Genomic DNA, 57,671 nt, shown 5'->3' with positions numbered 1-57,671 from the left:
GCGGCCGCCCTCAGCGGCGGCCCTTTCACACTCAGCTTCAGGAAAGCGGATTGACGACCATCTGCCCTGCCGTACCGCGATCGGCCAGTTCCAGCGTCTGGCTGTAGTAAACAAACGGGAAATGATCGCTGGCGCTTTGCGGAAAACTCACCAGCAGCTCAACACTGCCGTCGACCCAGACGGTATCTTTCCAGCCGCGATCTTCGCCCATTGACTGCGCGCCGTTGACGCTCTTGATGAGAAACATCACGCCCTGAATATGTAGCGACTGCGGGCGATCGGCGTGAATAATCCAGCGTTCAAACGTCCCCTGCTGCGCGGTGGTATCAATGCGGCTCATATCCCATAGCGCGCCATTGATGCCCGGTACGCTGTCGCCAATACGAAACTCGCGCGTCCGCACTGCAGCGCCATCCAGGATCTGATCGGCCAGCAGACGCATCGGCAGGTTATCCGTGACCAGCGGCAACAGCCCGGTCGGGCGCAGCGTCAGCACCAGCGTGTTGGTCAGAATGGATGAGGGTTCAAACAGGCCGCGCAGGCGATCCATAATGCCTGCCGCCGTGCCCGCTGTAATCGACACTTCATCACCCTGCGACATATCCACCAGCACCTCACGTCGCTCGCCAGGTGCCAGAGAGAGCGTCTGCACCGCGACCGGCGAAGGCAGAAAACCCTGATCGCTGGCAATAACGGTAAAAGGACGGTTGTCGGAGAAACGCAGGTCAAAGCGTCGGGCATTGGCGGCGTTCAGCAGGCGCAGGCGCACCCAGCCGCGGGAAACATCAACATAGGGATTCTGCACGCCGTTAACCAGCAGCGTATCCCCGAGAAATCCGCCTTCTGACGGCGGGTTATACACCGGCGTGGCAAAGTTATCGAGGCGCTTATCCTGAATCACCAGCGGAAAATCATCCACGCCATAGTGTTTAGGCAGCGGCAGAGATTTGCTCACCTCATCTTCAATCAGCCACATTCCTGCCAGACCATTGTAGACGTGCGGTGCCATATGATTCGGCGTGCTGGCGTGATACCACAGCGTCGCCGCTCCCTGCCGGATAGGCAGCACCGGCGACCAGTCAGCACCCGCTGACATCAGGCGGGGTGCCCCGCCCATCAGCGCGCCCGGCACCTGCAGACCGCTGACCGTCATCGCCACCGGCTCATTAAGCCGGTTGCTGTAGATAAGTTTGACATCATCACCGCTGTAAACCCGTACGGTCGGCCCCAGATAGAGGCCGTTAATGCCCCAGACCGGTACTTTGCTGCCGCTGCCCGTAAACGACCAGTGACTGCGCTGCAGCGTCAGAAACAGTGGCTGTCCGCGACGGGATTCAATCAGCGGCGGGACCGGCAGCGGGACATCGCCTGCCGGAGCAGCGGCGCGGGCTGAAAAAGGCAATGCCGATGAAGCCAGCGCAACGCCGGCAGAAAGCTGAATAAAGTGACGTCTGCTGCAAGACATAAAACTTCAGACCTTTTGAGCGTGGCGTAAAACGCCGTGTCCATGTTGTTGTTGTTAATTTTGCTGTGGTGCGCAGGGGCAGTATTCACCGCCCCCGGATAAGGCTCAGATTTTACCGTTTTTTTCGCGTTCAGCGACTTCTGCGTTTAACTCTTCCAGCTTAGCAGACATTATTTCACGGCAGTGGGTCGCCAGCTTACGCACAGAGGCGGTCTCAAACTGGGCGGTATCGACCGGTGGCAGCATCTCTACAATCACCAGGCCATTCTTCCAGCGATTCATATTAATTTTGCCGTGGGTATTAGAGACCACGATCGGGATAATCGGTACGCCGGCAGCAACAGCCGCGTGAAACGCGCCGGTCTTAAACGGCAGCAGTCCGCGACCACGGCTGCGCGTACCTTCCGGGAACATCCAGAACGAGATACGCTTCTTTTTAAACTGCCCGACAATCTCTCCAATCGTGCCGTGTGCTTTGGCACGGTTATCACGATCGATCAACAGGTTGCCTGTCAGCCAGTAGAGCTGCCCGAAAAACGGGATCCACAACAGGCTCTTTTTGCCTACGGTCACGGTGGTCGGCTGTACGATTTTCGCTGCCGTGATCATGTCATAGTTGTTCTGATGGTTTGCGATGTAGATAGCATTACCATAATTCGCTGCTTCTGCGGGCCTGCGCAGTTCAACTTTAACGCCCAGCACTCCGGAGAGCCGGCCAAAAAGATGGCCAAACGTCGCCACATGGCGCGGGTTGCGCGGTGAAAACAGGCACCAGATGCTGCCGAATACACAGACCAGTATGGAATAAATGATAATAATTATTGCGCGTAAAATTAGTAGCATAGCGTCCTCAAAAAAGTACTCCTTTGCAGATAACCCGATTACTCTGCAGCTGCGTCACGCTTGGGGCGTGCCGGCGCATTGACTTCAACGCTGTCAATACGCTGCAGGCCGCGTGATACGCTGCCACGACGGCCGCGATCGGCACGCACTTTTTGCAGATCTTCATCGCGCAGGATCAGCTTACGTTTACCCACATAGAGAGTAAGGGTGCTGCCCGGCGTCAGAATCAGTAGCCACTGCAGCCGGTCGGTGCCGGAGGCGGCGTCTGCGGCAGGAATAGAGATAATTTTATTGCCTTTGCCTTTTGACATTTGCGGCAGGTCAGCCACCGGGAACATCAGCATTCTGCCCGCCTGGGTAATGGCCAGCAGCATGTCATCACCGGAGTTGACCGCCAGCGGCGTCATGACGCGGGCATTTTCCGGCAGCGTCAGCAGCGCTTTACCGGCCCGGTTGCGCGATACCAGATCGGCAAAGGTGCAGATAAAGCCGTAGCCGGCATCCGAGGCCATCAGCAGCTTCTGATCGTCCGCTTCCATCAGCACCTGTTCCATAACCGCACCCGGCGGAAGCGTCAGCTTGCCGGTCAGCGGTTCGCCCTGCCCGCGCGCCGATGGCAGGGAGGTGGGATCGAGCGTATAGCTGCGTCCGGTGGAGTCAATAAACGCCACCGGCTGATTGCTCTTGCCGCGCGCGGCCGCGCGATAGCTGTCTCCCGCTTTGTAGCTCAGGCCGGTGGGGTCGATATCGTGCCCTTTGGCGCTACGCACCCAGCCCATCTGCGACAGCACGATGGTCACCGGCTCGGCGCTCACCAGCTCATTTTCGCTCAGCGCTTTGGCTTCTTCGCGCTCATGCAGCGGTGAGCGACGCTCATCACCGTACGCCTGACTGTCAGCCTGCAGCTCTTTCTTCAGCAGGCTGTTCATTTTGCGTTCAGACGCGAGCGTAGCCTGCAGCTGATCGCGCTCTTTCTCCAGTTCGGCCTGCTCGCCGCGGATTTTCATCTCTTCGAGTTTCGCAAGATGGCGCAGCTTCAGCTCCAGAATCGCTTCTGCCTGTGTTTCGCTGATTGCAAAGCGCGACATCAGGACCGCTTTGGGTTCATCTTCACTGCGGATGATGTGGATCACATCATCAATGTTCAGAAACGCAACCAGCAGCCCCTCAAGGATATGCAGGCGGCGCAGCACGCGCTCAAGCCGGTAATTCAGGCGGCGCGTGACCGTATCGCGCCGGTAAATCAGCCATTCAGAGAGGATTTCCAGCAGGTTTTTCACTGCCGGACGGTTATCCAGACCAATCATGTTCAGGTTAACGCGGTAGCTCTTTTCCAGATCGGTGGTGGCAAAGAGATGATGCATGACCTGATCGAGATCGACGCGGTTTGAGCGCGGTACAATCACCAGCCGCGTCGGGTTTTCGTGATCGGATTCGTCGCGCAGATCCTCAATCATCGGCAGTTTTTTGTTACGCATCTGGGCAGCAATCTGCTCCAGCACGCGCGCGCCGGAAACCTGATGCGGCAGCGCGGTGATCACTGCCTCACCCTCTTCTTTTTTCCAGACAGCACGCTGGCGGACCGATCCGCGCCCGCTCTGGTAGATCTTGCGGATCTCTTCACGCGGCGTAATGATCTCGGCTTCCGTCGGATAGTCGGGCCCCTGCACGATATCCAGCAGCTCATCCAGCGTGGTTTTGGGTTTGTCGATCAGCCGTACTGCAGCTTCTGCTACTTCACGCAGGTTGTGCGGCGGAATGTCGGTTGCCATGCCGACGGCGATACCGGTGGTGCCGTTAAGCAGAATGTTGGGCAGCCGCGCCGGCAGCATTTTGGGTTCCTGCAGCGTGCCGTCAAAATTCGGGATGTAATCAACCGTGCCCTGACCCAGCTCGCTGAGCAGCACTTCCGCATATTTAGAGAGGCGCGATTCGGTATAGCGCATCGCGGCAAAGGATTTGGGATCGTCCGGTGCGCCCCAGTTACCCTGACCATCAACCAGCGGATAACGATAGGAGAACGGCTGCGCCATCAATACCATCGCTTCATAACAGGCGCTATCGCCATGCGGATGATATTTACCCAGCACGTCACCAACGGTGCGCGCTGACTTCTTAAATTTGGCGCTGGCGCTCAGGCCCAGCTCTGACATGGCGTAGACGATACGGCGCTGCACCGGCTTCAGACCGTCACCGATATAGGGCAGCGCGCGATCCATAATCACATACATGGAGTAATCCAGGTACGCTTTTTCGGTAAACTTGTGCAGGGCAAGACGCTCTGCACCATCCTGCGTCATTTCGCTCATTACGTTTGCATCCTCACTTCGTGGCCCGCACCGGCGGGTCATTTGGCGAGGATAGTACCTTATTCACGCGAGTTAGTCACAGAGAAGCCGTGTCTCTGCGGCAGAAAGGTTTGCGTTAAAAAACAACAGTACAGTAAACGAATCTGGCTGTTTTAAACCGTTGAGAAAACGCGGGTTTCCCGCAGCAAAAATGCCGTTACTCTGTACCGTATCAGGGCGCTGTACCGAGCCATTCTTTCTGGATCGCCGCATATTCGCCCGTCGCCGTTGCCAGATGCAGCCACTGATCCACATAGAGTTTCCAGCTCATATCATCGCGCGGCAGCATGTAGGCTTTTTCGCCATACTGCATCGGCTTATCCGGATTAATGGCGCAAAGCGACGGATAGTGCTGCTGCTGAAACTGTGCTTCAGACGCGTCGGTGATCATCACATCCGCTTTTTTATCTGCCAGCTGCTGAAAGATGATCGTATTTTCTGCCAGCTGCAGCGTAGCCTGCGGCAAATGGCTGTGCACAAAGGCTTCGTTGGTGCCCCCGGCAGGCTCAATCACCCGCACCTCGCGCCGGTTGATCTGCTCAATGGTCTGATAGCGCGCTTTGTCCTCACAGCGCACCAGCGGAATTTTGCCATCTGTTCCCAGCGGTCGGGCAAACCAGGCGATTTTCTGGCGTTTCAGCGTGACCGATACGCCACCCAGCGCGATATCACACTGGCGGGCAACAAAATCGGCACTCAGCGTTTTCCAGGTCGTCGGCACCCAGGCTACTTTGGCCCCCAGGCTGGCGGCCAGCGACTGCGCCATGCTGATATCCAGCCCTTCGTAGTTACCGTCACTGCGCAGAAAGCTGTAGGGCTTATAGTCGCCGGTGGTACAGACGCGCAGCGTCTGCTGTTGCTGAATGAGATCGAGACGTGACTGTGCCTGAGCCGCGCCTGCTACCAGCAGCAGCGCGACAGTTACCTGTTTTTTCATGGTCTCTTCTTATTTTTAATGGTGGGTTGCGCACAGAGTGTTTCACAGGCCGGAGCATTATTGCTTTATAAGCAACAGTATTGTGACCCGTGGCACATTTTTCTGTGCGGCTTTCACGCGTAAAGTGGGCCGCATCAAACTAACATTCAGGTGCAAAACATTATGAGCAACATTCTGATCATTGACGGCGGCAAAACCTTTGCTCACTCAAAAGGCGAGCTCAATCATACGCTGACTGACGTTGCGGCCAGCCAGCTGCGCGATCTGGGTCATCAGGTCTCTGTCACGCTGGCTGACAGTAATTACGACGTCGCAGAGGAGATCCGGAAGTATCTGGACAGCGATGTGGTGATCTATCAGATGCCGGGCTGGTGGATGGGCGAGCCGTGGACGGTAAAAAAATATATTGATGAGGTCTTTACCGAAGGGCACGGTAAACTCTACGCCAGCGATGGCCGCTCACGCAGCGACGCCGGCAAAAAGTATGGGTCCGGCGGCCTGATTCAGGGTAAAAAATATATGCTGTCGCTGACGTGGAACGCGCCGCTGGAAGCCTTTACCGAAGCCGATCAGTTCTTTGAAGGCGTGGGCGTGGATGGCCTCTATCTGCACTTCCATAAGGCGAATCAGTTCCTCGGAATGGAGGCGCTGCCCACCTTTATCTGCAATGACGTTATCAAACAGCCCGATGTGCCGCGCGATATTGCACGTTATCGGACTCATCTCAGCGCAATCTTTGCTTAACTGTAAGCACAACGGGAAAAGAGGAAGCGCTATGTTAACGGTCGTCGCTGAAATTTGTGTTAAACCGGGTCGTCGTCAGGCGGTGCTGGATGCAATTAATGAGCTGATTCCGGCGGTACTGCAGGAAGAGGGTTGCCATCAGTATGATGCACTGCTCGACCATCAGGCACAGGTGCCGTGGAAGCAAAATTCACCCGACTCCATCTTTATGCTGGAGCAGTGGGCGTCGCTGCGGGCGCTGGAGCAGCATCAGCAGATGCCGCATATGGATGCACACCGCGCCCGAATCAAAGATGATGTAGTGGATGTGAAAATTCTGGTGCTGGAACCGGCCAGCTGACTTTTCCTGAGACAACGCTCTGGCTAAGCCGGAGCGTCTGTCACCCTGATGCCTAAATCAGCTGCTGACGCTGGATTTTCTCCTGCAGGAAATCAAGAAAGCAGGTGACGCGCGAGCTCAGCGTCTGATTGCGATAGTAGACGGCATGCACCGGCAGGCGTAACTCCCGGGTTTCGCTGGCCAGCACATCCATCAGCCGCCCCTGTTCACGATCTTCCCGGCTGACAAAATCAGAGAGTCTGACAATGCCCAGCCCCTGCAGGGCCAGCTGACGCAGCGTTTCGCCGCTGGAGGCAGTCAGAGTCGGCTTAATACGCAGGAATTCGCCCTCCTGCTGCCAGACGGGCCAGATATTATGGGTATCCAGCTGGCTAAAGCCAATCAGCTGATGCTGGCTCAGCGCGGCCACGCTGCCGGGTACGCCATGTTTTGCCAGATAGTCCGGGCTGGCGACCAGCCGTGTAGCGCTGCTGCCTAATACTCTGGCGCGCAGCGTCGAGTCACGCAGTTCGCCGATGCGAATCGCGATATCGGTTTGCTGCTCCAGCAGATCAATAACGATATCGTCTGTGTTCAGTTCAAGCTCAATTTGCGGATACTGTTGCCGGAACTCCGCCAGCAGCGGCACAATCACGTGCAGCATAAAGGGCGTATTGGCGTTAATGCGCAGTCGACCGGCGGGCGTCTCACGCCGGCGGGCAATCTGCTCTTCGGCCCGCTCAACGGATGTCAGGATCTGGCGGGCGTGCTCAAGAAAAATAACGCCTTCATCGGTCAGCGCCAGACGGCGCGTGGTGCGATGCATTAGCGTGGTCTGTAGCTTACTCTCCAGCCGGCTGAGCGCGCGGCTGATGCCGGAAGTGGTCTGCTCCAGCTGTTCTGCAGCGGCGGTAATTGAACCGCTGTCAACCACCGCCACCCATGCGCGCAGCTCTTCGAGCGTAATCTTCACCGTGTTATCCTCAGCGCGCGTCGCCACGATTAAACGTCGAGATCGGCGAGATCGCCTTTCTCCTGCAACCAGTTGCGGCGATCTTCAGACCGTTTCTTCGCCAGCAGCATATCCATTATGCGCAGAGTCTGTTCAATATCTTCATCTGCAATCGTCAGCTGTACCAGACGCCGGGTGTTCGGATCGAGTGTGGTTTCGCGCAGCTGGAGCGGGTTCATTTCACCCAGGCCTTTAAAACGCTGCACGTTAGGCTTGCCTTTTTTCCGCTTCAGCTGCTCCAGCACGCCCTCTTTTTCATCTTCATCCAGCGCATAGTAAACCTCTTTACCGAGATCGATACGGTAGAGCGGCGGCATCGCGACATAGACGTGCCCGTGCTGCACCAGTGAACGGAAGTGCTTCACAAACAGCGCGCACAGCAGCGTGGCGATATGCAGGCCATCGGAGTCCGCATCCGCCAGGATACAGATTTTGCCGTAGCGCAGCTGGCTCAGATCTTCGCTATCCGGATCGATGCCAATCGCCACGGAGATGTCATGCACCTCCTGCGACGCCAGCACTTCATCAGAAGAGACCTCCCAGGTATTCAGGATCTTACCTTTCAGCGGCATAATCGCCTGGTATTCGCGATCGCGCGCCTGTTTGGCCGATCCGCCCGCTGAGTCACCCTCAACCAGGAACAGCTCGGTTTTGTTCAGATCCTGGGCGGTGCAGTCTGCCAGTTTGCCCGGCAGCGCCGGTCCGCTGGTGAGCTTTTTACGCACCACTTTTTTCGCCGCGCGCATACGGCGCTGTGCGCTGGAAATCGCCAGCTCAGCCAGCATTTCTGCCGCCTGCACGTTCTGATTCAGCCACAGGCTGAACGCATCTTTCACCACCGCCGAAACAAAGGCCGCACACTGACGCGACGAGAGACGTTCTTTAGTCTGACCGGCAAACTGCGGATCCTGCATTTTTACCGATAACACATAGGCGCAGCGATCCCAGATATCTTCCGCTGACAGCTTAACGCCACGCGGTAAGATATTGCGGTATTCACAGAATTCGCGCATGGCATCCAGCAGCCCCTGACGCAGACCGTTCACGTGCGTGCCGCCCTGCATAGTCGGGATCAGGTTAACGTAGCTTTCCGTCAGCAGCTCGCCCCCTTCCGGTAACCACAGCAGTGCCCAGTCTACCGCCTCCACGTCGCCGGCAAAGCTGCCTGTAAACGGCGTTTCCGGCAGCGTGGGCAGCCCGTTGACCGCCTCACTCAGATAATCGGTCAGACCATCCTGATACAGCCAGGTCTGCTCGCTGTTATTCACCTTATCTTTAAAGACAATCTCAACGCCGGGACAGAGTACCGCTTTCGCTTTGAGCAGATGTTTCAGACGTGATACGGAAAAGCGCGGGCTGTCGAAGAAGCTGACATCAGGCCAGAAATGGACGCTGGTGCCCGTGTTACGTTTGGCGACCGTACCTATCACTTTGAGGTCTTCAACCTTTTCGCCATGCTCAAAAGCGATACGATAAACCTCGCCATTACGCCGAACGGTGACTTCAACCCGCGTGGATAGCGCGTTGACAACCGAGATGCCCACACCGTGCAGGCCGCCGGAAAACTGGTAGTTTTTGCCGGAGAATTTACCGCCTGCGTGCAGCCGGCACAGGATCAGTTCAACTGCCGGCACGCCCTCTTCCGGGTGAATGTCCACCGGCATACCGCGTCCGTCGTCGATCACTTCCAGCGACTGATCGGCGTGCAGGATCACCTCGACCCGGCTGGCATGACCCGCCAGCGCTTCATCCACGCTGTTATCGATGACTTCCTGGCCCAGATGGTTTGGCCGGGTGGTATCGGTATACATTCCCGGACGACGACGCACAGGCTCGAGGCCGGTTAAGACCTCAATCGCGTCAGCATTATAGTTTGATTGGCTCATTGTATTTGTCTGATGAACAAGAGGAAAAGGAGCCCATGACGCAGCTTAGGAGAGGGATAGCCCCAGAAAATCTACTATCTGCGTAAAATGGCGTTCAAATCCGATAAAGGCGTGATTGCCGCCCTCTTCAACCGTCTGCCGGCATGCGCTGTAGTAATTCAGCGCCTGGCGATAGTCGAGGATCTCATCGCCGGTCTGCTGCAATAACCAGAGCAGATCGGGCGCGTCAAGCGGGTCAATCTGCATCACTTTCAGATCGTAAATATGGCGTGACTCTAACACATATTGCTGGCCGGTGTAGGGATTACGGTTCTCGCCCAGATAATCCGTCAGCAGCTCAAACGGGCGAACGGCCGGATTCACCACCACCGCCGGCAGCATGAAACATTGCGACAGCCAGGTCGCAAAATAGCCGCCCAGCGACGAGCCAACCAGCCCCAGCGGCTCCCCGGTATGCTGCATCACGAGCTCTTCCAGCAGGCTGGCGGCCTCTTCCGGAAAAGCGGGCAGCTGAGGCACCAGAACATTAATGTGCGGCTGTTCTTCGGCACACCACGCCTGCAGCTGCGTCGCTTTGGCTGATTGCGGCGAACTGTTAAATCCGTGCAGGTAAAGAAGCGTTGCCATCAATCAATACCCATCCGAGTCGAGGTCAGGCCGGAACATATCGCTTTGCAGACGATTCACTTCTGTATGCAGTGAGCCATCCGCCTCTAACGTCAGCCAGCGCCAGCCTGGGGCCAGCGTGTCAATGGTAAAACTGGTGCAGTGGGGTTTGAACTGAACGCAGGTAGAAGGCGAGGCCAGCACCCGACGCCCCTGCCAGCGAAGATCGAGCTCCTGATGAATATGGCCACACACCAGATGTTGCGCCTGCGGGAAAGCCTGTAATACCGCTTCCAGCTGATGCGGATTGCGCAGGCTATGCTGGTCGAGCCAGGTACAGCCGGAGGGCACCGGATGATGGTGCAGCAGTATCAGCGAGTGCCGCTCAGGAAACCGCGCGAGGGACTCTGCCAGCCACTCCAGCTGATAGTCGCTCAGCATGCCGTGCGGCACGCCAGATACCTGGCTATCCAGCAGCAGCAGCTGCCACTGCTCGCCCAGCAAAACATGTTTATCTGCCGCAATCCCTGCTTCCGCAAGGGTGTTCACCATGGCTGGCTGGAAGTCATGATTGCCAGGCAGCCAGACGCAGAGCTTTTGCAGGCGGGAAATGCCGGTAATAAAATGCTGGTACGCTTCCACGGTATGATCCTGCGCCAGATCGCCGGTCGCGATAATCAGATCGTATTCGTGCTGCTGTGACGCGATAGCATCAAGCACTGCATCGAAGCTTGCCCAGGTATTCACCCCCAGCAAAGATTGGTGCTTCCCTGCGAAGAGATGGGTATCAGTGATCTGCAGGATCCGGATGGCGGATCCTGGTGCCGCAGGAAGAGTGAGCAGGCTATCCAAAGCGTTTCCTTAATCTCCACGCCATCAATGCGTCAGACGCGTTTAGCAAACAGGCACGGCCAGTGCGCCGTGCGCCAGGCAGTAGCGCAGCCAGTCAGCCAGAAACTGGTTAATCTGATGTTTTTCATCACGCTGATGCAATTTTTTATTAGGATAATCATAACGTGCTTTAAAGCGATAGATCTGCTGTGTGGAACACACTTCGGCGACCATCGCATCGTGATAGAGCCGTACTGACATTGCGGGCAGGCTCCAGTAGCTTACCGCAGGCGCAATCTGACGGATTTCAACCAGCGTAGTGTAACGCGTTGATTCCTCTATCGTCAGCTGATAACGGGCGCCGTTGACCTGATAGATCACCGAGGCGCCTGCTTCATCACTGCGCGGCAGCAGGCGACGCAGCTGCGCGAAGTTCGTTTCGCACAGGCGCATCATTTCGGGAAAATCAGGGGTATAGCGCTGTTTCATTTTACCGTCCACTCACGTCGTAGTCTTTCATGGTGCAACGCCAGCCATTGCAGCGCAATGACAGAAGCTGCGTTATCAATAATCCCCTCTTCCACCCAGCGGTAAGCCTGTTCGCGGCTGACCACATGCACGAGAATATCCTCATTCTCTTCCTCCAGCCCATGGTTCCCTTCTGCCAGGCTGGCATCCACTTCACCCACCAGCACTGATAACCGCTCAGAGGTGCCGCCAGGGCTGGCTAAATAACTGATAACGGGTTTAACGCGCCCGACGTTCAGGCCCGCTTCTTCCTGTGCTTCGCGTCGCACCACGGCTTCCGGCGTTTCTCCGGGCTCAATGATACCTGCCACCATCTCCAGCAGCCAGGGTGTGGCGCTGGAATCAAGAGCCGGAATGCGGATCTGTTCGATTAAGACGACTTCGTCACGCAGGGGATCATAGGGTAGCAGCACGGCAGCGTGTCCGCGCTCGAAAACTTCACGCACCACTTCACCACTCATTCCGCCATTAAAAAGACGGTGGCGAAAGCGATAGCTGACGATGGAAAAAAAACCGTCATAACGGGTATCGCGTGCAATAATTTCTACATCGTTTTTTGTGAAAGTCACAGGGGATTTTTTTTCGCCCGCCATCGTCTGGTTCCTTATGCAGATTGGGATAGAACATCGAAAAGCCAACCCTGGTGCTCTGTCCGAGTGGTTCTTTCTGAATTATTTACGTAAATTAGGGAAAGAAGGCACGTTCAGCCAACCTATCTCTGACAGCGCCTCTGTAAAATCGGCGATTATTTTTTTGGCTTAGCAGCAGCACTTTTCGCGTCACAGGCTGCAACAAAAGGAATGCAAATGAAAAAACTGCTCCCATTTTTTATTGGACTGAGCCTGGGCGGATTCAGCCTTGCCAGCCAGGCAGAAAACCTGCTGCAGGTTTATCAGCAGGCGCGCCTGAGCAATCCCGATCTGCGCGCCTCTGCCGCCGATCGCGACGCCGCGTTTGAAAAGATCAACGAAGCGCGCAGCCCGTTGCTGCCGCAGCTGGGTCTGGGTGCAGATTACACCTACAATAATGGCTATCGCGATAGCAGCGGTCTGAACACCACCACTAAAAGTGCCTCGCTGCAATTAACGCAGACGATTTTTGATATGTCAAAGTGGCGTAGCCTGACGCTGCAGGAAAAAACCGCTGGCATCCAGGATGTCACCTACCAGGTTGCGCAGCAGGATCTCATCCTTAATACCGCGACCGCCTATTTCAACGTGCTGAATGCGATTGATACGCTCTCTTATACCGAAGCGCAGAAACAGTCTATCTATCGCGAGCTGGACCAAACCACGCAGCGCTTTAATGTCGGCCTGGTGGCGATTACTGATGTGCAGAACGCCCGTGCACAGTATGACAGCGTGCTGGCAAATGAAGTGACGGCCCGAAACACGCTGGATAATGCGGTTGAATCACTGCGCCAGATCACCGGGATGGATTACCTCTCCCTGGCATCGCTGAGCATTGACCGTTTTAAAACTGCACGCCCTGATGCGGTCGCCAGCCTGCTGAAACAGGCTGAGAGTCGTAACCTCAACCTGCTCTCTGCGCGTCTGAGCCAGGATCTGGCGCGTGAACAGATCCGCTATGCTGAATCGGGCCATATGCCTACGCTGGATCTGACCGCATCCACCGGTCTGTCTAACAATAAATATAGCGGCAGCCGGGCGAATCAGAGCATCACCAACAACGACTCCATATCGGGTTCAAATCAGGTTGGCCTGAGTTTCTCCTTACCGCTCTACAGCGGCGGTTCAGTGACCTCGCAGGTGAAACAGGCGCAGTACAATTTTGTTGCCGCCAGCGAACAGCTGGAAGGTGCGCATCGCAGCGCGGTGCAGACCGTACGCTCCTCGTTTAACAACGTGAATGCGTCAATCAGCAGCATTGACGCGTACAAACAGGCGGTGATCTCTGCGCAAAGCTCACTGGACGCCTCTGAAGCAGGCTATCAGGTGGGTACCCGTACGATTGTTGATGTCCTGGACGCGACCACCACGCTGTTTAATGCTAAACAGCAGCTCTCTAACGCGCGTTACAGCTATCTGATTAACCAGCTGAATATCAAATATGCGCTGGGTACCCTCAATGAACAGGACCTGCAGCAGCTGAACAGCGCGCTGGGTAAAGAGGTAACGACCTCACCTGAAGTGGTCGCGCCGGAAAACAGCCAGCAGACCGCACAGGCCGACAGTGCACCGCAGGCGGCAGCCTCCGCACCGGCGGCACCTGCTCAGCCGGCAGCACGCAACAGTGGCAATCCATTCAGCCGCTGATACGCCAAGGGGCCCCTGCGGCCCCTTTCGCATTTGAACGTATAGGTACGTAAAGATCCGCAGCCTGTCAGGCTTCTCGCTTTAAATCCCCCCTTGCATCACCTATCCTGACGTCAACTCTGGGTACAGGATAATCACTATGAAACGGACCAAAAATATCCGTCATGCCGCTTTTCGTAAAGGCTGGCAGGCACGTCATCTTACGCCCGTCGCGCTGGCAGTAACCGCCGTATTTATGCTGGCAGGCTGCGAACAGAGCGATGAAACGGTTTCGCTCTATCAGAACGCTGACGACTGTGCGAAAGCCAATCCGGATCAGAGCAGTCAGTGTAAAGCTGCTTATAACAATGCGCTGAAAGAGGCGGAACGTACCGCGCCTAAATATGCCTCACGCGAAGATTGCGTGGCGGAATTTGGCGAAAACCAGTGTCAGCAGGCACCGGCTCAGGCGGGCGCGGGCACCACCGCAAATAATGCCGAAGCCCAGCACAGCGGCGGCTTCTGGATGCCGCTGATGGCTGGCTACATGATGGGACGCATGATGGGTGGCGGTGCCGGTTTTGCGCAACAGCCGCTGTTCTCCCCGAAAACGCCAGCCAGTCCGGCTAACGGACAGTTTGTGGACGCCACCGGTAAAAACTATGGCTCAGCCACCTCTGGCCGCACCATGAACGTGCCTAAAACCGCTATGGCACCTAAACCGGCCACCACCTCCACCATTACCCGCGGTGGCTTTGGTGAGACGGTCGCGAAGCAAAACAGTATGCAGCGCAGCAGCGCCAGCGGCACCAGCAGTCGCTCGCTGGGGGGCTAAGCGCCGTATGCAACGTATTGCTATCAGCGAGCGCCCGGACTGGCGCGCAAAAGCCACTGAATATGGCTTTCAGTTTCACACCATGTATGGCGAGCCCTACTGGTGTGAAGAGGCCTATTATCAGTTTACGCTGGCGCAGGTGGAGACGCTGGAAACCGTTACGGCAGAGCTGCATCAGATGTGCCTGCAGGCGGTGGAAAAGGTGGTTAACAGCGATGCGCTGCTGACCCGCTTCTGCATTCCGAAACACACCTGGGATTTTGTCCGCGAATCCTGGGCGCAGCGTCAGCCCTCGCTCTACTCCCGCCTTGATTTAGTGTGGGATGGCAGCGGCGACATCAAGCTGCTGGAAAATAACGCCGACACGCCGACGTCACTCTATGAAGCCGCGTTTTTTCAGTGGATCTGGCTCGAAGATCAGCTTAAAGCGGGCAACCTGCCGGCGGGCAGCGATCAGTTCAACAGCCTGCAGGAGAAGCTGATTGAGCGGTTTGCGGTTCTGCAGCAGCAGCACGGCTTTAACTTGCTGCACTTTGCCTGCTGCCGTGATACGGAAGAGGATCGCGCGACGGTACAGTATCTGCAGGATTGCGCCACAGAAGCGGGGCTTCCCGGCGAGTTTCTCTATATCGATGAGATTGGACTGGGCGAAAAAGGCCAGTTTACCGACCAGCACGATCGCGTCATCAGCAACCTGTTCAAGCTTTACCCCTGGGAGTTCATGCTGCGGGAGGTGTTTTCGACCAAGCTGGCCGATGCCGGCGTACGCTGGCTGGAACCCGCATGGAAAAGCATCCTCTCCAATAAAGCGCTGCTGCCGCTGCTGTGGGAGATGTTTCCGGATCATCCCAATCTGCTGCCCGCCTGGTTTGCGGATGACAGTCAGGCGCCGCAGATGGATAAATATGTGGTGAAGCCGCTGTTCTCCCGTGAGGGTGCGAACATTCGCATTATCGAAAACGGCAATGAAATCGCGCGTGCTGACGGTCCCTATGGCGAAGAGGGCATGATTATTCAGCAGTTCTGCGCGCTGCCCAAATTCGGTGACAGCTATACGCTGATTGGCAGCTGGCTGATAGACGATCAGCCGGCGGGTATCGGCTTACGTGAAGATCGGGCGCTGATCACCCAGGATCTGTCTCGCTTCTATCCCCATACCTTTATCGGTTAGTCCGGTGGCGCATTCCGGTGCGCCATATTTATGCCTGCGGCTGACGCAGGCCGCTACCCCACCTGCGCTGACAGCATACTGATCGCGCCCATCTCCATGCCTTCAACCGGCACGCTGACCGCCTCACCCGCTGCGCGTGCGCCCAGAATATAGAGCAGCGGCAGATAGTGTTCAGCCGTCGGATGCGAAAGCGCCGCGCCCGGATGCTGCTGATAGTTAACCAGCGGATGATCGCCCGCCGCAGCGTCGCTGCGCAGATTATCACGCACATACTGGTTAAACCCGTCGGCCCATGGATACACCGGCGCAGCCCCCTGCCACTGCAGCTTGCGCAGGTTATGCACCACGTTGCCGCTCGCCACCAGCAGGATCCCTTCATCGCGCAGCGCAGCCAGTTTACGTCCTGCCTCAAAATGCCACTCAGCAGAACGGGTACTGTCCACGCTGAGCTGCACCAGCGGAATATCCGCCTCAGGATACATTCTGGCCAGCAGGCCCCACGAGCCGTGATCGAACCCCCAGCTCTCATCTTTTTCTGTCAGCGGCAGCAGCTCTGTCACACGCTGCGCCAGCGCAGGCGATCCGGGCGCCGGGTAGCGCACGTCAAACAGCGCCTGCGGAAATCCGCCAAAATCGTGAATGGTGCGCGGCTGTTCCATGGCCGTTACCCGCGTCCCGCGCGTGTACCAGTGCGCCGAGATAGCAAGGATAGCGCGCGGCCGCGGCAGATCTCTGCCCAGCTGCTGCCATACCCGGGTATAGCGATTTTCTTCCAGCACATTCATCGGGCTGCCATGACCCAGAAACAGAGCAGGCATACGACCGTCACGCATTTTCATACCTCATCGCTGTTGCTTTCATGCGCAATACGATACGCGCTTACATGAGCCTGTGAACGCGGAGATACGTGAGCATGTCTGTCAGCAAATTTGAACAAGCGCAAACGACATAACTTTACGCTTAATAACTCGATATTTTATAAGGTTAATTATAATGTAACTGGTAATCATTATCATCGTGGAGCGTGCTATGTCGGTGCCTTTACTGCTCACTGTTCTGGCCGGTGGTGCTACCTTTATTGGCGCCCTGTTCGGCATCCTCGGTCAAAAGCCTTCAAACCGCCTGCTTGCTTTTGCGCTTGGCTTCGCAGCCGGCATTATGTTGCTGATCTCGCTAATGGAGATGCTGCCCGCGGCGCTGCATACCGCAGGCATGTCGCCGATGCTGGGGTACGGTATGTTTATGCTTGGTCTGATCGGGTATTTCGCCATGGATCGCCTGCTGCCGCATCAGCATCCGCAGGATCTGATGGCCACTCACGGGCGTCCGGTTAACCTGAAGCGAACCGCCGTGCTGCTGACGCTGGGTATCAGCCTGCACAATTTTCCTGAGGGGGTGGCCACCTTTGTTACCGCCAGCAGCGATATGGAGCTGGGGCTGGGCATCGCTTTAGCCGTGGCCATCCACAATATTCCTGAAGGACTGGCGGTTGCCGGGCCGATGTATGCGGCGACCGGCTCCAAAGCCAAAGCGCTGTTCTGGGCCTGTATTTCCGGTATGGCAGAGATTCTGGGCGGCGTCATCGCCTTTCTGCTGCTGGGGCCGGCGCTGTCACCGGTCGTGATTGCCGCCATTATGGCCGCCGTTGCAGGAATTATGGTTGCGCTCTCGGTGGATGAACTGATGCCGCTGGCGCGCGAGATCGATCCGCACAATAACCCGAGCTATGGCGTACTGTGTGGAATGACGGTGATGGGGCTGAGTCTGACACTGCTGCAGACCGCCGGCGCTGGCTGATTTTCCGGGCTCCGGCTGGTCTGCTTTTCTCTACCGGCGTTAGCTGGCCTGGCGGGTCTCGCGCTGGCGGCGATAAGCCACCAGATCTTCGATGGTCACTACCGGCATATCATGCTGCTGCGCAAAGGCGATCGCTTCAGGCGCGCGCGCCATGCTGCCATCGTCATTGGTCAGTTCGCACAGCACGCCTGCCGGTTTAAAGCCCGCAAGCGTAACCAGATCGAGCGTGGCTTCGGTATGACCGCCGCGCGTCAGTACACCACCTTCGCGCGCGCGCAGCGGAAAAACGTGTCCCGGACGGTGCAGGTCAGCCGGTTTAGCGTTATCGGCAATTGCGGCGCGGATAGTGGTGATGCGGTCAGCCGCAGAGACGCCGGTGGTCACACCCGCAGCGGCTTCAATCGTTACGGTAAACCCGGTGCCGTAAGAGCTGGTGTTGTTCTCGACCATCATCGGCAGATCGAGCTGCTGACGGCGGGCCTCATTAATGCAGAGGCAGACAATCCCGCTGCCGTGGCGAATAGTCAGCGCCATCTGCTCTGTGGTCATGGTTTCGGCGGCAAAAATCATATCGCCTTCGTTCTCGCGATCTTCATCGTCAAGAACCATCACACCGCGACCGTTACGCAGTGCGTCAAGTGCACGTTCTACACGCTGTTCCGGCGTGCCAAATTCAGAAAGAAGCGTCTGATTCATGGTAATTAACCTTAAAATATTATGAGTTACCAGAACCAGGGCGAGCTTAGGAGTGCGTGAAAAATACACATGGCAAAAACGTGACGCGGGCCTGAACCCGGCTGATGTCGTTACCCTCTCCCATCCGGACTTTAACCGTCGGCCCCGGAATCACACCGGATCTGCTGTCCTTTTACACGGAGGCAAAAGCGCTCGCGGGCTTTCAGCAGAAGCTGATTTACCGCCGGTGGGGAATTTCGCCCCGCCCTGAGAATAAGCAAAATCACTATAGCGTTATTCACCGGGACGGGCAATCGACAAAACGGCAATTGCTTTTGCACATCATGCGTTGCGGATTTCGGGTTTAACCTTTTTGGTTCTGGCATTACACTTACTTCTTGTACCGTCGGAAAACGTGCTGCTCACAGCCACCGCAATCAGGAAATAACCATGATCGACACAAAAAAAATTGAACAACTGGCGCGCCAGGTCCATGAAGCGATGCCGAAAGGTATCCGCGACTTTGGCGACGACGTGGAAAAGAAAATCCGGCAGGTTCTGCAGGCGCAGCTGACCCGTATGGATCTGGTTAATCGTGAAGAGTTTGATGTGCAGACTCAGGTCCTGCTGCGCACCCGCGAAAAGCTGGCAGCCCTGGAGCAGCGTCTGGCAAAACTGGAGAGTGAAAGCCCTGCGGCACCGGCGCCAGCCGTCGTAACGCCCGATCCGGCCGGTAAAATCGATACGCCACAGTAAATATTATCAGCCGGGTGGCTGCTGCCCCCCGGCTGTCTGCTCAGTGACTGCGGATTGTTTTAATAATATTGGTGGTGGAGATGCCATCTTCAAAGTTAAGCACGCGTACGTCACCGCCGTTCGCCCACACTTCTTTACTGCCTGCGATATCTTCCGGCTTGTAATCTCCGCCTTTCACCAGCAAATCCGGCAGCACATCGGCAATCAGACGCTGCGGCGTATCTTCTTCAAACAGAACGACCCAGTCTACTGCTTCCAGAGCGCTTAGCACGATCATCCGGTTTTCCTGTGGATTAACCGGCCGGGTTTCGCCTTTAAGGCGTCTGGTTGACGCATCGCTATTCACCGCAACAATCAACCGATCGCCCAGCTTGCGGGCATTGGCGAGATAAGAGACGTGCCCTGCGTGCAGAATGTCAAACACGCCGTTGGTCATTACCACTTTTTCGCCGCGCTGACGCGCCTGGGCAACAGCGGTTTTCAGCTCGCTCTCCGTCATCACGCCAAAGCCGCTTTCCGGCCGCGCATGGATAGCGTTTTCCAGTTCCACCGTACTGACGGTTGACGTCCCCAGCTTGCCCACCACAACGCCTGCCGCCGCATTAGCAAGGAAACAGGCGTTTTCCAGCGTATCACCCGCCGCAAGGACAGCAGCCAGCACACCAATGACCGTGTCGCCGGCACCGGTCACGTCATACACTTCCTGCGCCTGCGTCGGCATATGCAGAGGCGCTTTGCCCGGCTGCAGCAGCGTCATGCCATTTTCTGAACGGGTCACCAGCAGCGCTGAGAGCGCATAATCAGCGATCAGCTGCATACCCCGGCTGACAATATCCGCTTCGGTTTTACATTTGCCGGCTACGGCTTCAAATTCAGACAGGTTTGGCGTCAGCAGGGTCGCGCCACGATAGCGCTCAAAATCGGTGCCTTTCGGGTCGATCAGTACCGGTACGCCCGCTTCGCGGGCCAGCCCGATCATGGTCTGTACGCTGCTGAGCGCCCCTTTAGCGTAGTCTGACAGCACCAGTGCACCAGCCTGCGACAGCGACTGACGCATACGATCATGGATGGGCTGCGGATCGACCTGCTCAAAGCCCTCTTCAAAATCCAGCCGGATCAGCTGCTGATTGCGCGACAGCACGCGCAGCTTGGTGATGGTGGGATGCGTTTTCAGCGCGACAAAGTCACAGCTGACGTTAACCTGCTCCAGCGTGCGGCTCAGTACCTGCGCGGCATCATCCTCACCGGTCAGCCCAATCAGACGCGATGCGGCGCCCAGCGCGGCAATGTTCATTGCCACGTTGGCCGCGCCGCCCGGACGTTCTTCAATGGTATCGACTTTGACTACCGGCACCGGCGCCTCGGGTGAAATGCGGCTGGTCGGGCCATACCAGTAGCGGTCTAACATCACATCGCCAACAACCAGTACGGTGGCCTTGCCAAACGCGGGCAGTGTTACTTTCATTTCAGAGACTCCAGACTACGCTCAAAATATTGCGCGGATAATACCATATACCCGCAGCAGGGTAAGATGCTGCCGCACGCCTCAGCTGTCAGGCTCAATCGTGCCCAGCCAGCGCTGCCAGCTGACGTTGACTATCCCGCGCTCGCGGGCAAAACGCTCCGGTGCAACGTGACCCGGCAGCGTCTGCAAAGCCAGATGATGCAGCGCATCACGCAGTGTGACATACGCATCCGTCAGCGCCTGGGCCTCCTGCGCGGGCATGATATCGTGCTGCGCCATCAGAGCAAAAATGCGCACGTTATCTGACCAGCGCGTCAGGGCTGGCTGATGCGCAGCTGACGCTAAGACCAGATACTGGGCAATGAATTCAATGTCAGTGATACCCCCTGCATCTGTTTTTATCTCCCAGCGTCCTTTATGTTTGTTGCTCAGATGCGCCCGCATCTTTTCACGCATTTCGCGTACTTCAGCCCGCAGCGCTGCGGTTGTACGCGGCAGACTGAGGATAGCGTGACGGATCTGCGTAAAACGCGCCATCAGTGCCGGTTCACCAAAGACAATCCGCGCGCGCACCAGCGCCTGATGCTCCCAGGTCCAGGCATCATTGCGCTGATACGCTTCAAAAGCGTCAAAGGTGCTGACCAGCATCCCAGCGGAACCAGAAGGACGCAGGCGGGCATCCACCTCATACAAAATACCGGAAGCGGTACGGGTGCTGAAGAGATGCATGATGCGCTGCGCCAGGCGCAGATAAAACTGCCGTCCGTCGATAACGCGTTCACCGTCAGTCTCTGCGCTCTCCGGACAATCATGCAGAAATACCAGATCGAGATCGGAACTGTAACCCAGCTCCCAGCCTCCCAGCTTGCCATAGCCGATCACGGCAAAGCCGCGCTCGTCATCGTGCGTCAGATGCGAAGGCCGGCCATAGCGCTGTACCATCATCTGCCAGGCCTGCTGCACGACGGATTCAATGATCGCCTCTGCCAGCCAGGTTAAGTGATCGCTTACTTTCATTACCGGCAGCGTCCCGGCGATATCGGCTGCGGCAATACGCAATAGCTGTGCCTGCTTAAACTGGCGCACCGCCTCCAGCTGCTGCTCTTCATCCTCTGCCGGAATACGCAGCAGATATTGCCGCAGCTCGTCCCGGTAGGCGTCAGTAGCGGTGGGCTGATACAGCGTGGCGGGATCAAGCAGCTCATCCAGCAGCAGCGGATAGCGGGCCAGCTGGCTGGCCACCATCGGCGAGGCGGCACACAGGCGGATCAGATGGCGCAGTGCGCCATGATACTCGGTCAGCAGCTCCAGATAGGTGCTGCGCGTCAGCACCCCCAGCAGCAGCGGCGTCAGACGTTCCAGCACGCTGTCAGCATCCTCCCGCGGGGAGATTTCACCCAGCAGGCGCGGCATCAGCTGGTCGAGGGCCAGCCGCCCGCGCGGCCCGATGGTGCGCCGGCTGGCATCCTGCCGGAAGTCATTAAGGACGTAAAAAAAGCGCTGCCGCTGCGTGTCAGACAACTGTGGCACCACCGGCGCCAGCTCATGTTCCTCCAGCGTGTCCTGCCAGAGAGCAGCAAACTCCGCCAGCTCAGGCTGGTCGTCAACGTCCGGGGCATCGTCGCCAATCAGCTCATCAAACACCCTGCGTACATCGGCCATATGCGCCGTCAGCTGTGCCGTCAGCGCTTCCCAGTCGGCGCAGTTCATCGCCCATGCCAGACGCTGCCGGTTGAGCGCATCCTGCGGCAGCGTCTGCGTCTGCTCATCATTGATGCTCTGCAGCAGGTTCTCCAGCCGGCGTAAAAAAAGGTAGGCGTCATGCAGCTGACCGACCTGCTGCGGACGCAGCAGCTCCAGCTCACCAATGGCCTGCAGCACCGGCAGCAATGAGCGCCCCTGAAGTGAGCGCTCACGTCCGCCACGTATCAGCTGAAATACCTGCACAATAAATTCAGTTTCGCGGATGCCGCCTGCGCCCAGCTTAATGTTATCTTTCAGGCCACGGCGGCGCACTTCACGCGCGATCATCCCTTTCATATTGCGCAGCGACTGAATCACGCTGAAGTCGATATAGCGGCGATAGACAAACGGCCGCAGCATCTGCTGCAGCGCCTGGCTCCATTCGCCGCGATCGTCGCCCATCAGACGCGCTTTAACCATGGCGTAGCGCTCCCAGTCACGCCCCTGCTCCTGGTAATAGTCTTCCAGTGCCGCAAAGCTCATCACCAGCGGACCGCTGTCGCCGAACGGGCGCAGCCGCATATCCACGCGGTAAACAAAACCATCAACGCCAGGCTGATCCAGTACTTTTATCAGGCGCTGCCCCATGCGGGTAAAAAACTGTGCGTTGTCCAGCTCGCGTCGCCCGCCACGCGTGACGCCATTCTCCGGCCAGGCAAAAATCAGATCGATATCAGAGGAAAAATTGAGTTCTCCGCCACCCAGCTTGCCCATGCCGAGGATCAGCAGCGGCTGCGGCTCACCCGCCTCGTTGCAGGGCGTGCCAAAATCGCGACAGCAATCCTGCCACACCCGATCGCGGGCGGCCGCAATCAGGCTTTCTGCCAGAACGCTGAGTTGCGTCAGGCTCTGTTCGGTTGTGGCGTGCTGCAGCGCCTGCATCCAGGCGATACGTACCAGCATATGCCGGCGAAACAGGCGCAGCTCACGCATCAGCGCGGCCTCGCTATCCGCCTGCTGCAGCGCCTGCTGCAGCCACAGACCATAGTGCTGCCATTCATCAGGCTGAGGAGGCTGCTCCTGCAGTTGCAGCCACCATGCTGGCTGCTGCTGCAGGTTATCCACGATAAAGTCACTGAAGGCCAGCGCGCCAGCCTGCTCAGACGTCAGCGCCGACAGCGGCAGCTGCAGGCGTTCTGCGATGCCGGCCAGCTGCGCCTGCATCAGCGAAGGTAACGGTAACTGCATCCTCTCTCCCTGAATTTTACATGAGGTTGTTAACGCCTGACGCCGCTGCTCAGCCAGAATGGCGGCTGGCGTATGGCCATCGTAGCGAGCTGGATCAGGCCGTGCTGCTGTTTTTCCCGGATGGCGAGCTGCAGTTCCTGCCAGCCAGCCATCCACTGGCATACCTCTTCAGCGGGATAGGCCGCCGCCAGCAGGCAAACAGCCAGCAGCTGTCGCTGCAGGCGCGTGGTCTTATCCTGAAACTCGCCGATCAGTTTTACATCCGTAAAGGTTTCCCGCAGATCCGCTGCCACGCGGCTCAGCATGATGTCGCAAAAGCGTTTATAAGAGCCCTGCAGCTTGATCTGATTTTTGCTGTCGATCCACGGCTGCCACTGTGCTTCTGCCAGCCAGCACGTCAGCGCCATCTGCGCTTCTACGGAGGTGGCAGAGAAACAGAGGGTTTCCGCGCTGATAGCTTCATCCTGCAGCAGTTCCTCCAGCCGGGTCAGTTTCTGGCGCAGATCGCTGTTAGCCTTACGCGGCACCAGCGCACCAAACAGCGAAAATGCCTGTCGCAGCGTTTCCAGCGCCTCCAGCACAGCCTGCCGCGCTGCCGGGTTACCGCGCAGCCAGACCTCTTCATGATACTGCCAGTGATCCAGCGCGGCGCTGAGCGCAGCGACCATCCCCTGCTCTACTGTTGCTTTTGGTGTCACTTTCAGCAACGGCAGTGCCCGAACCGGACGCAGTGCGTCGCCCTGCGCCAGCTGATAGCCGCGCGCAGCTTTGCTCAGGCTGCCGGGACGCAGTCCGCCGCCCGCTGCCAGTGTCTGCGCAAGTCTGAGCAGATCGGCCGGTGTACCCTGTTTAAGCTCCAGCTCAACTTCCCGCAGCGGTTCGCTAAGCTCGCCGGCCGCCACGCTGCCCTGATCGAAGGCAATTTCAATAATGCTGTCACCTGCCTGTACCGTCCAGGTTTCGCGCCGGAAATGGGTGCTGAATAGCGGCTGCAGTCGCTGCTGCAGGCGGGCAATGTCGGTACCCTGCGGCCAGATTTCTGCGGGCAGGCGGGCGATATCAAGCTGTGGTGCCGTCATCTCCACGTTGTACTCCGGGCGCTGGTGCAGACCGCCCAGCGTCTGACCCGCGGTCTTAAGCGTCATCTCATAACGCTTGTCTACCCCCCGGATGCGCAGCCCCATATCCCAGCGGCGCAGCTGGTTGTCGTCTGTTTCATAGTAGATATTCGTCAGCTCGCGAGCGGCTTCATGCTGATGTGGCCAGGCGGCCAGCGTCTCTGCCAGAGTAGCGGCAGCCTGCGGGGTGGCAATGAACTTTAATTCGATTTCAGTGGTCATAATTTTTTATTTACTACGCTGCTGGCACTTATACGGTTAATCTGGCGAGAGTAATGCACCACAAGCACGCTGTCTCGGCTTTCTTGTGCTTTTACGCCCCTTTTCCCGCCGGATTGAGACCAGGATAGTTCTCATTCAGATTTATGCGAGGCAACTCCAGACTGTGCCGGTAAATTTACGCCCATCAAGAAAACACGACATCGAATGAAAAAAATTACACTTGCCGCCCTTTCTTTGCTGGCTTTCAGCGCCATCACCCCCGCTCACGCTGCCGATGAAAAGCGTTATATCTCCGATGAATTATCGACCTGGGTACGCAGCGGTCCGGGCGATCAGTATCGCCTGGTCGGTAAGCTGAACGCCGGGGAAGAAGTTACCGTGGTGCAGACCAACAGCGATGCGCAATACGCGCAAATTCGCGATGCAGAAGGCAAAACCAACTGGATCCCGCTGTCGCAGCTAAGCGCCACCCCGAGCCTGCGTACCCGCGTGCCGCAGCTGGAGCAGCAGGTTAAAGATCTGACCGACAAGCTGGCTAACATTGATAACAGCTGGAATCAGCGCACGTCAGAAATGCAGAACAAAGTCGCTAACAGCGACGGCACAATCGATGGTCTGAAACAGGAAAACCAGAAGCTTAAAAATGAGCTGATTGTGGCGCAGAAAAAAGTGAGCGCAGCCAACGTACAGCTGGATGACAAGCAGCGCACCATTATTATGCAGTGGTTTATGTACGGCGGCGGCGTGCTGGGCGTTGGCCTGCTGCTGGGTCTGCTGCTGCCGCATATGGTGCCGCGCCGTAAAAAGAAAGATCGCTGGATGAATTGATCCGCCGTACGCCAGCCGTTTTTTCAGGGGGGATCGCCAGATGCCCCCTTTCCCATGCCCGCTTTTCCGCCAAAGTATGCAACAATTATGAAACACGCGCCTGACGCGCAGTTATCTGAATACCTCTGGAGTTGTTGAGTGAAAACCTTTCTGGTCGGTGGTGCAGTGCGTGATGCTTTACTGCAGCTGCCGGTAAAAGATCGTGACTGGGTGGTGGTTGGCGCCACGCCTGATGAGATGCTGGCGCAAAATTATCAGCAGGTAGGCCGCGATTTTCCGGTCTTTTTACATCCGCACAGTCGGGAGGAGTATGCGCTGGCGCGCACCGAGCGCAAACAGGGCAGCGGCTACACCGGCTTTATCACGCATTTTGCGCCCGATGTCACGCTGGAGCAGGATCTGCAGCGGCGCGATCTGACCATCAACGCCATCGCGCAGGCGGAGGATGGCAGCCTGATCGATCCCTGCCACGGCCAGCGCGATCTTGCCAGCCGCACGCTGCGTCACGTTTCGGCAGCGTTTAGCGAAGATCCGCTGCGCGTGCTGCGCGTGGCACGGTTTGCCGCCCGCTATGCCCACCTCGGTTTTCGCATTGCCGCTGAAACGCAGACGCTGATGGCAGAGATGGCCGCCAGTGGCGAACTGGCGCACCTGACAGCAGAGCGCGTCTGGAAAGAGACGGAAAACGCGCTGCTCACGCGCAACCCGCAGGTCTATTTTCAGGTACTGCGCGACTGTGGCGCACTGCAGGTACTTTTCCCGGAGATTGACAATCTGTACGGCATTCCAGCCCCGCCGAAATGGCATCCTGAGATTGATACCGGTGTGCATACGCTGATGACGCTGACGCTGGCAGCCGCGCTCTCTGATGAGCTGGACGTGCGCTTCGCTACGCTGTTTCACGATGTCGGCAAGGCGCTGACCCCGCCGGAAAAGTGGCCGTCGCATCACGGTCATGGTCTGGCCGGTGTACCGCTTGTCGCCGCCCTGTGCCAGCGGCTGCGCGTCCCTAATTACGTGCGCGATCTGGCGCTGATCGTGACCGAGTTTCATGACATCGTACACACCATTGAGCGACAGTCAGCCGCGGCGCTGGTGGCGCTGTTTGATCGCATCGACGCCTGGCGTAAGCCGGAGCGGGTCGAAAAAATGGCGCTGACCAGTGAGGCAGACGCGCGCGGGCGTGCCACGCTGGAGAGTATGCCCTATCCGCAGGGTAACTATTTGCGTCAGGCGTTTGCGCTGGCACAGGCGGTACCGGTGCAGCAGGTGATCGCTGCGGGCTTTAAAGGGGCAGACGTGCGGGAAGAGCTGAGCAGGCGCCGGATTGCGGCTATTGAAGAAGGGCTGATCGGTGCGCGGCCGGCATAGCCCGCCGCGCGACCGCTATTACATAAACACGGCGTAGACCGCTGCTGCAACGATAAAGCGATAGATCGCGAACGACACAAACGAGATACGCTTGATCAGCTCAAGGAAGATCTTGATCGCCAGCAGCGCCACGATGAATGCGGTAATAAAGCCCACCGCGAACATCGGGAAATCCTGCATCGTCAGGAAGCCCATGCTTTTATAGAGATCCAGCACGGTCGCGCCCATCATCATCGGCACGGCAAGAATGAACGAGAACTCCGACGCTGCGTAGCGGCTGACGCCCATCAGCATACCGCCCGAAATCGTCGCACCCGAGCGGGAAAAGCCCGGCCACAGCGCCAGACACTGGAAGCAGCCAATCATAAACGCCTGACGATAGGTGATATCATCCACGCCCACCGCTTTTGGCTGTTTCGGCTTCAGGAATTCCGCGGCAAGCAGCAGCACGCCGCCCACGACCAGGGCATACATGACGTTAATCGGATTAAACAGCGTTTTGATCTGATCGTGCAGCAGTAAACCGATCGCCACCGCCGGGATCATCCCGAGCAGAATGTGGATCAGCGTCAGCTTACCGGTACCGGTACCTTCATGGCGCTCCTGACCAAAATGGATGCCAATCAGGCCAAACAGGCGTCGCCAGAACATCACGACCACTGCCAGAATTGACCCGAGCTGGATCACTACTTCAAACGTCTCTGCTTTATCACCCTCAAATCCCAGCAGGTGCCCGACAATAATCATATGGCCTGTGGATGAGACCGGCAGAAACTCGGTCAGCCCCTCGACAACCCCGAGGATCGCAGCGACCCACAGCTGATGCATATCTGCCATCAAAATTTTCCCCTATCCGTTTTAAACAGTAAAAAGGCGGTCGCAAACTGCTACCGCCTGAAATTATGCCGGCGTTGATCTGAAGAAAACCTTAGGGTTTTCTGCCACTTCGCTTCGCTTAACGCAACGGCCTCAGCTAAGACACACCATAATTTGATTTGGTTTCATTGTGATGGCAATCACAGGGGGTTTATTTAGGAATTGTCCCGCGCTCGATACGCACGCCAACGCTTGCCGCCTGAGCCACTGCACCCGGCTTACCGACCCGGATACGCACGCCGGGCGTTTTGAAACGCTTCATCAACAGATCGCAGATTTCTTCCGCGACGCGCTCGACCAGCGCAAACCGGTTTCCCTGCAGATGCGAAAGGATGGCATCGGTGACATCGGCATAGCTCAGACAGTCGCTGACATCGTCGCTGGCAGCGGCACGCCGGTTATCCCACGCCATTTCGACATCGAGCACCAGCTTCTGCTGCATACCCTGTTCCCAGTCGTATACGCCAATGGTGGTGAACACGGTGAGTTGTTCTATAAATACGATATCCATGATGTCACTCTCTGTTTTTGGCCAGGCCGGATACCACTTCCGGCGGATTATGCGTATTATCCACGCTTACCGGCAACAAAACGACCCAAAAGGAACGGTACGACGCTATGAGTGCTATCGCGCTTGGTATGATTATTTTCGCGTATCTTTGCGGCTCGATTTCCAGTGCGATACTGGTTTGTAAACTCGCAGGTTTGCCCGATCCGCGTACCTCAGGCTCCGGCAATCCCGGCGCCACGAATGTGCTGCGCATCGGTGGCAAAGCGTCGGCCGCGGCGGTACTGATATTTGATGTGGCTAAAGGGATGATTCCGGTCTGGATCGCCTGGATGTTGCACGTGACGCCCATGTACCTTGGCCTGACTGCAATAGCCGCCTGCCTCGGACATATCTATCCGGTGTTTTTCCGCTTTCGCGGGGGCAAAGGCGTGGCGACGGCATTGGGTGCGATTGCGCCGATTGGCTGGGATCTCACCGGCCTGATGACCGGCACCTGGCTGCTGACCGTGCTGCTGAGCGGCTACTCCTCGCTGGGCGCCATCGTCAGCGCGCTGATCGCACCGTTCTACGTCTGGTGGTTCAAACCGCAGTTTACGTTTCCGGTGTCGATGCTCTCCTGCCTGATCCTGCTGCGGCATCATGACAATATTCAGCGGCTGTGGCGCGGACAGGAAAATCGCGTCTGGAAACGGAAAAAAAAGAAAGCGTAAAAAAACCGGCTGCGCGCCGGTTTTTTGTTTTCAGATAGCGGGCAGTTCCGCCAGCGGCCAGCGCGGACGGACGCTGACGCCCAGCTCACCCCGCGTTCCGCCCTTCAGGCGTACCATGCCGGCATAGGCGATCATCGCGCCGTTATCGGTGCAGAATTCAGGCCGGGCATAAAATACCTCGCCGCCGCGCGCACTCATCATTTCTGCCATGCGCGTGCGCAGCGTGCGGTTGGCGCTGACGCCGCCGGCGATCACCAGCCGCGTAAAGCCGGTCTGCTCCAGCGCGCGTTTGCACTTGATCATCAGCGTATCCACAACCGCATCTTCAAATGCACGGGCAATGTCCGCACGCGCCTGCTCATCACCGTCATGCTCGCGAATGGTATTTGCCGCGAAGGTTTTCAGTCCGGAGAAGCTGAAGTCGAGGCCCGGGCGATCGGTCATCGGACGCGGGAAGCGGAAGCGGTTGGCTGTGCCCTGCTGTGCCATGCGTGACAGCATGGGGCCGCCCGGATAGTCGAGCCCCAGCAGCTTGGCTGTTTTATCAAATGCTTCACCCGCCGCATCGTCGATTGACTCACCCAGCAGCGTATACTCCCCGATACCGGTGACGCTGATAAGCTGGGTATGGCCGCCGGAGACCAGCAGCGCGACAAACGGAAACGCCGGCGGATGCTCTTCCAGCATCGGGGCCAGCAGATGGCCTTCCATATGATGCACCGGCACCGCCGGCACATTCCAGGCGAAAGCCAGCGCGCGGCCAATCGTGGCCCCGACCAGCAGCGCCCCCACCAGACCCGGACCGGCGGTATAGGCAACCGCATCGATATCACTGGCCTGCAGGTGCGCTTCTTTCAGCGCCGCCTGTATCAGCGGCACCGTTTTGCGCACGTGGTCGCGCGATGCCAGTTCCGGCACCACGCCGCCGTAGTCGGCATGCAGCTTCACCTGGCTATACAGCTGATTCGCCAGCAGACCGGACGCATCGTCATAAATCGCGATGCCGGTTTCATCGCAGGACGTTTCAATACCCAGAACTCGCATAGCTTTATTACCCTCTTCTTGCGGCGCGCAGTGTAGCACAGGCAAAACTGCCGCCGGACTACTTTGACGGGAAAAAGTGTTTTTCTGCCGCACAAAGAGTGCGCTATACTCCACGGCCTGAAAAAACCGGCAGCCGCACAGGCAAACGCTCCTGTTGGTTCTAAATTATCCATGGTGCTTTACAAGCCAGCCCCGGCTGGAGTAAAATGCTGCACCATTTTGAAATGTGCTGGCGCCGCAGTCAGCAGCAAAAACCGAATTTTATCGAGGTGAGAGTTACATGCCGGTAATTAAAGTACGTGAAAACGAGCCATTCGACGTAGCACTGCGTCGCTTCAAGCGTTCCTGCGAGAAAGCAGGCGTTCTGGCTGAAGTTCGTCGTCGTGAGTTTTATGAAAAACCAACGACCGAGCGTAAGCGCGCTAAAGCGTCAGCAGTTAAGCGTCACGCCAAGAAACTGGCTCGCGAAAACGCACGCCGCACTCGTCTGTACTAATTTCTTTCGGAAGTTCGCTTCCGCCGCGTGTTAAACGCAGACAGAGTCAAGTAAGAGGCCGTGCTTTCCGAAAGGAAGCGCGGCTTGTTGCCGTTTAAGAGCTGAAAAAAATCGGGGCTTATGGCTGGACGAATTCCACGCGTTTTTATCAATGATTTACTTGCCCGCACGGATATCGTGGATCTCATCGATGCCCGCGTTAAGCTGAAAAAGCAGGGTAAGAACTATCACGCGTGCTGTCCATTCCATAACGAAAAAACCCCCTCTTTTACCGTCAGCGGTGAAAAGCAGTTTTACTACTGCTTTGGCTGTGGTGCCAAAGGCAACGCTATCGACTTCCTGATGAATCACGATCGTCTGGAATTTGTAGAGAGCGTTGAAGAACTCGCCACCCAGCACGGCCTTGAAGTGCCGTACGAAACAGGCAGCGGCCCCAGCCCGATTGAGCGTCATCAGCGTCAGAGTCTTTACCAGCTGCTGGAGAAACTGGATGGTTTCTATCAGCAGAGCCTGCGCAGTCCGGAAGCGGAGAGTGCCCAGCGCTATTTAGGCTCACGCGGGCTCAGCCAGCAGGTGATCGATCACTTTGCGATTGGCTATGCGCCTGCGGGCTGGGATAACGTGCTGAAGCGTTTTGGACAGCAGCAGGAAGACCGCGAATCGCTGATGGAAGCGGGCATGCTGGTCACCAATGATAAAGGCCGCAGCTACGATCGCTTCCGCGATCGCGTGATGTTCCCGATCCGCGATAAGCGCGGACGCGTTATCGGCTTTGGCGGACGCGTGCTGGGTAATGATACGCCTAAGTATCTAAACTCGCCGGAAACACCGATTTTCCATAAAGGCCGCCAGCTCTATGGCCTTTACGAAGCACAGAAGAACCATCCTCAGCCGGCACGCCTGCTGGTGGTGGAGGGCTATATGGATGTGGTCGCCCTGGCACAGTTCGGCATCGATTATGCCGTGGCGTCGCTGGGAACCTCCACAACGGCTGAACATATTCAGCTGTTGTTCCGCTCGACTGACACGGTTATCTGCTGTTATGACGGTGACCGGGCCGGTCGCGAAGCCGCCTGGCGCGCGCTGGAAACCGCCCTGCCCTATATGAATGACGGGCGTCAGCTACGCTTTATGTTTCTGCCTGATGGCGAAGATCCCGATACGCTGGTGCGTAAAGAGGGGAAAGAAGCGTTTGAAGCACGCATGGAGCAGGCGATGCCGCTGTCGGTGTTTCTGTTTGACAGTTTGATGCCACAGGTGGATTTGAGCACCCGCGATGGCCGTACCAAGCTGGCGACGCTGGCTTTGCCTTTGATCAGCCAGATCCCGGGCGAAACGCTGCGGATCTATATGCGCCAGACGCTGGGTAATAAACTCGGCATTCTGGACGATAACCAGTTAGACCGGCTGATGCCAAAGGCGGCAGAAAACGGTACGCCGCCTGTTGCGCCACCGCTGAAGCGCACCACAATGCGCGTACTGATTGCGCTGCTGGTGCAGAATCCGCAGTTTGCGACGATTGTGCCCACGCTTGACGGGCTGGCGCAGTCAAAACTTGCCGGTCTGTCGCTGTTTGTCGATCTGGTCAGCCGCTGCACAGAGAATCCTGGCCTGACGACCGGACAGCTACTAGAGTTATATCGCGGGACAAATTTTAGCCAGCCCCTTGAAACACTGGCTACCTGGAACCACATGATAGTAGATGAGGAAGCCGAAGCGGTGTTTCAGGATTCACTGGCAAGCATTTATGACGCTGCGCTGGAGCAGCGCCTGGAAGCGCTGATTGCGCGTGAGCGCACCGAAGGGCTCAGTGCCGCTGAGCGGCGCGAATTCTGGGCATTAAGCCAGGCATTAGCGAAAAAATAAGATTCAGCCGGGTCGGAATGGTGGAGTATTTCCTGTTCCGGCCTGCCGCTTTCGGTTTACACGCACATTAAGCGTAACCGTAAAGCACAACGATTTCAGACCGAATATCAAGCGGCTTAAGTGCCGAACTAAAAGGGGCTGCAGCCCTGGCCGCGTTGAAGGCAGCGGCAATAACATAATGCCTTCACTGTTATAGTTGGCTCGCTGCCGACCGACACCAATCTAATTAACAGAAGTGTGGATACCGTCTTATGGAGCAAAACCCGCAGTCACAGCTTAAGCTGCTTGTCACCCGTGGTAAGGAGCAGGGCTATCTGACCTATGCTGAGGTCAATGACCATCTGCCGGAAGATATCGTCGACTCCGATCAGATCGAAGACATCATTCAGATGATCAACGATATGGGTATCCAGGTGGTGGAAGAAGCCCCTGATGCCGATGATCTGATGCTGAATGAGAACAGCACCGACACAGATGAAGATGCCGCAGAAGCTGCCGCGCAGGTCTTATCCAGCGTTGAATCTGAAATCGGACGCACAACCGATCCGGTGCGCATGTACATGCGTGAAATGGGTACCGTGGAGCTGCTGACACGTGAAGGCGAAATCGACATCGCCAAGCGTATCGAAGACGGTATCAACCAGGTGCAGTGCTCTGTTGCCGAATATCCGGAAGCTATCACCTACCTGCTCGATCAGTACGATCGTGTGGAAGCGGGCGAATCACGCCTGTCCGATCTCATCACCGGTTTTGTCGATCCTAACGCTGAAGAAGATCTCGCCCCTACCGCCACGCACGTTGGTTCTGAGCTGTCTGAAGAAGACCGCAATGACGACGAAGAGGAAGATGAAGAGAGCGACGACGACGACAGCAGCGACGACGACAACTCTATCGATCCGGAACTGGCGCGCGAGAAATTCCTCGAGCTGCGCACTCAGTACGAAGCAACCCGTACCGTTATTAAAGCGAAAGGCCGCAGCCACGCTGATGCCGTTGCCGAAATCAACAATCTTTCTGAAGTCTTCAAGCAGTTCCGCCTGGTGCCGAAGCAGTTCGACTACCTGGTAAACAACATGCGTGAAATGATGGAGCGCGTGCGTACGCAAGAGCGCCTGATCATGAAGCTGTGTGTTGAACTGTGCAAAATGCCGAAGAAGAACTTCATCACGCTGTTCACCGGTAACGAAACCAGTGAGAGCTGGTTCAAAGCAGCCCTGGCGATGAACAAGCCGTGGTCTGAAAAGCTGAAAGATGTTGAAGACGATGTGATGCGCTCGCTGCAGAAGCTGCTGCAGATCGAGGAAGAGACCGGCCTGACCATCGAACAGGTTAAAGACATTAACCGTCGTATGTCGATCGGCGAAGCGAAAGCGCGCCGCGCGAAGAAAGAGATGGTTGAAGCTAACCTGCGTCTGGTTATCTCTATCGCGAAAAAATATACCAACCGCGGCCTGCAGTTCCTCGATCTGATTCAGGAAGGCAACATCGGCCTGATGAAAGCGGTTGATAAGTTTGAATACCGCCGTGGCTATAAGTTCTCAACCTATGCCACCTGGTGGATCCGTCAGGCGATCACCCGCTCTATCGCCGATCAGGCGCGTACCATCCGTATTCCGGTGCATATGATTGAGACCATCAACAAGCTCAACCGTATTTCGCGCCAGATGCTGCAGGAGATGGGCCGCGAGCCGACCCCGGAAGAGCTGGCTGAACGTATGCTGATGCCGGAAGATAAGATCCGCAAGGTGCTGAAGATCGCCAAAGAGCCTATCTCCATGGAGACGCCGATTGGTGATGACGAAGATTCGCATCTGGGTGATTTCATCGAAGATACCACGCTGGAGCTGCCGCTGGACTCTGCTACCTCTGAGAGCCTGCGTTCTGCGACCCACGACGTGCTGGCGGGCCTGACCGCACGCGAGGCGAAAGTCCTGCGTATGCGTTTTGGTATCGATATGAACACCGACCACACGCTGGAAGAAGTGGGCAAACAATTTGACGTCACGCGTGAGCGTATCCGTCAGATTGAAGCCAAAGCGCTGCGTAAACTGCGCCACCCGAGCCGCTCGGAAGTGCTGCGCAGCTTCCTCGACGATTAATCGTCTGCAGGAAAACACAAACCCCGGCACGCCGGGGTTTTTTATTGCCCGCGCTCCGGCAGCCCCAGTGCATCCGCCAGCTGGCGATACGCTGCCACCATCTCCTCCAGCGAAGCGCGGTTGAGCCCGCTGGGGTTTGGCAGCACCCAGATGCGCGTCTCCATCAGCGGCTGCGGCTGCTCGCCCCACTCCACTTTACGCTGCCGGAACGCACGCTGATACGCATCCTTGCCCAGCACCGCCAGCGCCCGCGGCTGATAACGCAAAATTTTATCCTGCAGCCGCAGCCCGCCGTCGCGCAGCTCATCGCCGCTCAGCTCGCTCGCCTGCGTGGTGGGACGCTCAACCAGCGCGGTGATGCCGCAGCCGGTCTCCAGCAGCCGCTGCTCCTGCTCCGGCTTCAGCAGCTCGCGCGTAAACCCAGCCAGATAGATCACTTTCCAGAAGCGGTTGCCGGGATGCGCAAAATGATAGCCGGTATGCGCAGAAGATTTGCCGGGGTTAATGCCGCAGAACAGCACCTGCAGATCGTGTGCGATGATATCGCGAATGTCATGTTCGGGTTGCATACGCCTCTGAATGCCTGATAAACGAGCTTAAAGGGTAGAGTATTCAGCGGGATGGGGAAAGCGTGGTAATTATGATAAGTGAAAAGCCAGCGCCAGCAACCCGGCCAGTTAACGATTTCTTTTACTGCCTGGTCAGCAAAAAAACGCTCAAACTGTTGTGGCAATCACTCCTGTCACAGCAGCACACCGATTTTTTCATTAATATCAATCACTCACCATTGTGCTAATTTTCATCAACCGATCGGTGAACGCTGGATCGCCTCTGCCAGATACTTTATAATCCCCGCACTACTGGCCCCTTAGCTCAGTGGTTAGAGCAGGCGACTCATAATCGCTTGGTCGCTGGTTCAAACCCAGCAGGGGCCACCAAATAAAACAAGGAGTTAGATGAGAAATCGTCTGACTCCTTTTTCTTTGGGTGCGATTCAGGTGATGTAGTGGGTGACGTAAATAGTGTGGGCTGCGACACTGCCCCTGACAGATAGCCAATATTGGATGAGGCAGCCTTACTGCCAATGAAGGAGCTTATATGCGGATTTTTACGGTTTGAACGTCATCATAGCCCGACAGTATCTTTTTAACTTTCCCATTGGGCTTTTTGACCCAATGTTGACTAAACGCTGGATGTGATTTTGGGTAAGGAGCAGTATGAAAATCTGATCATAAAAACTGATCACTGAAATAGTGATCAAAACCGTCAAACGGTAAACAACGCAATGATCATGCATTCTTAAAAAATCAATAACCTTAATAAAAATCAGGTGCACATAAGTTACAAGAGGCCTCCTTGCCTCACTGTGAGGTTTTACTCTGCCCCTTCTCCGTCAATGATAGACAAAACTCTATCTAAATAAGTCTTGCCCATCTTGCTTTCGGTCGCTTCACGCAGATATTTAGGTATACGCTCTACAAACTCAGAGCGTGACAACGGCTGATGCTCAACCAAAGCTTCAATCATAGCAGGGCGTAGCAATTTACTTTCATCTGCAATATAGGGACACTCTATGTCTATCACCTCTCTGGCAAAACGTTCAAGCCGCAATCTAAGCGGCTCAGCACTATCGCTAAAAGCTGTTACATTCGCACTGGCTTCATGTTCTTCAACAACTAATTGTTCGATAGCCTGCTCTTCAGAATATTCATGTTCAGGACCTGTGGTTTTTAATTGATGTAATTCACGAATAATAGGTTCCAAAACCTCTTCAGGATTACTGAACCAATCTGTGGACCATATACGACGAATCCGCCATCCCAGTCCCTCTAACACATCCTGCCGTAAGCGATCCCTGTCACGAGCGGACTTAGCAGAATGGTAAGTCGCACCATCACACTCAATCCCCATCAAATAACGTCCCTGCTTGCCGGGATCACGAACCGCAATATCAATAAAGAATCCGGCTACCCCGACCTGAGGTTCACAACGGAAGCCAGCATTTTCCAGCGCTGTAATAACGGCCACTTCAAAATCACTATCCGGCGCTTTCCCGGTAATCTGAGAAAGTCCATCCATGTTGCCCTTTTCAGCAAAGTGCAAAAAGCCGCGTAAGGCCTGAACGCCACGCTTAGATGTTTCTGTCACCTGAACATCTTCCGCTCGCATTGAACTGAAAACATGCATTCTTTTTTTAGAACGAGTGAAAAGAACGTTCAAGCGACGCCAGCCGACATCTGAGTTGATAGGGCCAAAGCGTTGATATACTTTGCCATCAGCCTCACCCGGCCCATAAGTAAACGAAATAAAGATGACATCGCGCTCATCGCCCTGAACGTTTTCGAGGTTCTTAACAAAGAGTGCATCGCTTTTCGTTCTTAACCGATCAATAGCTGCATCAGCTTGAGAGTCTTCACGACACATTTCGTCAATGGCTCGTTCAATTTGTTCACGCTGCTTTGAGTTCATGGCTACGATCCCCAAAGACTCCTCAGGTGAATGAATTGCATGTAAAGCCACAGCCTTGGCAATAACCCGAGCTTCTTCAATATTATGCTGAGTAATAAAACGACCGTTTTTAACGAAGCTGAATTTAACGCCATATTCTGGAGCATGAGCGTTAGGTGAAGGGAAAACAACTAAATCGCTGTTATAAAAATGACGGTTAGAGTAGGCAATCAGGCTCTCGTGCTGAGAACGATAATGCCATCTTAAACGGCGCATTTTGAAAAGCGGCAAAGAGGCATCAAGAATACTGTCAGTCTGACTTACTGCAGAAGTGTCTTCATCATCATCATCAATGCCTGCACGATCAAAGAAGCTGGTTGGCGGAAGCTGTTTAGGGTCACCAACTACGACAATTTGCTTACCGCGCGCGATAACTCCCAACGCATCCTCAGGCTTAACCTGTGAAGCTTCATCCATCACAACAAGATCAAATTCAATGTCACCCGGTTGAAGGTAATTAGCCGCAGACATTGGCCCCATCATAAAACAGGGCTTCAACTGGAGCAGTGCGCGACCGGCTCGATTAATAAGTTGACGGATCGGAACGTGCCGCGTCTTCTTGCCGGTCTCGTTTCTGATAAGAGCCATTTCCGTGTAGTCTGCTTTTCTTCCCCCTGATGCGCCCTGGGGAACCGGATTGCTTGCAATGACGGCTGCTATACGTTCACGCTGTAATTTCTGAAGCGCCTTGTCATAGTCACGAAATGTTTTTTGCATGGCGCTCCGGCTATTACCCGACACCCGTAGAAGATGCGGACGTTCAGAAGCAACTTCGCGCGCCAGCTGATCGAAAATAGCCACCTGCAAGCCGGTATCGATTTGTTCAATTGCAAGTTTATGGCTCATGACCGCATCACGGATACGCTGTAGCCCGTTACTTTCAATAGCTTTAGATACGCGGGTAAAATTAAGCCAACCATTTAACCATCGAGGTTTAGATATTGCTTCTTTATTACGCTCTATTAATGCGGAGAGACGATCCCGGCATCGCTGTTGCCATTGCACAATATCAAGCTGAGTCTCCTGTGCAAAATTCATTTGCCGGTCTGTTTGAATTTCCCACTTGTGCCTAAGGGCGTAAAAATGCTGTTGCAGGCTTCGGTACTCATCGCCGCCGGATAAATTTTTGATAGCATCAGCCAAATCAGAGTTGTGTATTTTTTCACGCATTTTTTCTGTAAAAGTAATGGTTTCACTCATCACATTTAGAAGACGCGTATTATCTTTACTTGCTCCGAAAGCCATTTCATTAGCTATCGCAAAAATATCGCCGGGCAACATATCTTCACCTAAAATACGCTGTTTTCCTTGTATTTTATGCAAGATGACGATCTTTTCATTTACTGTCTCCAAAGTAAGTTGCTCAGCTGTAAACCATTGCTGTATTGGAAACAGTGCATCCTTAAGGTTGGCTATAAGTGGTGAAAAAATATTTTTGTTACCGGCCAGTGTTTGAACGTTTTCAGGGAACAAAACGTTTGATGAGATTGTTTCTTCAAACTCTTTCAGTTTGGTCAGATGCTGCGAGATTTGAGTATCCACACCTTGATGTTTTAACTGCTGGATACCTTTGAAAATCTGGCTATCCAAAGTGAGTAAAGCGCTGCCTATGGCAACGTTAGCGCCGAAGCCGATACCCCAGACACTACGCACTTTGCTATACCAGTCTCGAAGTTGTCGCAACTGGCTCGGCTCAGTTTCTAATCCTTGATAAAGCTCACCGAAAATTTGGCTAAAATTACGTGCCTCAAACTCAGTTAGTTCTTGAGCATACTGACGAAGCCTGGGCAGTTCATTATAAAGCGTTTTCCATTTAGTATTAGGTTCGCTGGATAAGCCGACTAGCGTATTTTTGGCTTGTCGCCATGAGCCGCTTAACCAGCTAAACAAGCCAGAGTCTTTCAAGCTGCTTTCAATAGTCTTCAGCTGTTCATCATCAGTTACTTTATTCAGTACAAAGCGTGACTTTAACTGGTCGCGCAGGGTATGTAACGATGCCAACCGCTGGCTTAATTCTTCGATCAGCGGCTCGATACCATCATCATCGAACCTTTCATGTCTGTATTTAACTAAATCGCCAGGTAGCTCAAATGCAACATAAATAAATGTCGCTATTTGACTAAAACCTTGCGGAGTAACAGGAAATCTTTCGGAAACAGAAGATGGTAAAGATTCAAGTAGTGCGGAAAGATGCTCACGATCTGATTCAAAAGAAACATACATTTGTTCTAAACTACGAATCAGACGCACGACATCAGCAAGCGTGGTCACGCTATCCAGACCAAATGTTTTAGCAATATTCGGGAAGTCAGGCGCAGAAGCCCCTTCCTCAAGGAGACGCAATTTTTCAGGCATCAGGTAGTCAGCCATATGACGATAATCAGCCTGAACGACATTGAAATCCACCAGCCAATTTTTTAAATGTTCAACCTTATTATCATCAAGTCTGGCGTAAGCCTGAAAATCAGCTTCAGCGGGCAGATCCGGAAGTCGACCGGACAACTCAACTAACTGAGTCTGCCAGCTCATTTCGTCATGATTGGCAGTAACAATCGAATACTGATTTAAAAAATCTGAGAGTGCCTGCTGCCACGAGATTAATGCTGCATTCCATTCATTCAGAATTGAAACGATTCTATCACTGTCGAAAAGCTGGATATCGACGTTATTGATGCCATACCAGGGATGCTCCCATAGTTCAGCATGCTCACCGACCTGTTGACGAAACTCCACAACGACATCTTTAAACTCTTTGATTTCGTCACGTAGTCTTAACTGCGCCACGCGATCTAATTTCTGCCCCGAAAGGTTTTCTATATGCAATTGAGTGGGATCAATACCCAGTTCGCGTCGATAGCGTGTCGCCCCGGTCAAAATCTGGTGAATAGTCAGCTCGGTTTGTTTCCAGATCTCATTAATTTCCTGAGCGTAGCTGTTTAACTGACTCTTCAAATCTTCATAGCGTGAAATCTCTGCGTCAATTTGCGCAGGCGTTTTTTGCAATGACGGGTTATGCAGCCTTTTCTGGATATCCTCTAAAACCTTACGCTTATGTGATTTATGACTGTGAAGTTCCAGACAAAAATCACCTAATCCCGCCTTATCGAGCCTGTGTTTTACTACTTCTAGCGCAGCGAGCTTTTCCGCAACAAAGAGAACCTTTTTACCGTTTAGCATCGCAGCGGCAATAAGGTTCGTTATTGTTTGTGATTTCCCCGTCCCTGGTGGTCCTTCGATTACCAAATTTTCGCCGTTTATAGCATCAATCAGAGCGCTATGCTGCGAACTATCAGCATCATAAATAAGCGGAAATTTTTCATGAATGTTATCGAGAGTATCGATCGAATATTCCCTGGACAAACTTCCTGTATTCGAATTGTTTTCTGCCTGAGATGTAAAAAGGCGTTTAATCACTTCATGATTCAGTAAGTTTTGACTGCCTTGAGGCCAACGCTCTGGATCAAGATCAAGATACATCAGCATCTTGCTGAAGTTTAATAAACTTAATGCTCCGTAGCGACGCACTTTCCAGCGCGGCTTATTCTTTTCGATAATTGCCTGTATTTGTTTAAAGTAAGTTTCAGGCAACATCTCGTCATCCAGGATGGGCAAGGCAATACCAAAATCGCCCTGTAATTTCTCATGCAGCGACAAATTAGGGATAATGTCTTCCCCGGTATAACGTAAGTGGTAACGATAGAGGCCGGCCTGTGGATCGAGCTTACCTTTCTCAAGCGTCACCGGAACAGTAAAGAGTGGAGCAAGTCGAGCCTTATCTGAATCTTCACTTTCATACCATTCCAGAAAGCCAAGGGACAAATAGAGAATACCGGCTCCCGTCTCTTCAATTGCGACCTGCGCCTTACCATGGATAGAACGCAACACGGCTTCCAGCTCGGCTGGATAGTAAAGTGTCTGTATTTGGTCATCGGTCAGGGATGTCTGAACTGATGGTTTACGCAACGGCTTGCCCGCTTTCGTATCACGCTCAAACTCACCAATATCTTTGTAGCCAAGCCGGGTAAGAAGAGAATCCAGATGTTCGCCTGGAAGACCGGAGTTAGCCTCAGTACTTCTGATGCCTGCTAAAGAGCCTCCGTTATCTTCCAGATGCTCAAGGATGACATCTCTTGCTTTGATTACCAGCTCATAATCTTCTGATGAAATATTGTTTTGAGCGCTGCTCAACAATTCATAGCTGGTATTAATACCCAGTTTGCCAGCCCAGGTTTTCGCATCGGGCAAGGATTTTGTTGCTTTCTCTTCTGCTGAAGAGGCATTTTTCTCCAGATAACCAAAATGCTGTAACTGTGTTTTGGTCGGATCCGGCACAGGAGCGAACTGCATGGCCTGTTCTGACATAAGCGTTTGAAATAGCTGATCTGGCAACTCATTGATGATACGTAAGGAAGAGTGCTTTTGATTAACCGGAAAATTTAATAGCCGGTTTCGTGAAGTCAAATCCAGCAATTTACGCCGCATATCCTCAAGTGATTTGAGGATATATCCTTGAGATTCGTCATCGATTGAAGAAGTGTGTTCCGCCATATCAAACCCTGTAGATCATTAGCAAAAGATTACAAAAATTCACCAGGTTACCTGTTTTCAATAATTGTCAGGAATAAAAATCGCTTCACTTAAAGTCATTCTTACTGCCATGACAAGTTCTGTTGTTATTGTTAACGCTGGTGAACTCAGAGACAAACTTACCGGAAAAGGTGGTTTTTTGACCTGAAACCTAGTTGGTAAGTATCAGGATAGCAAAATCATACCCTGAGCAGTGATGAACACAAGAGTATAATCAATAAGGAAGGTTTAACAAAAAGCACAAAACTGCAAATTTGACTTAGCATGATGAAAGATTTCACAGGGCTGATTTTGTTGCCTAAAGACATTAACGAAGCACTTTATTTATGCAAGAATTGGTCCATATTCCTTCACTTTAATCTGACCGGAAATGCTATGGCTGGCGTGAATAAAGCTCAACTGACTGAAACCGACATCGTAACTAAATTTATTCTGCCTGCGGTCAAGAAGGCCGGATGGGATGACATGACGCAGATTCGCCAGGAGGTGAAGCTACGTGATGGCAAGGTAGTTGTGCGGGGTAAGCTGGCATCCCGTCAGAAAGTCAAATCAGCAGATATAGTGCTCTACCATAAGCCAGGTTTACCGCTGGCAGTCATTGAAGCGAAAGCAAACAAGCATGAAATTGGAAAAGGAATGCAGCAGGGACTGGGTTATGCCGCCTTGTTAGAGGTTCCTTTCGTCTTTGCCTCCAATGGTGATGGCTTTGTATTTCATGACAAAACGAACCCCGATCAGCTGGAACGAGAGATTAAACTTGAAGAGTTCCCAACGCCTGCTGAGTTATGGGAAAAGTTCTGTCTCTGGAAAGGCTATACCGCCGTATGGCTTAACTCATCACGTTCTGCTGGCGCAGATGCCGCAGCATCACCTTTCCTTCCGGCATAAAGTCAGTGCCATAGCGCACCCTACCCACGACGTCCAGCCCGGCATTAATGGCATAACGCAGCTCACCGGACTGCGTCTGTTCCAGCATCACCACATCAACCTGTTTCAGCCGGGGCTCATACTTCAGTAATACGTCAGAAAGAATATGTACCAGCTGATGTGCAGTGCCGGGCAGCCCCTGCAGGATGAGTGTCATATCCGGCAGGCCATAATTGGGCAGATGAGCCTGGGCGCCAGCGCGGGTGTTAAGAATGCGCTGCAGGTTATCCAGCACCGACAAAATCACCTGTTCCCGTTCGCTCACCGCATCCAGATCCAGGCCGCCGCTGAAATTGCCGTAAAGCATGTCGTAAAGTGAAGGCTGCATCAGGGTCTTTCCCCCCTTTTCCGCTATCAGCGTCAGCGTGCCGTCACCCAGCTCAATCACCCTGGCTTTGTCCGGGTGGAGGTCTGCGCGGGTCAGAATCCTTCCCCGTGTTCCCCTGCGTTTCAGGCGACAGGAACAGTTTTTGTATGCAATTAACAGGCAGGTGAAGCCCGACGCTGTTAATCGCGCTCCATACCGCACACCTGCCAGCGCACCGCACTGACGCCCTTCTCCAGACTGATGCGGCTGACAAGATTTTCCAGTTGCTGGGTCAGATTGGGCTTCCCCAGCACTTCGGCGCTGACCATCATGCGCTGCGAGCTTTCGATATCTTCACTCTGCAGCGACTGCAGGCGCAGATCGCTGTTGCCTAAACTGTGCAGCATCAGGCTGCGCACCTGCACCTCATCCTGCGCCAGACAGGTGATCTGCACGGTATAGTGCTGCACCGCTTCGGCAGCAGGTACCAGCGTCTGACGGTTGATGCTCCGGGTGAGTTCGCGCAGCAGAATATTAGCGCACAGGATGATCAGGGTGCCGATAGCCGCCTCCAGCAGCAGGCCCATGCTGCACAGCACGCCTACTGCTGCCGTGCACCAGAGCGTGGCAGCAGTATTGAGCCCGCGCACGTTCAGGCCATCACGCATAATTACGCCGCCACCGAGAAAGCCGATGCCGGAGACCACGTAGGCGGCGATACGCGATGCGTCATGTGCAATGCCGGGCACGCTCTGCGTCATCAGTACGAACAGGCAGGCGCCGGTGCTGACGAGGGCGTTGGTACGCAGGCCGGTCAGGCGCTGCCGCAGCTGGCGTTCGCTGCCGATCAGCGCACCCAGAATCAGTGCTGCAGTCACCCGCAGCAGGAAAATTTTCCAGTCCATTTTATCCTCCGCATGTCAGCAGGTGCTGACAACAGCTCAGAATGAAAGAATGGATCGCAGCGGGCGACGTGCTGCATGTGAGGCAGCAGGTAAACAGAGGCAATTCATGAGGGAATAAGCCATCTCAACGCGCGGTCAAGACAGCGGGAACACTATCTTAGCGCAGGCGCCTTTTGCGATCGTTCGGGACAGTTGTCCAAAATAGTGCTCCTGTTAAGTAAACCGCCGCGATTTTAAGCACAGAGCATCGCGTAATCAAACTGATTTCCCGTCTGTTTAGGGAAGATTGACCGTTTTTTGCAACAGCAGGAGCACGGCACAATGCGCGCCGTTCTGATGCGATTTGCGCTCCCCTGACCCGGAATACGCGTGCTATCTTAGCTGCTCGCTTAACTGCAATCGGATAAGAAACAATGGCAAAACAGCGCGTGGGCATTGTCTTCGGCGGCAAATCTGCTGAGCATGAAGTCTCGTTACAATCAGCAAAAAATATTCTGGATGCGCTGGATGCGCAAAAATATGACGCGGTGCTGCTGGGCATTGATAAGCAGGGCCGCTGGCAGCGCTATGACGCCGATCGCTTTCTGCTGAACGCCACGGATCCGGCGCGCATTGCGCTGCACCCGCAGGGAGAAGCCGTGGCGCTGGTGCCCGGCAGCGAACGCGCGCAGTTTATCAGCTGTGAACAGGCAGAGCCGCTGCCCCGCCTTGATGTTATTTTTCCGATTGTACACGGTACGCAGGGGGAAGATGGCTCACTGCAGGGGCTGCTGCGCATGGCGGATGTCCCGTTTGTCGGCTCCGATGTTCTGGGATCCGCGGTGAGCATGGATAAAGATTTTACCAAACGCCTGCTGCGTGATGCCGGTCTTCGCGTTGCGCCGTGGATCAGCGTAACGCAGGCAGAGCGCGCTACGCTGGATGCTGCAGCCGTTATCACACAGCTGGGTCTGCCGCTGTTTATCAAACCGGCTAATCAGGGTTCGTCAGTAGGCGTCAGCAGAGTTACCGATGCCGCAAAGTTTAACGCTGCTGTTGATCTGGCGTTCCGTTTTGACCGCAAAATCCTGATTGAAACCGGGATTAAGGGGCGCGAGATTGAGTGTGCGGTGCTGGGTAATGACGCACCGGAAGCGAGCCCCTGCGGTGAAGTGGTGGTGCAGGATGCGTTCTACGCCTATGACACCAAATATATCAGCGCCAGCGGTGCGCAGGTGGTGGTGCCGGCAAACATCAGTCGGGAAAACAGCGAGGCTATCCAGGCTACTGCCCTTGCCGCCTTCAAAGCGCTTGAGTGCTTCGGCATGGCGCGTGTCGATGTGTTTCTGACGGATGGCAACGAGATCGTGGTTAACGAAGTGAATACCCTGCCCGGCTTTACCAATATCAGCATGTATCCCAAGCTGTGGCAGGCGGCGGATCTGAGCTATCGCGATCTGATCAGCCGCCTGATTGAGCTGGCGCAGGCGCGGCATCAGCAGCGTCAGCGCCTGGCCAGCACTATGTAAGCGCCAGCAACGTGGTTCAGGCCACGTTGCTGGCACTCAGCGCAGAGGCGGGTGCCACCTGGTTACGTCCATTGTGCTTGGCGCTATAGAGATGTTTATCTGCTGCGGAAATCAGCCGGTTAATCACCTCCGGCCACTCGCGCTCATGCCTGGCGCAATCCCACGCCAGGCCCATGCTGGCGGTCACCGTCACGCTGTTGCCTTTAATCCAGAACTTTTCGCGCGCCAGCGCCTGGCGCACGGACTCCGCCAGCCGGTAGAGCTGTTCCGGCACGGCATCAAACACCACAATCACAAACTCTTCGCCGCCAAAGCGGCAGATCATGCCCTGCTGCTGTGCAACCTGCTGAATGCGGCGTCCAATCTCTTCCAGCACGCTGTCACCGGCGTCATGTCCAAAATTGTCATTGATGGTTTTGAAGTAATCGACATCCAGCATAATTACGCCGGTATGGCGATGCAGAGAGAACGGCATCTGTTTCAGCTGTTCATACAGGCCAGAGCGCGAGAGCTGCTGCGTCAGTACATCCACATTTGCCCGCAGCGCCAGACGCTGATTAAGCTGCCGGATAGCGTCCATGCTGACCGCCACCAGCAGCGGACTCAGTGCAACGGTCGCCACGCCAAGGCGCGCTGACGTCAGATGGCCAATCGGCAACAGCGCATCGTTGCCCTGTATATTCATTACGCCGTGAGAAACCAGCACAATCTCTGTAATACCGGTCAGCAGGATCACCACGCTGGTAACCGGCATAGGCAGCACAATAGCGCACCAGATCAGCGCCGGTACCGGAAAGGTCAGACTGCCGGCGCCGCCAATCAGCGCGCCCGCTGTCAGCGACAGCACCACGGCGACCAGCGGCAGCAGCGTTGCCGGCGTCAGCAGCTGGCGAAGGGAAACGCTGCGCAGCGGACGTGCCAGCATGACAGGCAGCAGCATCAGCGAGGTCGAGATCTGTTCGCTGAACCAGTCAGCCCATGCGACCACAAAGCGCGCATTGAAATCGATGCCCTGCGCCCAGGCGCCCCAGGTCGCACAGGCGGCAGCACCGAGTAAACAGGCGGGAAAAATGCGCATCGCATTGACGACCTGGCTGCTGGCAGCCGGTGTCTGCAGCGGCCTGATCAGCATACAGACCGCCACAAGGGTAAACAGAATATTGGCAATATTGATCGTCACAGCGGCAAAGGCCCAGCCTGAAAACACCGTGTCGTTGAAAATCATCGCCGCCAGAGCAACAAGGTAGCTGGAAGGATTATGCAGAAAAGGCTGACGGACAATCAGCCCGGCGATAAGCGCGTTGACAGGCCAGAACAGTGAGAACTCTTCAGGGACCCGCAGGTGGCTGCCAAGAAAACAGAAAAAAAGCGTGATAAAGAACAGCGTGAGAGCATTTTTCTTAACGTTATGTTCATCAAACAGCGAAACGCGCATTCATCCGCATCCTGTAACCTGAAATCGTTGCCGCGTTGCAGTGGCACCCCTCTTATTGAACATCAGATCGTCCGGTGTCAATTCAGCGAACAGGCTTCGGTTTACTCTCCTGTTCGGCTGGCTAAGGCATCCGGTTCACGCAGATGTTGTGCGGCCAATTATGCCACGCACGAACAAAAATCGGCTATCCGTGATAGCCGATTTTTATCCGGTACAATCATTTACTTATTTAACGGCTACCGGCCACTGGCTCAGCCGTATGCCCCGCTCCGGCGCATTCTCACCAAAGTCGCGCAGAACCGCTTTCACATCCGGATCGAGATATTTAGCGTTACCCTGCTCAACAATGACCACGCTGTTTTCCGGGATTTCTGCCAGCACGCCCTGCAGCTTAGGGTTATGCATAAACGTCAGGTTCTGGTGAAAACGCAGGACATAGTGATCGTCATGGCGGGTGAGCTGTAGCGCATTGCGGTGACTCTGATAAATGCTGCAGAGGATCTGCACGGCAATCCCGAGGAAAATACCGGCCAGCATACCCAGCAGGATGATACCGCCAATGGTAGCCAGAAAAGGCACATATTGCGCCCACCCCATCCGGATCTGCTCAGCAAACAGGCGCGGGGTTGCCAGCTTATAGCCGGTGTAAAGCAGTACGGCGGCCAGGCTGGCCAGCGGAATTGCATTGAGCAGCGAACTGAACCACAGGCCGCAGACCAGCAGCAGCACGCCATGGATCAAAATAGAGAGTTTGCTCTGTGCACCGACGCTGACGTTAACCGAACTGCGAACAATAACGGCGGTAATCGGCATTGCGCCCAGTAACCCTGCCGTTAAGTTCCCTATCCCCTGCGCAAACATCTCTTTGTTGGGCGAAGGAGCCGGATGCTGCGGACGCAGTTTTTTCAGCGCTTCCTGGCTGAGCAGCGTCTCCAGGCTGGCGACCAGAGCCAGCGTGACCGCAACCACCCAGACAGCGGGATTTTGCCACGCCAGCCAGTCCGGCGTTTCCAGCTCAGCCACCAGCGCGGAAAAGCTGTCAAAGGCAGGGAGCGTGATACGCGGCAGCCCGTCAGCCAGCGCCGGAAAAAGCTTATCTCCGGCGAGGGTTGCCATACAGCCAATCAGCACCGCCACCAGCGGTCCGGGGATCCAGCTCAGCGCCTTTACTGACTTAATCAGCGGTGTGGTCCAGAGCCAGAGCGTCAGCAGGCCCGCGGCAGCTACCCCAATAGCACTGGCTGAAAACGCTATATTGCCTGACACCAGCGCCCCCAGCCCGCCCTCACCGGCTGCGCCCAGCGCTACCGGGATCTGCTGCATAATCAGCAAAATGCCGATTGCCGCCAGCATGCCTTTAATCACGCTGCCTGGCACCAGCGCGATAAACCGCCCTGCGCGCAGCAGCCCCAGCAGACACTGCAGTACTCCCGCCAGAATCAACGCGGTCAGAAAGGCAGAGAAACTGCCCAGCGTCTGAATGGAGGCCACAACAATTGTTACCAGTCCGGCGGCCGGACCACTGACCGCAAAACGCGACGGACTCAGCGCGGTCACCAGCAGCCCGCCGATCACACCGGTAAGCAGACCGGCAAAAGGCGGCAGTCCGCTGGCCTGAGCAATCCCCAGGCAGAGTGGCAGCGCAACCAGAAAGACGACCAGGCCGGCCGGAATATCCTGCCGCAGCGTTTTAACGTTCATGGCACATTGTCCTCAGCTGATTGCAGTACAGATGACGCGGGTAGTGTTCAGCACAGCCTGCGCTATATTTATGACGCGGCAAACCGGCTCCGCGATAATTCACTAATATTGGTTTTTGTATCATCACAATCATCTTCTCTTTATGCCTGCGTAACCGATCTGCGGGTAATACATTCCCTGAATAAAAGGCCATAAATAGCTGCAGTGGATACAAAGCAGCGTTGCCTCACAAAAATTGGTTATAGCTGCTTAAGATTTAAGTTGCACCTTAATTATTTAACCTCCCGGTATGACAGCCGCTCTGTAAAATAAAGGTCAGGAAAGGTAACTAATAAGTAAGTTTGAGCAAGCATATTTAAAAGAAAATAATTAGTTAAAGTTGTTTCATTTCAATATTTAAAAAATATAAAAATTTTTCGTACAGAATTGACTGACAAAAATTTACATATCATTCAGGTAGTGCGTGCACCGCCATGGTGAATTACTACGTTATAACCAGGATAGTTCTTAGTTATTAAAATTAATGATTAGCACGATAATTTGTAACCAGCCAGATGACTCAAAATAATTCACTGATGACCAACGGATAATCTGGTGATATATCGGGAGATTACGTCACAGCCTGACAGCTAACGCAAAATGTAAATATGCGTGGATCTGACGGTAAAATGCAATTCCCTGCGCAACCGGATGTTTTTTCAGTTGCCGAATTATTTGTCGTCCCATCCTTTTATGCAGTTTTCCGCTTTTGCACCATACCGCAGCCTGCACAATTGTGAGGCACGGACCGGTGATACGGGAGAGTGTATGACGTTATCCGGTATGTGAAAGATGTCTGCAGACGCGCTGCAAAAACGTACCTGTTAACGTAAGCTGTGCGCAGTCACCGGTTACGGTCAGGTCACAGGAGAGAAGTATGGAGAGTAAAGTCTGCGGTCCGCGTTCAGCACTGCTTGATAGCCTGACATGGCTGGAATATGCCTTTCAGCCTGCCGGTCTGCCTGCGCCTGAAGCTGCCGCTTACGGACATCAGCGCCACAGCGCCCGCGTGGTGTTGTCAGGACAGAACCGGCCGCCAAAAAGCTGTGAATCTGACGGTGTGATTGCTGAAGATAGCCATCCGGTAGCCGTTTACACTGCCGACTGCCTGCCGGTGCTGTTTGCCGATCCTGAGCAGCAGCAGGTGGCGGCGATCCATGCCGGGCTGAACGGCACTCTGAACGGTATTTTACAAAGTGCGCTTGATGCCCTGCTTGCACGCGGAGCAAGCCTTGATACGCTTTGCGTCGCCATCGGTCCGGCCATTGGTCCCTGCTGCTATGAGTTAGGCGACGATCGCATCCGGCAGATGCAGCAGCGCAGCGATCTCCCGCCGCTGCAGTGGACAGCGCAGCAACCCGTGAACCTGCAGGCGGTACGTCCGCAGGCGCAGGCGCAGCAGCAGGGGGTCTGGTTCAGTCTGCCCGGGCTGGCACGCAGCATTTTACTGCAGCATGGGCTTGGGGCAGCGCAGATTGATGTGGCAGAGGTATGCACCTACTGTATGGCCGAGGCGGGCTCCAGCTACCGGCGCAATACCCACTTCGATTGTGGATACCAGTCGCGCTTTTCGTGGATCCGCCGTCGTTAACCGCTTTACTGCCCGGGAAAACGGGCGGTTAGTGGATAAGGGCGTTAAGCGTCAGCACACCCGCCAGGCCAAGCAATGAGATCAGCGTTTCCATAACGGTCCAGGTTTTCAGCGTTTCTGTTACGCTGAGGTTGAAGTAGCCTTTAAACAGCCAGAAGCCCGGATCGTTGACGTGTGACGCGATCACGCTGCCCGATCCGACTGCCAGTACCATCAGCGCCGGATCGGTATGCGTTACGGCAATAATCGGCGTAACGATGCCGGCAGTGGTGATCGCGGCTACCGTTGCCGATCCCAGCGCTACCCGCAGCATGGCCGCGACGGTCCAGCACATCAGCAGCGGCGAGAGCGAAGAGCCTTTCATCATATCGGCAATATAGTTACCCACACCGCTGTCCACCAGCACCTGCTTGAAAGCGCCGCCGCCTGCGATAATAAAGATAATCATGGCGATAGCCGCAATCGAACTGCCGCACATATCCATGACCTCTTCCATGCGGCGGCCGTTACGTAATCCCAGCGTAAATACGGCAATCACGACAGCAATAAACAGCGCCACCGCCGGGTTACCAATAAATTCGAAAAACTGTCGCAGCGGATCGTCTTTAGGTGTGGTCAGTTCGAATATTGCCGCTATTGCCATCAGCACCACCGGGATCACCGCAGCAAAAATACTGATCCCAAAGCCTGGCATCTCCTCTTCTGAAAAAATGCGCGGATTGTAGAGTCCTTCAGGCGGTGATTTTTCAAACCGCTTTAAAAATTTAGAGAACACCGGGCCCGCAATAATCACCGTGGGGATCGTGATGATCATGCCATACAGCAGCGTGGTGCCAAGATTCGCACCGAAAATGGTGGCAATCGCCGTGGGCCCGGGATGCGGGGGCAGAAAACAGTGGGTGACTGAGAGTGCGGCCACCATCGGCACGCCGACATACAGCAGCGGCAGTCTGGCGGCGGCGACCACGGTAAACACCAGCGGCAACAGCAGCACAAATCCCACTTCATAAAACATTGCCAGGCCGACGATCAGCCCTGTCACTACCAGCGCCCACTGCAGCCGCTGTTTACCAAAGGCCGCAATCAGCGTAGTGGCGACCCGCTGTGCGGCACCGGTATCAGAGACCAGTCGTCCGAGCATGGCACCAAACCCCAGGATCATCGCCAGACTGCCCAGCGTTGATCCGATGCCTTTCTGTATCGACGCCATCACATTAAGCGGCGTCATACCTTCAGCAATACCGACCACCGCTGAGACGAACACCAGCGCGATAAACCCATTCACTTTGAAAACAATCATCAGTACCAGCAGCAGGATCACGCCCAGCACAATTATCGTAATTGGCATTTTTATTAGTCCGGTAAAGAGAGAAAAGTCAGCCGTATGCCGGCGCAGCCAGACAGACTATCCGGCTACGCACCACGCATTACACGGCTACGCGCATACCGCCATCAACAAATAGCAGATGGCCATTAACAAAATCTGAAGCAGAAGATGCCAGAAAAATGGCGGCACCAATCAGCTCTTCCGGCTTACCCCAGCGCGCAGCAGGCGTACGCTTAGTCAGCCAGCCGGTAAACGCGGGATCGTCAGCCAGCGGCTGCGTCATCTCGGTCACAAAGTAGCCTGGCGCAATCGCATTAACCTGAATATTGTAGCGTGCCAGTTCTACGCACATCCCCCGCGTCAGCATGGTGACCGCACCTTTGGAGGCTGCGTAAGGGGTGATCGTGTCGCGGCCCAGCTCACTCTGCATCGAGCCGATATTGATAATTTTGCCGCGCTGGCGCGTCACCATCTGCTGTGCCACTTTTTGCGAGACGAAAAACACCGCGGTCTGATTTACCGCAATCACGTCGTGCCAGTCCTGCTCCGGAAACTCCAGAAAAGGCCGCCGCCGCTGGATCCCGGCGTTGTTCACCAGGATATCGATGGCGCCCCACTGCGCTTCAATTTCATCGATCGCCTGATGCACCGCACCGGAATCTGTTACGTCAAACGCTTTGGCCCGGGCAGCGATCCCCTGCTCACGCAGCGCGCCGGCGGCGCGCTCTGCGCCTTCAGCTGTGGTCGCGTTGATAATCACTTCGGCCCCGGCTTCACCCAGGCCCTGCGCCAGCAGAAACCCGATACCGCGTGCTGAACCGGTCAGCAGTACGCGCTTGCCGGTCAGAGAAAAGAGTGCGCTCATGTTATCTCCCTAAAAAGTCAGCTGGACTTTTGCCGCGCGGGTTTTATCGCTGGCAAACTGCAGCGCCGCATCGATATCCTGAAGCGGGTACTCACCGCTATAGAGCGGCAGCGGATTGATAACGCCCTGCGCCAGCCACTCAACCGCCGTATTGAATTCATGTGTAAAACGGAACGAGCCTGTCAGGGTTATCTCTTTGGCAATCAGCATCATCAGAGGGAAATCAGGAAAAGCGCCTCCCATCCCTACCTGCACTACCGTGCCTTTGGCACACACGACCTCCAGGCAGCGCTGCAGTGACGCCGGATGACCGGACGCTTCAAACGCCACATCGAAGTAGCCCTTATCTGCCATCCAGGCAGTGAAATCGCCGCTTGCAGCGTTAACCACCTGCGTAGCACCCATTTGCTGCGCCATATCCAGCGAACGCTCACTGATATCACTGCAGATAATCTCTGCAGCACCACGCGCCTGTGCGGCGGCGGCAATCAGACAGCCAATCGGCCCGGTGCCGGAGATAAAGATACGTTTGCCGGCAAGATCGCCAGCCTGATGCGTGGCGTGAATGCAGACTGCCAGCGGCTCAGCAAACACCATTACCGTTTCATCGGCATCCGCTGGAAAAGGCACGCACTGGCTGCTCGCCACAACTTTGTGCCGGGTAAATCCGCCATCAACGTGCGGGACATACATTGCGCTGCCAAAAAAACGCATTGCGGTACACTGATTCTCCTGCTGCCGCTGACAATATTTGCATTCACCGCAGGGTTTCGCCGGATTGATAGCCACTTTTTGCTGTGGCTGCAGGCGAGGATCGTCGCTTTCTATGACATAACCAATTACTTCATGCCCGAGTATCATAGGCATTTGCAGCGCAAAGCTGCCGACCTTTCCTTCCTGATAGTAATGCAGATCGGAGCCACAGATTCCGCCGCGCGTAATGCGCACCAGCGTGCCGGAGCCATCCCACTGCACGTGCTGCTGCGCGACACTGACCTGCTGTTTGCCGCTGATGACGCAGGATTGCGTTTCGATGTTCATGTTTTTCCCGTGAGTCTGTTTATGTGATGACTATAAAAACGGGTTAAACGGTATAAAACTGTGATGAACATCACTCAGAACAATGTTACAGAAAAGATGTTACCGGGAACGTGAACTGGCTGTCAGGTTACTGCAACCGGGCCCGGTCGTTCTGCCTGATTACCGGGCTGACAGCAACTCCCGGCTATATTTAAATAATTCTGAATCAGAACGGACGCCAAGCTTTTTCAGCGCCGACTGCTTCTGCCCGCTCACCGTTTTCCGGCTCCGCCTGAACTTGGCCGCAATTTGTGAAACGCTCATACCATCAAGAAAGCAGCGAATTACCTCCGCTTCACGCGGGCTTAATAACCTTATTTTTTCGTGAAGCGCTGGTGTGCAGCCGATACAAAAATGCTCATCCGCTATTTTTTCGGAAATGGCATAAAGCGTCTGAATTTCTTCAGCAAGGTGTGCGGCTAAAAACAGGTTATTCTCAGCAACGACTCTGACCGCCGCCAGCACCTCTTCAAAGGGATGACTTTTTCCGATAAAACCGTTTACGCCGGCCCGGAGCGCCATCCTGGCAACTGCCGGGCTTTCTGCAGAGGTTAACACCAGCATTTTTTGCGTCGGATAGTGGTTACGTATTTGCTTTATTAACGTCAGGCCATCAACTTCACGTTCACCCAGCAGAAAATCCAGGATCAGAACATCGATCCTGTGCGTATTTAACGCACTGAAAAGCTCACTGCCGGACGACCAGGCGGCAACAAGCTGAATATCGGGATGGTTTTTCAGACACAACTCAAAAACCAGACGGATCATAGGGTGACCGTCGAGAACAGCAACACGGACTGGCTGAGTGTTTGAATCCAATCTGCCTCTCCTCTAAAAAGCACATTACAGGTAAAAGGTTATATCGTTTAACCTTTTCAGTTAACTCATTGGTAATAGCAGGAAAACCCTCTTCACAATGTGATTATTCAGGTAATTATATAAAGCTGGAAAATAAAAAATTATTAAAATATAAAATTATCCACTTCACAAATAAAAGAGAGAGTGAAATCACCTGGAAAATGACGCACTTCTGCTGATAACTGCCGCTATCTTCCCGGCACGGCATGCAATAAATATAACACTCACCAGATAACGCCATTCAGCTACACTTCGGGGTTAACAGGCATTATTAATAACATTAAAATAGCGATTAAAATGATAAATCCTCTTCCTGGCGCTATTTGAAGACTTATTTCCAGATTACTTTCCCACTATAATGTTTAAAAACCCGCCCGGTTGCGATAAACATTTCTTGCCGCTGTGTAGTTATTATCCGGGCTTTTCAGAAAAAGGAATCCATGCTGACCTTAAAAAAAGTGCTAAGTCATTAGCCCTGTACTCTGACCCGTTCAGGGCGTGCCGGTCCTTCCCGTGCGTAACGAAGGCAAGCTGAAACCTCGTGCGTAACCTGCCGCCCTGCTTTTTTTGACGTCACTCACACGCTGAGTGTTCCTCTCTTCCATCATGCGCGATTACCGTTAGAGTTGACTCATCCGACCACTTTTGAGCGCCTGATTATGATCGAGCACTATCCCTGCTTATTCACGCCTCTTGATCTGGGATTTACCCGGTTAAAAAATCGTTTTCTGATGGGCTCGATGCATACCGGGCTGGAGGAGCATCCCGACGGCGCTGCACGACTGGCTGCTTTCTATGCCGAGCGCGCACGCGAAGGGGTGGCGCTGATAGTGACCGGTGGCGTCGCGCCGAATGCGCAGGGTGTGGTGACACAGGGTGGCGCAATGCTGACCCGGGAAAACCAGTGCGACTGGCATCGTCAGATCACCACCGCGGTCCATGCGCAGGGCGGGAAAATTGCGCTGCAGATCCTGCATGCCGGACGCTATAGCTATCAGCGGTCGCTGGTAGGCCCTTCCGCACTCCAGGCACCCATAAATCCTTTTACTCCGCATGCGCTGAGCGAAGCAGAAATTAGACAGACTATTGCTGATTTTGCCCGCTGTGCGCGTCTGGCGCAGCAGGCAGGATATGATGGCGTAGAGATCATGGGCTCCGAAGGCTATCTGATTAATCAGTTTCTGACGGCGCAGACCAACCAGCGCACTGACGGCTGGGGAGGCGATGTGCTGCGGCGGCAGCGCTTCGCCCGTGAAGTGACGCAGGCGGTACGTCAGGCCACCGGCGAGCACTTTATTGTGATTTTCCGGCTGTCGCTGCTCGACCTGGTGCAGCACGGCAGCACGCTGGACGAAACGCTGATGCTGGCTGAGGCGCTTGAGGCGTGTGGCGTGACGCTGTTTAACAGCGGTATTGGCTGGCATGAAGCACGCATCCCGACGATAGCAACCTGTGTCCCGCGGGCTGGCTTTGCGTGGGTAACCCGCTACCTGCGCGAACGCGTCTCCGTACCGGTAATTGCCACTAACCGGATCAACCATCCTGATGTAGCTGAAGCCCTGCTGCGCGAAGGTACCGCCGATATGGTCTCAATGGCACGGCCATTTCTGGCAGATGCCGCGTTTGTCTCCAAAACGGCGCAGGGCCAGCCTGAAGCCATCAATACCTGTATTGCCTGTAATCAGGCGTGCCTCGATCAGATTTTTGCAGGCAACGTGACATCCTGCCTGGTCAATCCGCGCGCCTGTCATGAAACCCTGATGCCGGTTGTGCCCGTAACGCATCCAAAGCAGCTGGCTGTCATTGGTGCCGGTCCGGCAGGCATGGCTTTTGCCCTGCAGGCGGCTCAGCGCGGACATAAGGTGACGCTTTATGAAGCGGATGCGGAGATTGGCGGGCAGTTTGCCATCGCCCGGCAGATCCCGGGCAAAGAGGAGTTTCATGAAACCCTGCGCTACTTCCGCCATCAGCTGGCAGCAGCTAAGGTGACGCTGCGGCTTAACCACCGGGTCCGTGCCGGTGAGCTGATAGACGCGGATGAAATTGTCATTGCCACCGGCGTGACGCCGCGTCAGCTCTCCATTCCCGGCATCGATCATGCCAGCGTGGTCAGCTATCTGGACCTTCTGCACCACAAAAAACCGGTGGGACAGCGCATCGCCATTATTGGTGCAGGCGGCATCGGTTTTGATACAGCCGCCTATTTACTGCATTCCCCGGAAGATTTTTACCAGCGCTGGGGGATCGATCGCACGCTGCAGGCGCGCGGCGGCGTTGTTCCTGCCCGGCCGCCATTACCCGGCCGGCAAATCTGGCTGCTGCAGCGCAAAAGCGGAAAACCCGGAGCGGGGCTGGCGAAAACCACCGGCTGGATCCACCGCGCCAGTCTGCAGGCGCATGGCGTACAGATGTGGGGCGATGTGGAATATCTGCGCATTGACGATGCAGGGCTGCATCTGCGGCACCAGGGCAAACCGGTTACGCTGGCCGTGGACAACATTGTGGTTTGCGCCGGTCAGGAGCCGCTGCGCCTGCTGGCTGACGAGCTGGCCGCACGTGGCAAAACGGTGCGGGTAATCGGCGGCGCAGATGTGGCGCAGGAGCTGGACGCGCGGCGGGCTATTTCACAGGCTACCGCGCTCGCGCTGAGTCTGTGATCAGCGCAGTTTTACCGCGCGCAGCACTACAAACTTCGCGCTGGATGCTACCAGTTCGCAGTTGCCAAACAGTTTCTTCATCTTCTGGTGATAGCCGAGGTGCCGGTTGCCCACGATACGCAGCTCACCGCCATACTGCAGACAGCGTTTTGCGTCGCGCAGCATCTGCCATGCAAGGTGATCCGTAACCGCATGCTGCTGATGAAACGGCGGATTGCATAACACCGCATGCAGCCGGTCAGACGGAAAGCCGCTCAGCACATTGTTAACGCGGAACTGGCAGCGTGACAGATCCTGCGGGCGGTTAACCTTAACGTTCAGCTCACTGGAGGCCACTGCCATATAAGATTCATCATAAAACAGCACTTCAGCCTGCGGATTTTGCTCCAGTGCCATTAAGCCAATCACGCCGTTGCCGCAGCCAAGATCCATGATTTCGCCTTCAATATTGTGTGGCAAATGCTGCATAAACAGCCGCGCACCAATATCCAGCGAGGTGCGTGAAAAGACGTTGGCGTGGTTATGGATCTGGTAAGGCGTCTCATCCAGCGGCCAGACGGTAGTCGCTGATGCCTCAGCCAGTGCTGGCGCAGTGTAGCGGCTGTATATCAGGCGGGCTTTTTTCCAGGCCAGCGATGTTTTACTTTCGCCCAGAATGCGCTCAAACAGCTGCAGTGTGGAGTTATGAATATCTTTCGCTTTGGCTGCCGCCAGAATCAGCGTGTCCGGCGTGGCCACGCTGCGCAGTGCGCGCAGCTGATGCTCCAGCAGTGCCAGCGCTTTGGGAATTTTGATTAAAACAGCCGCGGGTGCTGCAGGCAGCGCGCTCAG

The 57,671-nt window shown here is 55.1% G+C and carries 45 protein-coding genes, 1 tRNA gene, 1 pseudogene and 1 riboswitch (1 of these 48 only partly in view); of the genes and pseudogenes, 18 read left to right on the top strand and 29 right to left on the bottom strand.

What is annotated here, in order from left to right:
* Window positions 1–37 precede the first annotated feature (37 nt).
* The 4 genes from ftsP to BBA90_RS04895 all read right to left on the bottom strand — a co-directional run bounded on the left by ftsP (window position 38) and on the right by BBA90_RS04895 (window position 5,593).
* Window positions 38–1,465, bottom strand: coding sequence for a cell division protein FtsP (gene ftsP, locus BBA90_RS04910; protein WP_065648179.1), 1,428 nt, complete (start codon window positions 1,463–1,465; stop codon window positions 38–40).
* A gap of 105 nt (window positions 1,466–1,570) precedes the next feature.
* The gene (locus BBA90_RS04905; protein ID WP_065648178.1) at window positions 1,571–2,308 is read right to left on the bottom strand and encodes a 1-acylglycerol-3-phosphate O-acyltransferase; all 738 of its coding nucleotides are present in this window, start codon (window positions 2,306–2,308) and stop codon (window positions 1,571–1,573) included.
* A gap of 38 nt (window positions 2,309–2,346) precedes the next feature.
* On the bottom strand, window positions 2,347–4,617 hold the full coding sequence (gene parC, locus BBA90_RS04900; RefSeq protein WP_065648177.1) for a DNA topoisomerase IV subunit A: 2,271 nt from the start codon (window positions 4,615–4,617) through the stop codon (window positions 2,347–2,349).
* Window positions 4,618–4,828: 211 nt separating this feature from the next.
* Window positions 4,829–5,593 carry a transporter substrate-binding domain-containing protein gene (locus BBA90_RS04895; RefSeq protein WP_065648176.1) on the bottom strand — a complete coding sequence of 255 codons (765 nt, stop codon included), beginning with the start codon at window positions 5,591–5,593 and terminating at the stop codon, window positions 4,829–4,831.
* Window positions 5,594–5,755: 162 nt separating this feature from the next.
* On the opposite strand from BBA90_RS04895, the gene BBA90_RS04890 reads away from it, so the two are divergent.
* Window positions 5,756–6,337 (top strand): NAD(P)H-dependent oxidoreductase, encoded by a 582-nt coding sequence (locus tag BBA90_RS04890; RefSeq protein WP_065648175.1) that lies wholly within the window; start codon window positions 5,756–5,758, stop codon window positions 6,335–6,337.
* Window positions 6,338–6,368: 31 nt separating this feature from the next.
* Complete coding sequence (locus BBA90_RS04885; RefSeq protein ID WP_039380197.1) at window positions 6,369–6,677, top strand: putative quinol monooxygenase; 309 nt, start codon at window positions 6,369–6,371, stop codon at window positions 6,675–6,677.
* A 52-nt stretch (window positions 6,678–6,729) separates the two neighbouring features.
* Here the strand turns inward: BBA90_RS04885 and BBA90_RS04880 are convergent, their stop codons facing one another.
* Genes BBA90_RS04880 through nudF form a run of 6 tightly spaced genes read right to left on the bottom strand, consistent with a single transcriptional unit; the run spans window position 6,730 to window position 12,112 of the window.
* Window positions 6,730–7,629 carry a LysR substrate-binding domain-containing protein gene (locus tag BBA90_RS04880; RefSeq protein ID WP_065648365.1) on the bottom strand — a complete coding sequence of 300 codons (900 nt, stop codon included), beginning with the start codon at window positions 7,627–7,629 and terminating at the stop codon, window positions 6,730–6,732.
* Window positions 7,630–7,658: 29 nt separating this feature from the next.
* On the bottom strand, window positions 7,659–9,554 hold the full coding sequence (gene parE, locus BBA90_RS04875) for a DNA topoisomerase IV subunit B (protein ID WP_065648174.1): 1,896 nt from the start codon (window positions 9,552–9,554) through the stop codon (window positions 7,659–7,661).
* Window positions 9,555–9,599: 45 nt separating this feature from the next.
* Complete coding sequence (gene yqiA / locus BBA90_RS04870) at window positions 9,600–10,181, bottom strand: esterase YqiA (protein WP_065648173.1); 582 nt, start codon at window positions 10,179–10,181, stop codon at window positions 9,600–9,602.
* 3 nt (window positions 10,182–10,184) lie between these two features.
* On the bottom strand, window positions 10,185–11,012 hold the full coding sequence (gene cpdA / locus BBA90_RS04865) for a 3',5'-cyclic-AMP phosphodiesterase (RefSeq protein WP_065648172.1): 828 nt from the start codon (window positions 11,010–11,012) through the stop codon (window positions 10,185–10,187).
* Window positions 11,013–11,054: 42 nt separating this feature from the next.
* Window positions 11,055–11,480 (bottom strand): DUF1249 family protein, encoded by a 426-nt coding sequence (locus BBA90_RS04860; protein ID WP_065648171.1) that lies wholly within the window; start codon window positions 11,478–11,480, stop codon window positions 11,055–11,057.
* On the bottom strand, window positions 11,477–12,112 hold the full coding sequence (gene nudF, locus BBA90_RS04855; protein ID WP_065648170.1) for an ADP-ribose diphosphatase: 636 nt from the start codon (window positions 12,110–12,112) through the stop codon (window positions 11,477–11,479). The genes BBA90_RS04860 and nudF overlap by 4 nt, the downstream gene beginning before the upstream one ends.
* Window positions 12,113–12,325: 213 nt before the next feature.
* Here nudF and tolC point away from each other — a divergent pair, with 213 nt between their 5' ends.
* The 3 genes from tolC to BBA90_RS04840 all read left to right on the top strand — a co-directional run bounded on the left by tolC (window position 12,326) and on the right by BBA90_RS04840 (window position 15,780).
* The gene (gene tolC / locus BBA90_RS04850; RefSeq protein ID WP_065648169.1) at window positions 12,326–13,795 is read left to right on the top strand and encodes an outer membrane channel protein TolC; all 1,470 of its coding nucleotides are present in this window, start codon (window positions 12,326–12,328) and stop codon (window positions 13,793–13,795) included.
* A 139-nt stretch (window positions 13,796–13,934) separates the two neighbouring features.
* The gene (locus tag BBA90_RS04845) at window positions 13,935–14,609 is read left to right on the top strand and encodes a DUF1190 family protein (RefSeq protein WP_065648168.1); all 675 of its coding nucleotides are present in this window, start codon (window positions 13,935–13,937) and stop codon (window positions 14,607–14,609) included.
* A 7-nt stretch (window positions 14,610–14,616) separates the two neighbouring features.
* Complete coding sequence (locus BBA90_RS04840; RefSeq protein WP_065648167.1) at window positions 14,617–15,780, top strand: glutathionylspermidine synthase family protein; 1,164 nt, start codon at window positions 14,617–14,619, stop codon at window positions 15,778–15,780.
* A gap of 53 nt (window positions 15,781–15,833) precedes the next feature.
* On the opposite strand, the gene ygiD is transcribed toward BBA90_RS04840, so the two are convergent.
* Window positions 15,834–16,613, bottom strand: a complete 780-nt coding sequence (gene ygiD / locus BBA90_RS04835; RefSeq protein ID WP_206099888.1) for a 4,5-DOPA dioxygenase extradiol — start codon at window positions 16,611–16,613, stop codon at window positions 15,834–15,836.
* 196 nt (window positions 16,614–16,809) lie between these two features.
* On the opposite strand from ygiD, the gene zupT reads away from it, so the two are divergent.
* Window positions 16,810–17,577 carry a zinc transporter ZupT gene (zupT, locus tag BBA90_RS04830; RefSeq protein ID WP_065648166.1) on the top strand — a complete coding sequence of 256 codons (768 nt, stop codon included), beginning with the start codon at window positions 16,810–16,812 and terminating at the stop codon, window positions 17,575–17,577.
* Window positions 17,578–17,616: 39 nt separating this feature from the next.
* Here the strand turns inward: zupT and ribB are convergent, their stop codons facing one another.
* The gene (gene ribB / locus BBA90_RS04825) at window positions 17,617–18,273 is read right to left on the bottom strand and encodes a 3,4-dihydroxy-2-butanone-4-phosphate synthase (protein WP_065648165.1); all 657 of its coding nucleotides are present in this window, start codon (window positions 18,271–18,273) and stop codon (window positions 17,617–17,619) included.
* A gap of 108 nt (window positions 18,274–18,381) precedes the next feature.
* Window positions 18,382–18,531, bottom strand: a riboswitch (FMN riboswitch).
* Window positions 18,532–18,702: 171 nt separating this feature from the next.
* Here ribB and ubiK point away from each other — a divergent pair.
* Entirely contained in the window at window positions 18,703–19,008 is a 306-nt protein-coding gene (gene ubiK, locus BBA90_RS04820; RefSeq protein WP_034828368.1) for a ubiquinone biosynthesis accessory factor UbiK, read from the top strand.
* 40 nt (window positions 19,009–19,048) lie between these two features.
* On the opposite strand, the gene hldE is transcribed toward ubiK, so the two are convergent.
* From hldE to BBA90_RS04805, 3 genes are all read right to left on the bottom strand, one after another.
* Window positions 19,049–20,473 (bottom strand): bifunctional D-glycero-beta-D-manno-heptose-7-phosphate kinase/D-glycero-beta-D-manno-heptose 1-phosphate adenylyltransferase HldE, encoded by a 1,425-nt coding sequence (gene hldE / locus BBA90_RS04815; RefSeq protein WP_065648164.1) that lies wholly within the window; start codon window positions 20,471–20,473, stop codon window positions 19,049–19,051.
* Between the two features lie 81 nt (window positions 20,474–20,554).
* A complete protein-coding gene (gene glnE, locus BBA90_RS04810) occupies window positions 20,555–23,404 on the bottom strand; it encodes a bifunctional [glutamate--ammonia ligase]-adenylyl-L-tyrosine phosphorylase/[glutamate--ammonia-ligase] adenylyltransferase (protein WP_065648163.1) in 2,850 nt (949 codons plus the stop codon).
* Between the two features lie 29 nt (window positions 23,405–23,433).
* The gene (locus tag BBA90_RS04805; protein WP_065648162.1) at window positions 23,434–24,744 is read right to left on the bottom strand and encodes an inorganic triphosphatase; all 1,311 of its coding nucleotides are present in this window, start codon (window positions 24,742–24,744) and stop codon (window positions 23,434–23,436) included.
* 204 nt (window positions 24,745–24,948) lie between these two features.
* Between BBA90_RS04805 and BBA90_RS04800 the strand changes: the two genes are divergently transcribed.
* Both BBA90_RS04800 and BBA90_RS04795 read left to right on the top strand, forming a co-directional pair.
* On the top strand, window positions 24,949–25,572 hold the full coding sequence (locus tag BBA90_RS04800; protein ID WP_065648161.1) for a TIGR04211 family SH3 domain-containing protein: 624 nt from the start codon (window positions 24,949–24,951) through the stop codon (window positions 25,570–25,572).
* 138 nt (window positions 25,573–25,710) lie between these two features.
* Entirely contained in the window at window positions 25,711–26,943 is a 1,233-nt protein-coding gene (locus BBA90_RS04795) for a multifunctional CCA addition/repair protein (RefSeq protein WP_065648160.1), read from the top strand.
* Window positions 26,944–26,961: 18 nt separating this feature from the next.
* Here BBA90_RS04795 and bacA read toward each other — a convergent pair whose 3' ends face one another.
* Both bacA and folB read right to left on the bottom strand, forming a co-directional pair.
* Window positions 26,962–27,780 carry an undecaprenyl-diphosphate phosphatase gene (gene bacA / locus BBA90_RS04790; protein ID WP_065648159.1) on the bottom strand — a complete coding sequence of 273 codons (819 nt, stop codon included), beginning with the start codon at window positions 27,778–27,780 and terminating at the stop codon, window positions 26,962–26,964.
* A gap of 190 nt (window positions 27,781–27,970) precedes the next feature.
* Window positions 27,971–28,330 carry a bifunctional dihydroneopterin aldolase/7,8-dihydroneopterin epimerase gene (gene folB, locus BBA90_RS04785; RefSeq protein ID WP_065648158.1) on the bottom strand — a complete coding sequence of 120 codons (360 nt, stop codon included), beginning with the start codon at window positions 28,328–28,330 and terminating at the stop codon, window positions 27,971–27,973.
* Between the two features lie 107 nt (window positions 28,331–28,437).
* Between folB and plsY the strand changes: the two genes are divergently transcribed.
* Window positions 28,438–29,040 carry a glycerol-3-phosphate 1-O-acyltransferase PlsY gene (plsY, locus tag BBA90_RS04780; protein WP_065648157.1) on the top strand — a complete coding sequence of 201 codons (603 nt, stop codon included), beginning with the start codon at window positions 28,438–28,440 and terminating at the stop codon, window positions 29,038–29,040.
* Window positions 29,041–29,070: 30 nt separating this feature from the next.
* Here plsY and tsaD read toward each other — a convergent pair whose 3' ends face one another.
* Window positions 29,071–30,084, bottom strand: coding sequence for a tRNA (adenosine(37)-N6)-threonylcarbamoyltransferase complex transferase subunit TsaD (tsaD, locus tag BBA90_RS04775; RefSeq protein ID WP_065648363.1), 1,014 nt, complete (start codon window positions 30,082–30,084; stop codon window positions 29,071–29,073).
* 280 nt (window positions 30,085–30,364) lie between these two features.
* Between tsaD and rpsU the strand changes: the two genes are divergently transcribed.
* The 3 genes from rpsU to rpoD all read left to right on the top strand — a co-directional run bounded on the left by rpsU (window position 30,365) and on the right by rpoD (window position 34,545).
* A complete protein-coding gene (rpsU, locus tag BBA90_RS04770) occupies window positions 30,365–30,580 on the top strand; it encodes a 30S ribosomal protein S21 (RefSeq protein ID WP_001144069.1) in 216 nt (71 codons plus the stop codon).
* 120 nt (window positions 30,581–30,700) lie between these two features.
* Window positions 30,701–32,446 (top strand): DNA primase, encoded by a 1,746-nt coding sequence (dnaG, locus tag BBA90_RS04765; RefSeq protein ID WP_065648156.1) that lies wholly within the window; start codon window positions 30,701–30,703, stop codon window positions 32,444–32,446.
* Window positions 32,447–32,697: 251 nt separating this feature from the next.
* Entirely contained in the window at window positions 32,698–34,545 is a 1,848-nt protein-coding gene (gene rpoD, locus BBA90_RS04760) for an RNA polymerase sigma factor RpoD (protein WP_065648155.1), read from the top strand.
* Between the two features lie 41 nt (window positions 34,546–34,586).
* Here the strand turns inward: rpoD and mug are convergent, their stop codons facing one another.
* A complete protein-coding gene (mug, locus tag BBA90_RS04755) occupies window positions 34,587–35,114 on the bottom strand; it encodes a G/U mismatch-specific DNA glycosylase (protein WP_065648154.1) in 528 nt (175 codons plus the stop codon).
* Window positions 35,115–35,407: 293 nt separating this feature from the next.
* On the opposite strand from mug, the gene BBA90_RS04750 reads away from it, so the two are divergent.
* Window positions 35,408–35,483 (top strand) — tRNA-Ile (locus tag BBA90_RS04750).
* Between the two features lie 436 nt (window positions 35,484–35,919).
* Here BBA90_RS04750 and hhe read toward each other — a convergent pair.
* Window positions 35,920–41,601 (bottom strand): DUF4011 domain-containing anti-phage protein Hhe, encoded by a 5,682-nt coding sequence (gene hhe / locus BBA90_RS04740; RefSeq protein WP_065648152.1) that lies wholly within the window; start codon window positions 41,599–41,601, stop codon window positions 35,920–35,922.
* A 414-nt stretch (window positions 41,602–42,015) separates the two neighbouring features.
* On the opposite strand from hhe, the pseudogene BBA90_RS04735 reads away from it, so the two are divergent.
* A pseudogene (locus tag BBA90_RS04735) lies at window positions 42,016–42,462 on the top strand (type I restriction endonuclease); the annotation flags it as partial.
* Window positions 42,463–42,469: 7 nt separating this feature from the next.
* Here BBA90_RS04735 and tssE read toward each other — a convergent pair.
* Both tssE and BBA90_RS04725 read right to left on the bottom strand, forming a co-directional pair.
* On the bottom strand, window positions 42,470–42,895 hold the full coding sequence (gene tssE / locus BBA90_RS04730; RefSeq protein WP_065648362.1) for a type VI secretion system baseplate subunit TssE: 426 nt from the start codon (window positions 42,893–42,895) through the stop codon (window positions 42,470–42,472).
* A gap of 179 nt (window positions 42,896–43,074) precedes the next feature.
* Window positions 43,075–43,779, bottom strand: a complete 705-nt coding sequence (locus BBA90_RS04725; RefSeq protein ID WP_065648150.1) for an MgtC/SapB family protein — start codon at window positions 43,777–43,779, stop codon at window positions 43,075–43,077.
* A 413-nt stretch (window positions 43,780–44,192) separates the two neighbouring features.
* On the opposite strand from BBA90_RS04725, the gene ddlA reads away from it, so the two are divergent.
* Window positions 44,193–45,287 carry a D-alanine--D-alanine ligase gene (ddlA, locus tag BBA90_RS04720; RefSeq protein ID WP_065648149.1) on the top strand — a complete coding sequence of 365 codons (1,095 nt, stop codon included), beginning with the start codon at window positions 44,193–44,195 and terminating at the stop codon, window positions 45,285–45,287.
* Window positions 45,288–45,303: 16 nt separating this feature from the next.
* Here ddlA and BBA90_RS04715 read toward each other — a convergent pair whose 3' ends face one another.
* Both BBA90_RS04715 and BBA90_RS04710 read right to left on the bottom strand, forming a co-directional pair.
* Window positions 45,304–46,722, bottom strand: coding sequence for a GGDEF domain-containing protein (locus BBA90_RS04715; protein ID WP_065648148.1), 1,419 nt, complete (start codon window positions 46,720–46,722; stop codon window positions 45,304–45,306).
* A 225-nt stretch (window positions 46,723–46,947) separates the two neighbouring features.
* The gene (locus BBA90_RS04710; RefSeq protein ID WP_065648147.1) at window positions 46,948–48,423 is read right to left on the bottom strand and encodes a SulP family inorganic anion transporter; all 1,476 of its coding nucleotides are present in this window, start codon (window positions 48,421–48,423) and stop codon (window positions 46,948–46,950) included.
* Window positions 48,424–49,339: 916 nt separating this feature from the next.
* Here BBA90_RS04710 and BBA90_RS04705 point away from each other — a divergent pair.
* Entirely contained in the window at window positions 49,340–50,053 is a 714-nt protein-coding gene (locus BBA90_RS04705) for a polyphenol oxidase family protein (RefSeq protein WP_065648146.1), read from the top strand.
* A 28-nt stretch (window positions 50,054–50,081) separates the two neighbouring features.
* Here the strand turns inward: BBA90_RS04705 and BBA90_RS04700 are convergent, their stop codons facing one another.
* The 4 genes from BBA90_RS04700 to BBA90_RS04685 form a co-directional block, all read right to left on the bottom strand.
* Window positions 50,082–51,401: a gluconate:H+ symporter gene (locus BBA90_RS04700; protein ID WP_065648145.1), complete on the bottom strand. Its 1,320-nt coding sequence runs from the start codon at window positions 51,399–51,401 to the stop codon at window positions 50,082–50,084.
* 79 nt (window positions 51,402–51,480) lie between these two features.
* Window positions 51,481–52,245 (bottom strand): gluconate 5-dehydrogenase, encoded by a 765-nt coding sequence (idnO, locus tag BBA90_RS04695; RefSeq protein WP_065648144.1) that lies wholly within the window; start codon window positions 52,243–52,245, stop codon window positions 51,481–51,483.
* Window positions 52,246–52,254: 9 nt separating this feature from the next.
* The gene (gene idnD / locus BBA90_RS04690; protein ID WP_065648143.1) at window positions 52,255–53,286 is read right to left on the bottom strand and encodes an L-idonate 5-dehydrogenase; all 1,032 of its coding nucleotides are present in this window, start codon (window positions 53,284–53,286) and stop codon (window positions 52,255–52,257) included.
* 159 nt (window positions 53,287–53,445) lie between these two features.
* Window positions 53,446–54,144, bottom strand: a complete 699-nt coding sequence (locus BBA90_RS04685) for a response regulator transcription factor (protein ID WP_240484883.1) — start codon at window positions 54,142–54,144, stop codon at window positions 53,446–53,448.
* A 698-nt stretch (window positions 54,145–54,842) separates the two neighbouring features.
* Here BBA90_RS04685 and BBA90_RS04680 point away from each other — a divergent pair.
* Entirely contained in the window at window positions 54,843–56,840 is a 1,998-nt protein-coding gene (locus BBA90_RS04680; RefSeq protein ID WP_065648361.1) for an NADPH-dependent 2,4-dienoyl-CoA reductase, read from the top strand.
* Here the strand turns inward: BBA90_RS04680 and rlmG are convergent, their stop codons facing one another.
* Window positions 56,841–57,671, bottom strand: the 3' portion of a protein-coding gene (gene rlmG / locus BBA90_RS04675; protein WP_065648141.1) for a 23S rRNA (guanine(1835)-N(2))-methyltransferase RlmG. The gene runs 288 nt beyond the window's last position; 831 of the gene's 1,119 nt are visible here — the last part of the coding sequence; its start codon lies off the right edge, out of view; its stop codon occupies window positions 56,841–56,843.

The organism is Pantoea eucrina (assembly GCF_001691555.1).
Lineage (GTDB): Bacteria > Pseudomonadota > Gammaproteobacteria > Enterobacterales > Enterobacteriaceae > Pantoea > Pantoea borealis.
The sequence above is the reverse complement of the archived record's forward strand: the minus strand, read 5'-3'. Positions and strand labels throughout refer to the sequence as shown.

Bases quoted from the DNA above. Each gene is read 5' to 3' on its own strand.
- rpoD (WP_065648155.1), top strand. From the start codon at position 32,698: ATGGAGCAAAACCCGCAGTCACAGCTTAAGCTGCTTGTCACCCGTGGT.
- ygiD (WP_206099888.1), bottom strand. From the start codon at position 16,613: ATGCGTGACGGTCGTATGCCTGCTCTGTTTCTGGGTCATGGCAGCCCG.
- tsaD (WP_065648363.1), bottom strand. From the start codon at position 30,084: ATGCGAGTTCTGGGTATTGAAACGTCCTGCGATGAAACCGGCATCGCG.
- BBA90_RS04905 (WP_065648178.1), bottom strand. From the start codon at position 2,308: ATGCTACTAATTTTACGCGCAATAATTATTATCATTTATTCCATACTG.
- glnE (WP_065648163.1), bottom strand. From the start codon at position 23,404: ATGCAGTTACCGTTACCTTCGCTGATGCAGGCGCAGCTGGCCGGCATC.
- ftsP (WP_065648179.1), bottom strand. From the start codon at position 1,465: ATGTCTTGCAGCAGACGTCACTTTATTCAGCTTTCTGCCGGCGTTGCG.
- BBA90_RS04860 (WP_065648171.1), bottom strand. From the start codon at position 11,480: ATGAAACAGCGCTATACCCCTGATTTTCCCGAAATGATGCGCCTGTGC.
- ubiK (WP_034828368.1), top strand. From the start codon at position 18,703: ATGATCGACACAAAAAAAATTGAACAACTGGCGCGCCAGGTCCATGAA.
- ribB (WP_065648165.1), bottom strand. From the start codon at position 18,273: ATGAATCAGACGCTTCTTTCTGAATTTGGCACGCCGGAACAGCGTGTA.
- zupT (WP_065648166.1), top strand. From the start codon at position 16,810: ATGTCGGTGCCTTTACTGCTCACTGTTCTGGCCGGTGGTGCTACCTTT.
- BBA90_RS04840 (WP_065648167.1), top strand. From the start codon at position 14,617: ATGCAACGTATTGCTATCAGCGAGCGCCCGGACTGGCGCGCAAAAGCC.
- tssE (WP_065648362.1), bottom strand. From the start codon at position 42,895: ATGCAGCCTTCACTTTACGACATGCTTTACGGCAATTTCAGCGGCGGC.
- hhe (WP_065648152.1), bottom strand. From the start codon at position 41,601: ATGGCGGAACACACTTCTTCAATCGATGACGAATCTCAAGGATATATC.
- BBA90_RS04845 (WP_065648168.1), top strand. From the start codon at position 13,935: ATGAAACGGACCAAAAATATCCGTCATGCCGCTTTTCGTAAAGGCTGG.
- BBA90_RS04715 (WP_065648148.1), bottom strand. From the start codon at position 46,722: ATGCGCGTTTCGCTGTTTGATGAACATAACGTTAAGAAAAATGCTCTC.
- BBA90_RS04800 (WP_065648161.1), top strand. From the start codon at position 24,949: ATGAAAAAAATTACACTTGCCGCCCTTTCTTTGCTGGCTTTCAGCGCC.
- BBA90_RS04805 (WP_065648162.1), bottom strand. From the start codon at position 24,744: ATGACCACTGAAATCGAATTAAAGTTCATTGCCACCCCGCAGGCTGCC.
- yqiA (WP_065648173.1), bottom strand. From the start codon at position 10,181: ATGGCAACGCTTCTTTACCTGCACGGATTTAACAGTTCGCCGCAATCA.
- nudF (WP_065648170.1), bottom strand. From the start codon at position 12,112: ATGGCGGGCGAAAAAAAATCCCCTGTGACTTTCACAAAAAACGATGTA.
- BBA90_RS04895 (WP_065648176.1), bottom strand. From the start codon at position 5,593: ATGAAAAAACAGGTAACTGTCGCGCTGCTGCTGGTAGCAGGCGCGGCT.
- idnD (WP_065648143.1), bottom strand. From the start codon at position 53,286: ATGAACATCGAAACGCAATCCTGCGTCATCAGCGGCAAACAGCAGGTC.
- rpsU (WP_001144069.1), top strand. From the start codon at position 30,365: ATGCCGGTAATTAAAGTACGTGAAAACGAGCCATTCGACGTAGCACTG.
- hldE (WP_065648164.1), bottom strand. From the start codon at position 20,473: ATGAAAGTAACACTGCCCGCGTTTGGCAAGGCCACCGTACTGGTTGTT.
- BBA90_RS04680 (WP_065648361.1), top strand. From the start codon at position 54,843: ATGATCGAGCACTATCCCTGCTTATTCACGCCTCTTGATCTGGGATTT.
- bacA (WP_065648159.1), bottom strand. From the start codon at position 27,780: ATGGCAGATATGCATCAGCTGTGGGTCGCTGCGATCCTCGGGGTTGTC.
- BBA90_RS04725 (WP_065648150.1), bottom strand. From the start codon at position 43,779: ATGGACTGGAAAATTTTCCTGCTGCGGGTGACTGCAGCACTGATTCTG.
- BBA90_RS04705 (WP_065648146.1), top strand. From the start codon at position 49,340: ATGGAGAGTAAAGTCTGCGGTCCGCGTTCAGCACTGCTTGATAGCCTG.
- parC (WP_065648177.1), bottom strand. From the start codon at position 4,617: ATGAGCGAAATGACGCAGGATGGTGCAGAGCGTCTTGCCCTGCACAAG.
- BBA90_RS04700 (WP_065648145.1), bottom strand. From the start codon at position 51,401: ATGCCAATTACGATAATTGTGCTGGGCGTGATCCTGCTGCTGGTACTG.
- ddlA (WP_065648149.1), top strand. From the start codon at position 44,193: ATGGCAAAACAGCGCGTGGGCATTGTCTTCGGCGGCAAATCTGCTGAG.
- BBA90_RS04710 (WP_065648147.1), bottom strand. From the start codon at position 48,423: ATGAACGTTAAAACGCTGCGGCAGGATATTCCGGCCGGCCTGGTCGTC.
- plsY (WP_065648157.1), top strand. From the start codon at position 28,438: ATGAGTGCTATCGCGCTTGGTATGATTATTTTCGCGTATCTTTGCGGC.
- parE (WP_065648174.1), bottom strand. From the start codon at position 9,554: ATGAGCCAATCAAACTATAATGCTGACGCGATTGAGGTCTTAACCGGC.
- mug (WP_065648154.1), bottom strand. From the start codon at position 35,114: ATGCAACCCGAACATGACATTCGCGATATCATCGCACACGATCTGCAG.
- dnaG (WP_065648156.1), top strand. From the start codon at position 30,701: ATGGCTGGACGAATTCCACGCGTTTTTATCAATGATTTACTTGCCCGC.
- folB (WP_065648158.1), bottom strand. From the start codon at position 28,330: ATGGATATCGTATTTATAGAACAACTCACCGTGTTCACCACCATTGGC.
- idnO (WP_065648144.1), bottom strand. From the start codon at position 52,245: ATGAGCGCACTCTTTTCTCTGACCGGCAAGCGCGTACTGCTGACCGGT.
- tolC (WP_065648169.1), top strand. From the start codon at position 12,326: ATGAAAAAACTGCTCCCATTTTTTATTGGACTGAGCCTGGGCGGATTC.
- BBA90_RS04890 (WP_065648175.1), top strand. From the start codon at position 5,756: ATGAGCAACATTCTGATCATTGACGGCGGCAAAACCTTTGCTCACTCA.
- BBA90_RS04885 (WP_039380197.1), top strand. From the start codon at position 6,369: ATGTTAACGGTCGTCGCTGAAATTTGTGTTAAACCGGGTCGTCGTCAG.